Genomic DNA, 42,053 nt, shown 5'->3' with positions numbered 1-42,053 from the left:
GGCGGGGGGGGGCGGGGGGGCCCCGGGCCCCGGGGCCGGGCCCCCCCCGGGGGGGGGCCCCCCCCCGGCCCCCCGGCACCGGCTACCGTGCGGCATGACCGCACGCGAGCGGGCGAGGCTGTCCGGACTGGCCCGGAACCCCGCCGCCACCGAGCAGATCCTGGTCCGGCTGGCCCGGGACGCCGTCGTCGCCCGCGAACTGGCCAGCCGGCGACGCCCGCTGCCGGACGCGGTGGCCGAGACGATCCTCGCCCACCGCGACCCCGGCTCGGCGCTGTTCCTGCACGGCGACCGGGTCTCCCCGGCGATCCGGGCCCGGATCGCCGCCGACCCCGATCCGGCGATCCGGTACGCGCACCGCGACTTCGTCCGGAGCATGGTCGAGCGGGAGGTCTTCCTCCCCGTCGAGGAGCTGGCCGAGGCGTACGCGCGGTCGCCCGACGAGTTGGCCCGCGACCCCGACCCCCGGATCCGGGCCGCCGTGGCGGACGCCTGGTGGACCGCCCCCGCCCCGGTGCGGGCCGCTCTGCTCACCGATCCCGATCCGACGGTACGTACCGCCGCGTCCCGCCGGGCCCAACCGCCGGTGCCGGTGGAGCTGCACCCGACCTGCCTCGCCGACCCGGCGACCCGGGCACACGTCGCCGGATACGCGGAGCTGACCGACGCCCTCGCCTTCTCCCTGGCCACCGACCCGGACCACGAGACACGGCAGGCCGTCGCCCGCAACCCCCGGCTGTCGGCCGAGGTGGTCGCGGTGCTGGTCGCCGACCCGCACCCGCTCGTCCGCGCCGCGATGATGCAGCATCCCGGGGTCGACGAGCGGACCCGCGACCGGCTGCACGCGGAGCTGGCCGCCGAGAAGGCGGCGGGCAGCCTCGACGCGCGGGTCGCGCTGGACTGGAGCCTCGCCGAGCCGATCTGGCTGCGCGAACTGCCGCTGCCCGCCCGACTGTCCTACCTGGACTCCCGGCACGTGGCCTTCCGGCGGGCGCTGGCCGGTAGTCGCGACCTGCCGCCGGAGGCGTGGCGGCGCCTCGACGCCGACCCCGACTGGCGGGTACGCCGCTACGCCGCGACACGTCCGGACACACCTCCGGAGGTGCTGGAACGCCTGGTCCGGGAACACGGCGACGGCGGTCCGATCCGACCCCGGCTGGTCGAGCACCCGAACTTCCCGGCCACGGCCTTCGCCCGCTTCGCCGAGCACCCCGAGCCCCGGGTCCGGTGTCTGGCGTTGGCCGGCCCCGACCTCGCCCCGGAAGTGCTCAACCGACTCACCGCCGATCCGGAGCCGTCCGTACGCCGGGCCGCCGCCGGACATCGGGGACTCCACCCGGCCCGGGTCGCGGAACTGCTCGCCGACGAGGACGACGAGGTGGTCCGCGCCGCCGCCGCCCATCCGGCGCTGCCGGCCGCCCGAGCCCACCGGATACTGGACGAGGCGGGGTTGTGACCGTGGGCCGTCCGGCTACCCTCCGACGATGGCGGAGTGGGAAGTCTGGCGGCAGGACGACAACGGCAACGAGTACCGGGTGGCCGCACATCCGGACCGGATAGCCGCGCTGGCCCAGGTCATGGTGCTGGAGTCCGGGGTGCGGCACAGGCAGACGTACTGGGTGGCCGGGCCGGCGGAACCGGTCTGCCGTACCAACCGCGACCTCTACCAGCGGGTCCTCGCCGAGAGCGAGCGGATGACCGGGCAGGGGCGGACCCTGGACGAGTTTCTTCGCGGCTGGTGGCAGGTGGGCCGGTCGGTGGCCGGACGGGTCGGGTTCGACCTGGACGAGGTGGCGGCGATGGTGGTGGCTGCGGCGACGGTCGAGCCCCCGCCGATCCGGCCGCAGTGGCGGTCGACCTCGTTCGAGTGGCTGACCGAGGAACCACGCCGGTACGTCGACTGGGAATCCATCGTGCTGTGCCAGATCGCCGACCTGGCGGACTTCGCCGACCAGGGCCCACTGCCGCCGTACGCCGGACTGGGGCTGGACGCGCCCCGGCCGGGCGGCCACCGACGGTGTATCGGGCTGCGCTGGTACAACTTCACTCCGGCGTCCTACCTGGAGTGCGGCCTGGCCGGCACGATCGGCGGCTGGGACCTGGCTGACGGCATACGGGTGGAGTTGCCCGGACCGGTGGTGCCGCTGCGCCCGGAACCGGGGCCCGAGGAGGTGGCCGTCGAGACCCTGACCTGGGACGATCTGGCGGAGTTGGCGGTCTGCGGCCAGGAGTACGAGTAGGTCCCGGACGAACGGCGGGGGGGGGGGGGGGGGGGGGGGGGAGGGGGGGGGGGGGGCCGGCGCCCGGGTGTGGTGGTTGTGGGGCCCGGCCCCCGGGGGGGCCCCGGGGCGGGGGGGGGGGGGGCCCCCCCCGCCGCCGTTACTGGTGGAGGGAAGTGCTCAGAGGACGCCGTCGGTCAGGTTCTGCACGCCGAGGTCGCCGCCGCCCAGCAGACCGGTCACGCCGCCCAGCGCGCCGTCGACGGTCCCGGTGACGTTGCCCGTGGTGCCGCCCAGGTCGGTGACCCCACCCAGGGTGCCGTCGAGGTCCGCGACGCCGCCCAGCGTCCCGTCGACCGTGCCGGTCACGCCGCCCAGGGTGCCGTCGAGGTCGGCCAGGTCGGTGACCCCGCCGAGGTCGGTGACGCCGCCGGCCAGGCCGGTGACGCTGCCCAGGTCGGCCACGCCACCCAGGTCGGTGACGCCGCCGGCCAGGCCGGTGACGCCGCTCAGGTCGGTGACGCCACCCAGGTCGGTGACCCCGCCCAGGTCCGTCACGCCACCGAGCGTGCCGGTGACGGTGCCGGTGACGTTGTCCAGGGTGCCGTCCACGTCGGTGACCCCGGCCAGGGTGCCGTCGAGGTCGGCGACGCCGCCGATCGTGCCGTCGACGGTGCCGGTCACCGTGCCCAGGGTGCTGCTCAGGTCGGTGACGTTGCCCAGCGTGCCGGTCAGGTCGGTCAGGCCGCCCAGGTCACCCGCGCCGACCAGGCCGGTCGCGGTGCCGGCGGTGGAGGTCACCGTGGTGGCGGCGAAGTCGGCGGTGCCGAGGACACCGTCGACCACCCCGAGCCCGCCGGCCGCGTTCAGCACCGTCGAGTCGAGGGTCTCGGCGACGTCGTGCGCCCCGGACAGGTCCACGGTCAGGCCGCTGCCCAGGCCGAGCACCGGCAGCGCGGAGGAGGAGGCGGTCACGGTCAGGCCGTTCGGGTCGATGCTGACCCCGGCGACGCCGGCCACGCTGACGTCCGCGTCGGTGGCGTAGAGCCCGGTGGTGAACTGATTGGCGACCGTCTGCACCTGGCCGACGACGGCGGTCGGGCTGACGCTGAGCGAGCTCAGGCCGAGGCTCTCCACGGCGCTGAGGTCGGTGAGGCCCTGCAGCGGTACGGAGTCGACCACCAGCGGGATCACGTCGTGCACGTCGGCGGGGACCACGTCGCAGAGCCCGAGGCTCTCCAGGGTGCCCGTCGGGTCCAGCTCGAAGGCCGAGCGGAGTTCGGCGTCGCTGAGCAGGTTGAGGACGAAGTCGTGCAGGGTCTGGGTCGACTCCGGCGCGGCGGCCTCGGGCGCGGCGGGCGCCTCCGGGGCCGGAGCCGGCTGCGGGTTGGCGGCCGGGGCCGAGGTGGCGGTCTGGTCCGCGGTGGGTGCCGTACTCACAGTGACGATCTCCTCGAACGTTGGGCGGGGATGATCTGGGCATGTCGGTCCAGACCTGGCAATGACCGTACGGCGGGGTCGACGTACCGGACATCGGGGACGAGCCCGTGTTCTCTCCCCAACCGCCGGGGTGCCCCGAGGGCTGGGACGTTAGGGGCTTAGGGGTTTCCCGGGGATCCGGCCGAGGGGCCGGACGCGGATCTGGGCGATCAGGCCGGCCCGAGTCGGCCCGCGTCACGCTTAAGGACGTGGCCCGGGAGGTGCTGGCGCCGCCCCGCCACCCCGTACCTCGCGGTGATCCGCCGTCGACCCGTCACGGCGCGCTCTGGCCGACCACCCGCTCCAGCGCACTCCCGAGCCGAGGGCTCAGGCTCTGCGCGTAGCTCGCCGTGAGGTGCCTCGCGTCCCGGTAGACCAGGACACCGCCGATCACCGGCGCGCACCGGGAGGTCGGGCAGATCGCGCCGTTCAGGTCGATCAGCGGTACGTCGTCCAGCCTCCGTACCGCCTCCGCCTGGGCGGTTCCGGCGCCGGCCGCCAGCGCGGTACGCCGCGACGGCGCGCACCGGGTCAGCCGCTCGGGATTCTTCGACACGCACTTCGGCACGTCGATTCCGGGCACCGGGGTGTCCCGGAGCACCACCGTGCGGACCCGGTCGGCGACCAGACCGGCCCAGGTCCGCCGCATCCCCTCGACCAGCGCGTTCTCGGCGGCGCGGCCGGTCAGTGTCCGGCCGCCGGCCGAGGGCGGGTACCGGTGGCCGGTGGTCAGCAGCAGCGCCGGGCGTTCCGGGCCGGTGAGTTCGGCCCGCACGTTGGCGTACCACTTGGCGCAGGCGGCGTCCGGGCGGCCGGTGGCGGCGTCGGCGACCGGCAGGTCGAGGAAGGGACAACCGGGCCGGAGGTAGGTGATCAACCGCCAGCCCTTCGCCTCGGCGACGCCCCGCAGCGCGGGCACCCAGCTCGCGGCGTGGCTGTCGCCGGCCAGCGCGACGGTGAAGGCGGAGTTCCGGTCGCCGTAGACGCAGGCCCGGGCGGGACCGTCCGGGCCGCCGGAGAAGCAGTTGTGCCGGTAGACCTCCGGCAGGTCCGCCCCGGCGTCGGCCGGCTTCGGACTGATCGACCGGACCCGGGCCACCGGAGCGCCGGCCGGGTCGTTCGACGGCGAGCCGCGGAGCACGGCGGCACCCCGTGCCGGTGCCGGGGCCGACGGGCTGGGCGAGACCGTCACCGGTGCCGCCGTGCCGGAGGGCGGCGGGACCTGACGGGGCGGCCAGACGCCGAGTTGCAGCAGCAGTCCGCCGACCATCACGGCGGCCGGCACCAGCGCGGCGATCCGCAACGTCTCGGCCGGTGACCAGGCGGGCAGGCCGGTGCGCAGTGGTGTCTCGACGTGGCGGCGGGTGAGGGCGGCGAGCAGGACGGCGCCGCCGAGCACGGCCAGTCCCGCCACCGCCGGCAGTTCGCCGAACCGCGCGTGCGCGGCGGCCAGCAACGGCCAGTACCAGAGGTACAGCCCATAGCAGAGCTGCCCCGCCGCCCGTACCGGCCGGCTGGCCAGGATCTCGACCGGCCGGCCGCCGCCGGCCGTACCGGTACGGCCGGTGCGGCTGAGGATGACGGCGGCGGCGCCGAGCGCGGGCAGCAGGGCGGCGGAGCCGGCGGCACCCGGCCCGGGACGGAAGGCGAGGACGGCGACGGCGATGGCGACGAGGCCACCCCAGCCGAGTACGGCGGCGACCCACCGGGGCAGTGCGACCGGTCGGAGTGCGAGCAGGGCGAGCCCGGCGCCGAGGGCGGGTTCCCAGGCCCGGGTGTGTGTGCCGAAGAACGCCGGGGCGCCAGGGCTGGCGCCCAGCACCGCCCAGCCGAGCGAACCGGCGACGAGCAGGCCGGCGGCGTACAGCAGGGGCCGGCGCGGGTCGCGGCCGTCGCGGCGGACCGCCCAGACCGCGACACCGGCGAGCAGCACCGGCCAGAACACGAGGAACTGTGCGCCGACGCCCAGCGCCCAGTGCTGCGCCAGCAGCCCGGTGGTCGCGTCCGGGGCCACCGGTACGCCGGCGTCCTGCGCGGCGAGCCGCCAGTTCAGTACGCCGAGCCCGGCGGCCAACAGGTCCCAGCCGGCCTCCGGCCACCGTGACCGGGGCAGGCAGGTCAGGACCAGCAGTACGGACGCGGCCAGTACCAGCACGGCGGTCGGCAGCAGTCGTCGGGCGCACCGGGCGTAGAACGCGGTCAACGTGACCTGGCCGGCCCGGTGCCACTCGCCGAGCAGCAGGGCGGTGACCAGGAAACCGGCGAGTACAAACAGGACGTCCCACCCGAATGGTCCGCCGGGTACGACATCGAGTCCGGCGCCCGCGAGCAGCAGCGGCAGCACGGCGAGCGCGGCGAGGCCGAGGAGGTCGGGCCGGTGACCGGTCCCGATCTCGGGTTGGGGCTGGGGTCGCGTCCGCGTCGGCGTCGCCATCTGTCCACACTCCAAGCCCAGGCTCTGGTCCGGTTAGCACCTTCCTAGCAGATGTTCCCCATTGAAGGGCCTATTTGGCTTTCGTGAGTAATGCTCACCGCTAGCCGTCCCGGCGGCCGGCCCGCTCGGCAGCGTCCCGCCAGGCGATCTCGACCCCCGGCGTCGGCTGGTAGGTCCGGAGCGAGCCGGAACCCGGCAGCGTCCGCCGCAACAGTCCACGCAGCTCCGCCAGCCCACCGTCCAGTACGCCGAGCGCCCGGGCCTGCACCAACGCGTTGCCCAGCGCGGTCGCCTCCACCGGACCGGCGACCACCGGCAGTCCGCAGGCATCGGCGGTGAGCTGACAGAGCAGCTCGTTGCGGGCGCCGCCACCGACGATGTGCACCACGTCCACCGACCGGTCCGCCAACCGCCCCGCCTGCCGCACCGCGGACCGGTGCGCCAGCGCCAGACTGTCCAGAATGCACCGGGTGATCGCGGCCGGCCCGTCAGGAACCGGCTCGCCCCGCTCGGCACAGGCCCGGGCCAGCCGGGCCGGCATGTCGCCGGGCGGCAGGAAGACCGGGTCGTCCGGGTCGACCACGGCGGCCAGCCCCGGCTCCCGGGCGGCGGCGGCGAGCAGCGCCGGCAGCTCGACGTCGTACCCGCGGGACCGCCAGACCCGCAGCGACTCCTGGAGCAGCCAGAGCCCCATCACGTTGCGCAGGTAGCGGACCGTGCCGTCCACCCCGGCCTCGTTGGTGAAGTTCGCCTCCCGGCTCTCCGCCGACAGCACCGGCTCCGGCAGTTCGACGCCGACCAGCGACCAGGTGCCGCAGGAGATGTAGGCGAACCGGTCCCCCTCGGCCGGCACCGCGACCACCGCCGAGGCGGTGTCGTGCGAACCGACCGCGGTCACCGGCAGCGGACCGGTCGCGCCGACCGCCTCCCGTACCTCGGCACGCAGGTCACCGGCCGGCTCACCCGGCTGGCGCAGCGGGCCGAACAGCCGCTCCGGCAGACCGGCCGCGCTGATCAGCTCCGTGGACCAGCGCCGGGTACGCACGTCGAGCAACTGGGTGGTGGAGGCGTTGGTGACCTCCGTGCCCGCCACCCCGGTCAGCCAGTAGCTCAACAGGTCCGGGATGAGCAGCAGCCGCTCCGCCCGGTCCAGGATCGGGGTGCCGGTCGCGGCGACGAGCTGGAAGAGGGTGTTGAACGGCAGCAGCTGCAGCCCGGTCGTGGTGTAGAGGCGGTCGGCGCCGAGCGCCGCCACCACCCGCTCCGGCACCCCCTCGGTACGTCCGTCCCGGTAGTGCACCGGGTTGCCGAGCAGCGCCCCGGTCGTGTCGAGCAGCCCGTAGTCGACCGCCCACGAGTCGATGCCGACGCTGGCCAGGTCGGGCCGGCGGGCCAACGCCGCCCGCAGTCCCCGCACGGTCTCCGCGTACAGCCGCAGCACGTCCCAGTGCAGGGTGTCGAGCAGCCGTACCGGGTCGTTGGGGAACCGGTGCACCTCGGTCAGGCTCACCCCGTCGGCGGCGATCTCGGCGAGCATCACCCGCCCGCTGCCGGCACCGAGGTCGACCGCGGCCACCGCCGTCGAGCCCGGCCCGCGCCGCCGCACCGTCCCTGCGCCGGTCGGCGGACCGGCGGGCGGCGCATCCGGTGGACCGGCGGCGGGGGAGCCCGCCGCCGGTTCCGTCGGACCACTCATCGCAGGAAGGCCGCGGCCACGCCGGAGTCCACCGGCACGTGCAGGCCGGTGGTGTGCGACAGCTCGCCGCCGGTGAGCGCGAAGACCGCGTTGGCCACGTGCTCCGGCAGCACCTCCCGCTTCAGCAGCGTCCGCTGGGCGTAGTACGCCCCCAGTTCGGACTCCGGCACCCCGTAGACGGCGGCCCGCTGGGCGCCCCAGCCGCTGGCGAAGATCCCCGAGCCGCGTACCACCCCGTCCGGGTTCACCCCGTTCACCCGTACGCCGTGCTCGCCGAGTTCGGCGGCGAGCAGCCGTACCTGGTGGGCCTGGTCGGCCTTGGCAGCACTGTAGGCGATGTTGTTCGGGCCGGCGAAGACCGAGTTCTTGCTGGAGATGTAGACGATGTCCCCGCCCAGGCCCTGGTCCAGCATCACCCGGGCGGCGGCCCGGGAGACCAGGAAGGAACCCTTGGCCATCACGTCGTGCTGCAGGTCCCAGTCCGCCTCGGTGGTCTCCAGCAGCGACTTCGAGATCGACAGCCCGGCGTTGTTGACCACCAGGTCGACACCGCCGAAGGCGAGCGCGGCCTCGGCGAAGGCGGCCTCGATCCCGGCCGGGTCGGTGACGTCCACCGACACCGCGACCGCCCGGTCGGCGTTGCCGAGCCCGGCGGCCACCTCCGCCGCGCCCTCGGCGTTGCGGTCGGCGACCACCAGGCAGGCACCCTCGGCGGCGAGCCGGCGGGCGATCGCCGCCCCGATCCCGGAACCGGCGCCGGTGACCAGCGCGACCCGGCCGGCCAGCGGCTTCGGCTTCGGCATCCGCTGGAGCTTCGCCTCCTCCAGCGCCCAGTACTCGATCCGGAACTTCTCCGCCTCGTCGATCGGCGCGTACGTGGAGACGGCCTCGGCGCCGCGCATCACGTTGATCGCGTTGAGGTAGTACTCGGCGGCCACCCGGGCGGTCTGCTTGTCCCGCCCGAAGCTGAACATGCCGACCCCGGGCACCAGCACGACCGCCGGGTCGGCACCGCGGATCGCGGGGGAGTCCGCGGACGCGTACCGCTCGTAGTAGGCCCGGTAGTCCTTCCGGTACGCCTCGTGCAGCTCCCGCAGCCGGGTCAGCACCTCGGGCAGCGGGGTCCCGGCCGGCAGGTCCAGCACCAGCGGCCGGACCTTGGTCCGCAGGAAGTGGTCCGGGCAGGAGGTGCCGAGCGCGGCCAGCCGCGGGTGCTCGGCGCGGGCCAGGAAGTCCAGCACCGCCTCGTCGTCGGTGAAGTGTCCGACCTGGAAGCGTCCGGTCTTCCGGCTGTCCGTACTGGCCAGTCCGCGCAGCACCGGGGCGAGTGCGGCGGCCCGCGCCCGACGCTCGGCGGTGGGCAGGGCCTCGTACCCGGGAAGCACCGGCCCGAACGGCTCCGGCCGGCCGTGCTCGGCGAGGAACCGGGTCGCGGTCTCGATGATCTCCAGCGAGTTCGCCTCGCACTCGGCGCTGCTGGCCCCCCATGCGGTGATGCCGTGGCCACCGAGGACACAGCCGATCGCCTGCGGGTTGTCCCGGACGATCGCGGCGATGTCCAGGCCGAGCTGGAAGCCGGGGCGACGCCACGGCACCCAGACCACCCGGTCGCCGAAGCAGCGGCGGGTCAGCTCCGGCCCGTCGGCGGCGGTGGCCAGCGCGATGCCGGCGTCCGGATGCAGGTGGTCGACGTGCGCCGCGTCGACCAGGGCGTGCATCGCGGTGTCGATCGACGGCGCGGCTCCGCCCTTGCCGTGCAGGCAGTAGTCGAAGGCGCCGACCATCTCGTCCTCACGCTCGACGCCGGGATAGACGTCGACCAGCGCGCGGAGCCGGTCCAGCCGCAGTACCGCGAGCCCGCTCCCGGTCAGGGTGCCGAGGTCACCGCCGGATCCCTTGACCCACATCAGTTCGGTGGCCGCACCGGTGACCGGGTCGTCGGCGGTGCCCTTGGCGGAGGTGTTGCCGCCACCGTAGTTGGTGTAGCGCTTGTCCGCGCCGAGCCGGTGCGACCGGTCGAGCAGCGCGGCGACCTCGGGCGGCGTCCGGTTCTCCGTCATCTCAGGCCCCCCAGCCAGCCTGCTGGCCGCCGACCCGCTCGGCGACGATCTTCTCGGCGTAACCCGAGCGGGCGTACGCCGCCATCGGGTCCGGGTCCAGTCCCATCTCCGCGCGGACCTCGCGCAGCAGCGGCCGTACGTCGGTGTTGAAGGCGTCCATCAGCACCCCGTTCGCACCCAGCACGTCCCCGGCCGACTGCGCGGCGGTCAGCGCCTCCGTGTCGACCAGCAGTGCCTTCGCGGTCGCCTCCTGCACGTTGAGCACCGAGCGGATCTGGGCCGGGATCTTCGGCTCGATGTTGTGGCACTGGTCGAGCATGAAGTTGATTCCCGACTCCGGCCGCAGTGCGTCGACCCTGACGATCTCGTGCATGATCCGGAACAGCTGGAACGGGTCGGCCGAGCCGACCATCAGGTCGTCGTCGGCGTAGAACCGGGAGTTGAAGTCGAAGGCACCGAGCCGGCCCTCACGGAGCAGGAACGCCACGATGAACTCGATGTTGGTGCCCGGGGCGTGGTGCCCGGTGTCGATCACCACCTGGGCCTTCTCGCCGAGCTTCAGGCAGTGCGCGTACGCGGTGCCCCAGTCCGGCACGTCGGTCATGTAGAAGGCCGGCTCGAAGAACTTGTACTCCAGCAGGATCCGCTGGTCCGGGCCGAGTCGCTGGTAGGTCGCCGACAGCGCCTCGGCGAGCCGGTCCTGCCGGGCCCGGATGTCGTCCTGGCCCGGGTAGTTGGTCCCGTCGGAGAACCACAGCTTCAGGTCCCGCGAGCCGGTGGCGTCCATGATGTCGACGCACTCCAGCAGATGGTCCAGCGCCTTGCGACGGATCCGCGGATCCGGGTTGGTGACGCTGCCGAGCCGGTAGTCGTCGTCCTGGAAGACGTTGGCGTTGATCGCGCCGAGCCGTACCCCCCGCTCGGCGGCGTACGACGCCAGTTTGGCGTAGTCGTCGACCCGGTCCCAGGGGATGTGCAGCGAGACGATCGGGGCGATCCCGGTGAACGCGTGCACCTGGGCCGCGTCGGCGATCTTCTCCTCCGGCGTACGCGGCACGCCGGGCTGGGCGAAGACCTTGAACCGGGTGCCCGAGTTGCCGTACGCCCAGGACGGCACCTCGATCCGCTGGGCCCGCAACGCGGCCCGGACCTCGCTCTGCTCGGTCATGTCAGGCCTCCGTGTTCTCAAGCGCGGCGAGTTGGGTGTCCAGGTTGAAGATCTCGTCCAGGACGAGGAATCCTTCGTCGGGGCGCCGCCCGTCCAGTCCGACGAAGAAGGGTGCCATCTCGGCCTGCCACCGGGCGTTGACCTCGGTGCGTTCCATCGCGGCGAGCGAGGCGGCCAGGTCCGCGGTGCGGAAGTGCCCGACCAGCAGCCCGTCGTCGTGCAGGAAGAGGGAGTAGTCGTGCCAGCCGGCGTCGCGGAGCGCGGCGAGCATGTCCGGCCAGACCGCCGCATGTCGTTCGCGGTACTCGGCCAGCCGGTCGGGCCGGACCCGCAGGATGAAGCAGACGCGCCGCATGGCGGCCTCCCTGTAATGAACCGTTTCAACCAAACGCCCTCAAAATACGATCGGCATCGTTGAACTGTCAAGAAACGGTCAGTCGGCGGGGCGGGCGTACCGGCTCGACTCCCGGACCACCAGTTCCGGTTCGAAGACCACCTGCTGGTGCCGGTGGCCCTCCGGGTCGTTCGCCTCCTCCAGCATCAACTGCGCCGCGGTCCGGCCGAGCCGTTGCCGCGGCTGCCGTACCGAGGAGAGCGGCACGGCGGCCGCGGCGGCGAAGTCGATGTCGTCGTAGCCGACCAGCGCGATGTCCTCCGGCACCCGGACCTGCTGCCGGGTCAACTCCTGCAGCACGCCGAGCGCGAGCAGGTCGTTGGCGCAGAACACCGCGGTCGCCCGGGTCGACCGGGGCTGGCCGAGGATCCGGGACGCCGCGTCCCGGCCGGCCGCCACCGTCGGACTGGCGGTCTCGTAACGGCGCATGCTCTGCTCGGTCAGGCCCGCCTCGCGCAGCGCGTGCAGGGCGCCCTGGTGCCGGTCACGTACCTGCTCCAGTCGCCAGGGGCCGCCGACAAAGGCGATCTGGCGGTGTCCGGCCTCCACCAGGTGCCGCATGGCGAGTTCACCGCCGAGCCGGTCGTCCACCGAGACCGAGCAGACGTCGGTCCGGGTCGAGCGGCGGTCCAGCAGGATGACCAGTACCCCACGGTCCCGCAGCCGCACCAGTCGCTCGTTCGCGTCGTCCACGGGTGTGATCAGCACCCCCTGGACCCGCTGTTCCTCCAGCAGGTCGAGGTAACGGCTCTCCTTGCCCGGGTCGCCGTCGCTGTTGCAGAAGATCACCGCCATGCCGGCCTCGCCGGTCGCGTCCTCGACGCCGCGCGCCACGTCGGTGAAGAACGGGTTGGCCACGTCCAGCACCACCAGGCCGAGCGTGCGACCCCGGCCCCGGCGCAACTGCCGGGCGGCGTCGTTGGGCACGAATCCCAGCTCGCTGATGACGGCCAGGACCCGGCTGCGGGTCGACGCGGCGACGATGTCGGGTCGGTTGAGCACGTTCGAGACCGTCCCCACCGAGACACCCGCCTGGGCGGCCACGTCCCGGATGCTCACCGTGGGTCCCGCCACCACGTCTCCCTCCGTCGCCCGGACCGCCCGGGCTGAAACGTGTCAAGGTTATCTGGCGGCCGAGCGCGCCGTGCCCCGGCACCGTCGGCACCCGGGCGACGCGTTCCCCGGCGTTCGCCGTGGCCCAGCCCGTGCGTCCGACACGGTACGCCGCACCAGCCGGCACTCCGGGTAGCCTCGCCGGCAGCCCGCCCGGCCCGGCCCCGGCGACGCGCGGCGGACGTGCCCGACGGCGTCCCCAGCAGGTCCGGGCGCGGATTCCACGCCGGCCGGCTCAGCGCCTGACCCCGCCGCACGTGGGGATTCCACGCCGGCCAGTTCGGCCCGGGAGTCGCCGCACACGGGATGCAGCGCCGGGTCAGCTCAGCGTGGGAACCCGGCCGCACACGGGTCGGGCGACAGGGATTCCGGGCTCGGCGGCTCAGTGCAGGATGTTGTCGAGCGCGGCACCGAGCCGGGGCGCGAGGCTCAGCGCGTAGGTGGCGGTCAGGTGGTCGGCGTCCCGGTAGACCAGGACCCCGCCGATCACCGGCGCGCACCGGTCGGTCGGGCAGATCGCGTCGTTGAGGTCGATCAGGGGTACGTCGGCCAACCCGGCGACCGCCCGCTCCTGCACCACCCCCGAACCGGTCAGCGCCGCCGACCGGGGTACGGCGCACCGGGTCAGCCGCTCCGGATGGGCCGAGACACACTCCGCCACGTCGAGGTCGGGGTGCGGGGTGTCCCGGAGCACCACCGTCGGCACCCCGGCGGCGACCATCCCGGCCCAGGTCCGGTGCAGCCCGTCGGCCAGCGCCGCAACACCCTCCGGCCCGGCCACCGGCCCGTCGTCGCGCCACGGCTGGTAGAGCCAGCCGCTGGTGACCAGCAGGTCCGGCCGCTGCGGTCCGGTGAGGGTGGCCCGCAGCGTGGTGTTCCACTCGGTGCAACTGCGGTAGTGCTGACCGTCCAGCTCGACCGGCAGGTCGACGAACGGGCAGCCGGACTTCGTGTACGTGACCAGTCGCCAGCCCCGGGACAGGGCGAGGGCCTGGAGCGCCGGTACCCACTGCGCGGCGTGCGAGTCGCCGGCGACCGCGACCGTGAAGTCCGCGTCGCGTACCCCGTAGACGCAGGACCGCACGGTGCTCTTCCGGGCGTCGAGATGGCAGCCTTCGGCGTAGACGGTCGGGGTGTCGTCCCGGGCGGCCAGCGGATCCGGCGTGACGGCGTCGACCCGGTCCACCGGGGCGCCGGCCGGGTTGTCCCGGGGCAGGTCGCCGAGCACCGCCGCGCCGGGCGCCGGCGGGGTGAGCAGGGCACCGGGGGCGTCCGCGGTCTCGGCGAGCCGGGTCAGCGCGGAGTTCGGCGGCGGCGCCGGCACCGACGGGACCGCGTACGGGAAGAGCAGCCCGGCCAGCACCGGTACGCCGGTGCAGACGGCACCGAGCCGGATCGCCCGAGCTGGCCGAAGGCGCAGCCCCCGGGCCCGGCGGACCGGGTTCTCGACGTACCGGTGGGTGAGCACGGCCGGCACCACGGCGACCAGCACCACGGCCAGCCCGGCCGCCGGGCCGAGCTCGCCGAAGTGGGCCCGCGCCGCGACGAGCAGCGGCCAGTGCCAGAGGTACAGCGAGTAGGAGAGCGCGCCGATCACCCGCAACGGCCGCCGGCCCAGCAGCGCGACCGGCCCGGCCCGGCCGGCGGCGGCACCGGCGGCGATGATCGCGGCCGCGCCCAGGGTGGGCAGCAGCGCGGCGTGGCCGGGGAACCGGGTCCCCGACTCGAAGGTGGTGGCCGCGACCAGGACCGCGGCGAGTCCGGCCCAGCCGAGCCCGACCGCCACCGACCGGGGCAGCCGCCCCAGGTACGGGCCGAGGATGGCCAGCCCGCCGCCGACCGCGAGCTCCCACATCCGGGTGGTGCTGACGAAGTACGCCCGGCCGGGTTCGTCGTCCGTCAGCCGGATCGACCAGGCGAGGGAGGGGAGCGCGACCAGGGCCAGACAGAGCAGCAGCCGCCCCCGGGGCAGGCCGGTGCGGCCCCGCCGGTGGGCCCAGAGCGCCACGCCGAACAGCAGCAGTGGCCACACCAGGTAGAACTGCTCCTCGACGGCGAGCGACCAGAAGTGCTGCAGGATGCTGGGCGCCTGGTCCTCGGCGAGGTAGTCCACCGCCTGTCCGGCGAGCCGCCAGTTCATCACGTACAGTCCGCTGGCCACCACGTCCCACCCGGTGTCGGCCCAGCGGATCCGGGGCAGCAGCAGGTACGTCAGCACCAGGCTGGCGGCGAGGACCACCCCGGCGGCGGGCAGCAGCCGCTTGGCCCGACGCGCGTAGAAGTCGAGCAGGGAGATCCGCCCGGTCGCCTCCAGTTCGGCGACGAGCAGACCGGTGATCAGGAAGCCGGAGATGACAAAAAAGACGTCGACGCCGACAAAACCACCGGGCACCAGCACCGGGCCGGCGTGGAAGAGCAGGACCAGGCCGACGGCGAGCGCCCGCATGCCCTCGATGTCGGCACGGAAACCGGTCCGCCCCGGGTCGCCGGGGCGTGCGCTGTCCGATCGGGTCACTGTCTCTCCGCCCTCGTGATGCGTCGGGACCGGCGCTCGGCCGGGCCGGGCCCACGTACGCGGCGCGCGGCCCCTGGTCCACCTCGGGCGGGAGGCATGGTCACCGCCGGGGCCGGGGCAGCGTAGCCGGGTAGTAGATCTTCGGGGTTAACCCGCGGTGACCGGCGGGGGTACGCTGTCCACTCGGCAAGCGCTTTCCCGTGTGGTGTGGCGGGATCCTGCCGACCGCCGCCGGAAACACGCCGCACAACCGCGATCGCACCGACAGGAGCGGGCTGATGACCGACGAGCCGACCGGGCCACGGCTACGGGTGCGCGACGAGACCGTCGCCGGATACGTCGTCGAACCGGAGATCGACCCGCGGTGGGGCCCACGGCCGTACCTGCACCCGGTACGGACCCTGGCCGGGGTGACCGTCACCGACACCCTGCCCGAGGACCACCGGTGGCACCTCGGCGTCTCGGTGGCGCTGCAGGACGTCTCCGGTACGAACCTGTGGGGCGGCCGGACCTACGTCCGGGGGACCGGCTACACCTGGCGGGACGACCACGGCCGGATCGACCACGACGCCTGGCTGCCCGACGGGCCGCCGCCCGCCGAGGTCACCGGGTTCGCCGAGCGGCTGCTCTGGTCGGATCCCTCCGGCGGCACGCTGCTGACCGAGGAGCGGACGGTCCGCGCCGCCGAACTCCCCGGCCGTGCCGACGCCTGGCTGCTCGACTTCGGTTACACCCTGACCGCGCCCGCCGACCGGGACGTGGTGCTGGGCAGCCCGGCGACGAACGGTCGCCCCGGCGGTGCCGGCTACGGCGGCTTCTTCTGGCGGGCCGCCCCCGGCGAGGCGTCGACCTTCACCGCCTCCGCCGAGGGCGAGGAGGCGGTGAACGGCAGCACGGACCCCTGGGTGGCGCTGGTCGGCCGGTCCGCCGAGGGCGCGGCGTACACCCTGGTCTTCACCGGCCTGGGCGACGGCGACCACTGGTTCGTGCGGACCGGCATCTATCCGGGGGTCTGCGTCGCGCTCGCCTGGCAGCGGACCCGGCCGCTCGCCGCCGGCACCGCGCTGCGTCGCCGGCACCGGATCGTGGTCGCGGACGGCGCGCTGACCCGCGACGACGTCCCCCTGGTCCTGCCGGCCTGAGGACGGCACGGCCCGTCCGGGCGGTACGCCGGACGGGCCCCGCGCGGTGCTCAGCCCTTCAGGCCGGAGGTGGCGATGCCCTGCACCAGATAGCGCTGGAACGCCAGGAAGAACAGCATCACCGGCACGATGCTCAGCACCGACATCGCGAACATCGGGCCGAACGCCGACTCGCTGGTCTGGTCGATGAACAGCCGCAACGCCAGCGGCAACGTGTACGACTCCGGATCGTTCAGGTAGACGAGCTGGCTGAAGAAGTCGTTCCAGGTCCAGATGAAGGTGAAGATCGCGGTGGTGACCAGCGCCGGCTTGAGCAGCGGCAGGATCACGTACCGGAAGGTGAGCACCGGCCCGCAGCCGTCGATCGCGGCGGCGTCGTCCAGTTCCCGGGGCAGCCCCCGGATGAACTGCACCATCAGGAAGATGAAGAACGCGTCGGTGGCGAGCAGCTTCGGCAGGATCAGCGGGACGAAGGTGCCGACCAGATCCAGCTTCTGGAAGATCGTGTACTGCGGGATCAGCACCACGTGGTACGGCAGCATGATGGTCAGCAGGGTGAACGCGAACAGTGGCCCACGCAGCCGGAAGCGCAGCCGGGCGAAGGCGTACGCGGCCAGCGCGCAGGAGACCAGGTTGCCGATCACCGAGCCGATCGCGACCAGGACCGAGTTGGTGAAGAACCGCCAGATGCTGATCCCGGCGATCCCGTCCAGTGCGGCGGAGTAGTTCTCCGGCGCCAACCGGGTGGGCAGCAGGCTCAGGCTGGACAGGATCTCGTCGGTCGGCTTGACCGAGGTGGCGACCAGCCAGACCACCGGATACAGCAGCAGCGCCAGGATGGCGATGATCAGCGTGTGCCAGCCGATCCCGCGCAGTCTCGCACCCGTACGGCCGGCGGTGTGGCCGCTGGTCACGGTGGTCACCTGTCCTCCCCGGAGTAGAAGACCCAGCGGCGGGACGTGCCGAAGAACAGGGCCGTGATGATGGCGATGACGAGCAGCAGCAGCCAGGCCATGGCGGAGGCGTAACCCATCCGGAACTGGGCGAAGCCGCGCTCGTAGAGGTAGAGCGTGTAGAACAGCGTCGAGTTGCTCGGGCCGCCCCGACCGCCGCTGACGATGAACGCCGGGGTGAACGCCTGGAAGGCGTGGATCGTCTCCAGCACCAGGTTGAACAGGATGATCGGGGAGAGCATCGGCAGGGTCACCGAGCGGAAGGTCCGCCACCGTCCCGCGCCGTCCACGGCAGAGGCGTCGTACAGCTCGGCCGGGATCTGCTTGAGCCCGGCGAGGAAGATCACCATCGGGGCGCCGAACTGCCAGACCGCCAGGATGATCAGCACCCAGAGCGCGTAGTCGGGCTCGTTGATCCAGCCCCCGGTGTCCCAGCCGAACGTGCCGGTGACCGAGTCGACGACGCCGGTGTCGGTGAACATCGCCCGCCAGACCAGCGCGATCGCGACACCGGTGCCGAGCAGCGACGGCGCGTAGAAGGCCGACCGGTAGAAGCCCTGTCCGCGCCGGTTGCGGTTGAGCAGCATGGCGACCGCGAGAGCGGCGGCCAGCTTCAGCGGTACGGAGATCAGCACGTACGTCGCGGTGACTTTGGCCGAGTCGAGGAACCGGGCGTCGTCGGTGAACAGCCGCCGGTAGTTCTCCAACCCCACCCACTCCGGGCTGGTGAACAGGTCGTAGTCGGTGAAGGAGAGGTAGAGCGAGGCCAGCATCGGGCCGACGGTGAGCAGCAGCGCGCCGAGCGCCCAGGGGGAGAGGAAGAGGTACGCGATGCCGGGTCGGTCGCGCCGGTAGCGGGGGCGGCGCGGTGGGGAGCCACCGTCACCGGTGGTGGGCCGGGGTGGCGGCCGGTGCAGGGTTCCAGGGGTCATCGTCGATATCCGATCGGCTCGGCCGCGACTCGCCGGGTGAGCGCCCGACCTCGGCGGCGAGGCAATATGAAACCATTCAACAGCCGCCCGAAGGTACCGTCGGAGTGTTCCGACTGTCAACGGAGCGCCGGGTCGGTCGGTCCGCCCGCGCCCGGTCCGCCCGCGCCTGGTCTGCCGCGCCCGCCCGGTCCGCCGCGCCGCCCGGTCCGCCGCGCCGCCCGGTCCGTCACGCCAGCCCGGTCGCCGGCACCGCCGCAGCGGGCCCGGCCGCCGGCTCAGCCCTCGGCGCGCCAGCCGGGATCGCGTCCGAAGGCGGCGATCAGCCGGTCCTGGTCGTCCGCGTCCGGCGGCGGGGTCATGCCGGACGCGGTCAACCCACTCGACCGGTACATCGCGGAGCGCCCGGTGAACCAGCGGGAGCACTCCCGCACCGCCTCGGGATCCAGCCGGACGGCGCCACCGATCGCGGCCGACAGGTCCCAGCCGTGCACCAGGCACTCGGCCATCAGTTCGTGCAGGTACTCCCCGGCCGGGGTCGGTCCGGACGACAGCAGCACGGTCCGGTCCAACGCCCCCGGCTCGCCGGCCGCCCGGTCCGCCCCGGCCGCCGCGTCCCGGGCGGCGACCGCCGGGTCGGTACCGAGCAGGTCCCCGGAGAACCGGTCGCCGACCTCGGTCACCGTGGCGCCGGCGAACAGCGGCACCGACCAGTACAGTTCGCCGACCACATGGTTGACCAGAGCCCGGACGTCCCAGTCCGGACACGGGGTCGGGGCCGCCCACTGGTCGTAGCCCACCTGACCGACCTGGTCGGCGAAGGCGGTCAACGTACGCCGGTACGCGGGCAGCAGGTCCATGGCCCGATTCTGCCCCCGGACACGCCGCCGTACCCCCGGATCGTCAGTCCAACTGGGCGGGGGAGAGGCCGAGTTCCCGGGCCACCGCCAACCGGACCCACTCGGTGAGCTGTCGACGGGGGATCACCCGTTCGTGGACCGCCAGCTGCACCGCGAGCCCGTCGATCAACGCGTTGATCCGCCAACCGGCCCCGGCCGGGTCGTCACAGCTGAAAACCCCCTCGGCCACCCCGGCCGCGATGACCTCGCCGAGCCCCTCCCGTCGGCGCAGGTCGAGCCGCCGGGACACCTTCTCCAGTTCCGGCGTGCGCAGCGACTCCGACCAGCCGTCGATCCACATCGCCCAGGACCGTGACCGCCCCGGCGCGGCGTAGAGCCGGAGCAGCTTCTTGAGCTTGACCAGCGGGGTGGCGGTGCACCGGAGCACCGCGTCGAGCCGGGTGAGATCCTGCTCGGCCGCGTACGCGAACGCCTGCGCGACGAGCCGTTCCTTGGTGGCGAAGTGGTAGAACACCAGTGCCTGACTGACCCCGGCGGCCTGTGCGACGTCGGCCGTACGGGTGTTGGCCAGGCCACGGGCCGCGATCACCTCGCAGGCGGTACGCAGCAGCGCATCCAGCCGCACCTCGGCCGCACGTCTCGTCACGCGGTTACCGTAGCCCATTCCGGCGCGCACAATAAGCTACCAACACGTCGGATAAGTTACCAACATCGTAAATATCGGGGCGCTGTCCCTCGAAAGAAGGAACCGTTTCCGGGACGATGGAAGCCGACCGGACACAACGGACGCGCACGCCCGCGTACCCCCGGGGACGCGGCGTCGGACGGTGAGCCGCTCGTCGCGGCGGCCGACCGCCCGACCTGCCGCGCCGACCACTCGACCCCGGGGACGACCGCTCGACCCGGCCGGGCGACCGTCCGGCCCACGAAGATCGGCATCGGTCGCTGACGCGTAGTAGTGTCCGCTCATGTCAGACGGTGTGGCCCAGATCCCTCCGACTGCGACCGGTGGATCGGTCCCGGGCCGCGCCCGGTCCAACCTGGACGATCCGCCGTCGCCCAGCACCCCGGACCCGGCGACCCCGGTCCACGACGACGAGGAACGCCCGGCCCGGCAGTTGACCGGACCGGTCGGCACCGGCGTCGCGGTGGTCGCCTTCGCCGTCGCGCTGCTGGTGCTCTGGCAGGTCTTCCGGCCACTGCCACAGGGCAGTCAGTTCTACCTGATCATCTTCCTGGCCGGTGTGCTTCCCCTGGTCTTCCTCGCCTACCGGTCAGGGCTGCGGGCGCCCGGATGGCTGCCCGGCCGGGCGGGTCGCGGCGCGCCGGACCGGGGCGTACCAGCCGGGGGTGCGACGGAGACGCGCCGACCGGACCGGCCGACGACTGTCGACTGGTTGCTGGCCGGGCTGACGCTGCTGGTCTGCCTCTACCCGGTGCTGCCGGTGGCCCTCGGCGACGCCGGCGGCGGATACGACGCCTTCCTCAACCGGCAGGGCCTGCTCGCCCCGGTCGACGTGCTGATGGGGGCACTGCTGCTGGTGCTGCTCGTCGAGGCGTGCCGGCGCACCACCGGCTGGATCCTGCCCGTGGTCTGCCTGCTCTTCCTGGCGTACGGCTACTACGGCGGCCTGCTGCCGCAGAACTGGGCGGTCGCGCACGCCGGCCTCGACTTCGGACAGATCGTCGACGCCCTCTACAACTCCGCCAGCGGCTTCTACGGCACACCGCTGGACGTCGCGGCGACCTACATCGTCCTCTTCACCATCTACGGCGCGGTGCTCGACCTCTCCGGTGCCGGGCGGTTCTTCGTCGACCTGTCGGTGGCCGCGTTCCGCCGCTCCCGCAGCGCCGCCGGGCGCACCGCGGTCGCCTCCGGGTTCCTGCTCGGCACCGTCTCCGGGTCCGGGACCGCGACCGCGGTCAGCGTCGGCGCGGTCACCTGGCCCATCCTGCGCCGCGCCGGTTACCCCGCCGAACACGCCGGCGGCATGCTCGCCGCCGCCGGGGTCGGCGCGATCCTCTCCCCGCCCACCCTCGGCGCGGCGGCGTTCATCGTCGCCGAGTACCTCGACGTCTCCTACCTGACGGTGCTCGGCTGGGCGGTGATTCCGACCCTGCTCTACTACCTCGGCATCCTGCTCGCCGTCGAGATCGACGCCCGCCGGTTCCAGGTGCGTCCGGTCGAGGTGGCCGCGGCGTCGGCGTGGCGTCTGCTGGCCCGGTTCGGCTACCACTTCTCCTCGCTGATCGTGATCGTCGTCCTGCTCGCGGTCGGGGTGAGCGCGACCCGGGCGGTGGTCTACGCCACCGGCCTGGCGGTGCTGCTCTCCTTCCTCGACCGGCGGCACCGCCTCACCCCGCGCCGGCTGGCCAGTGCGCTCGCCACCGGGGTACGCGGCGTGCTGCCGGTCGCCGCCGTGTGCGCCGCCGCCGGCATCGTCACCGCCACCACCACGAAGACCGGACTCGGGGCGCAGTTCGCCTCGCTGCTGGTCCGGGGCGCCCAGGCGGTCAGCGACAACCCGACCGTCGTACTGGCGCTCACCGTGCTGCTCGCCGCCGTCGCGCTCTCGCTGCTGGGACTCGCCGTACCGGTCACCGCCTCCTTCATCATCGGCTGGGTGATCATCGGGCCGGCGCTGCTCGCGCTCGGCGTACCGGCCCCGGCCGCGGCGATGTTCGTCTTCTACTACTCGGTGCTCTCCGAGGTCACCCCGCCGACAGCGCTCGCCGCGGTGGGCGCGGCCGCGATCACCGGCGGCCGGACCGTGCCCACCATGTGGCAGGCCCTGAAGTACGCCCTGCCGGCCTTCCTCGCCCCGATCGCGTTCGTGCTGACCGGACCGGGCGAGTACCTGCTCGGCCGGGGCGCGCCGCTGGACGTGCTCTGGGCGGCTCTGGTCGGCTGCCTCGGCGTCGCGGCACTGGCCGTGGCGACCGGTGGCTGGCTGCTTGGGGTGGGTCCGGCCGGACCGGCCGAGCGGACCCTCACCGCGGCCGCCGGTCTGCTCCTGCTCTATCTGCACCCGGTCTCCATCGCCGTCGGGGTCGCGCTGATCGCGGTCGCCGTGCTGGTCGCGCTCGCCCGCCGTCGTCGGGCCGAACCGACCACGGCCGGCGGCCCGCCGGCGACCGCGCCAACCGGCCCGGTCAGCGGCGGTTCGGAGCCGGGCGACGTTGGTTCCGGCGGGGGCGGCCCGGGGGATGCCCGTCCGGCCACCGGTCCCGTGGACATCGGTCCGGCCGGTGGTGCCGCGGGGACCGCGCCGGCCGTTGGTCCCGTTGAGGTCGGTCCGGCCGGTGGAGCCGGCCCGACGGTGCGAGAGGTCGGTTCGAACGTGGGAGAGGAAACGAGATGAAACGTGCATCGAGGGTCCTGGCCGTGGTCACCGTCGCGGGGATGGGACTGGCCTCCCTCGTCGCCTGTGGTGGCCGGCAGAACACCGCCAGCACCGACGCCGGGGGCGAGGTCACCTGCGACGTGGCCACCGAGACCCGGATCGGCATCGCCACCGGAAACGCCACCGGCGTCTACTTCGCGCTCGGCAACGCGTACGCGGAGCAGATCTCGAACGCGCCCGGCAGCAGGGTCCGGGCCACCGCCGCCGAGACCGGAGCCTCGGTGCAGAACATCCAGCAGCTCGTCGCCGGTACGTACGCGGTCGCGTTCTCGCTCGCGGACACGGCCGCCGACGCGGTCCAGGGCACCGGGAGTTTCGCCGGGCAGAAGCAGCCGGTCCAGGCGCTGGCCCGGATCCACACCAACTTCACCCAGGTGATCGTCCGCAAGGACGCCGGGATCAGCTCGGTCGCCGACATGCGGGGCAAGCGGGTCTCCACCGGCTCGCCAAAATCCGGCACCGAGGTGATCGCGAACCGGCTGCTGCAGGCGGCCGGGCTCAACCCGGAGAAGGACATTCAGGCGCAGCGGCTGGATCTGACCAAGACCGTCGACGGGATGAAGGACGGGTCGATCGACGCGCTCTTCTGGTCGGGCGGCCTGCCCACCCCGGGCATCACCGACCTGCTCACCACCGCCCGGGACCAGGTGACCTTCCTGGACATCACGCCGCTGCTCGGCGAGATGAAGAAGGTCAACCCGGTGTACGAGGAGGGGGCCGTCCCGGCCGCCACCTACGGGACACCGGCGGACGTCAAGACCATCGTGGTGCCGAACTTCCTGCTGGTGAAGGAGGACCTCGACGCCGACCTGGTCTGCGTGCTGACCAAGGTGCTCTTCGAACGCAAGCCGCAGCTGGAGCAGGCCAACGCGGCGGCGAAGGAGATCAGCCTCCAGTTCGCGTGGCGGACCGACCCGGTGATCCTGCACCGGGGCGCGGCCAAGGCGCTGAGCGACCTGAACGCCCCGAAGTAACGGCACCTCGTCTCGGACCGCGCTCATTTCTCCTACCCAGGTTCCTAGGATGCTGTAGGGGAGGTGGGCGCGGTCACGACGTTTGTCCTGGTCAGCCCCTTGTGACCCGCCGACGGGAGCCCCGATTTGGCATCCGTTCGCGGGCTCGGCTAAAGTTCTCATCCGTCACCGGGAAACACCGGAAGACAAGCGGACGTAGCGCAGTTGGTAGCGCATCACCTTGCCAAGGTGAGGGTCGCGGGTTCGAGTCCCGTCGTCCGCTCGGAGATGCCGCCACATCGGGGGCAACCTCGGTGGAGTGGCCGAGAGGCGAGGCAACGGCCTGCAAAGCCGTGTACACGGGTTCAAATCCCGTCTCCACCTCGGCAACAACGAGGGCGATTGGCGCAGTGGGAGCGCGCTTCCTTGACACGGAAGAGGTCACTGGTTCAAACCCAGTATCGCCCACCAGCTATATGTGCAGGTCAAACGGCTCGTTACCGGATCTTCGGTAACGAGCTAGTTTGTATTCGCTCCTTACTTTGGGAGCAAACTGGGAGCGCATGATCATCGTTTCCCTTGGGTCGGCTCGGTGTACTCGGGTGACGGGCTTGCCCTGCTGCAGGGCCATGATCACCGCCCGGGTCTCCGACCAGCCGGCGCCGAGGACGACGTCCAGCTGGTCGGCGCTCGCCCGGCGCCGTCGAAGCACACCTGGTATGAGTACGTCGGCGACCCGGCGTGGCACTACGCCGACGACGACGGCCTGTCCAACCCCGACCGCAAGACGTGGAACCAGTGGCGTGGCTACGCCCAGGTGAAGACCCGGGTCGGTGACGACCCGGCCACCCGGACGTTGGCCGTCACGACCTTCATGCGCGGCATGCACGGCGACAAGGCCAGCCCGTCAGGCGGCACTCGCACCGTCACCGTCCCCGCCACGCTGGGCTCGGAAACCGTCTACGACGAGGACCAGTTCGCCGGACAGATCCGTGAACAGGTTGTCTACAACGGTGACGACACCAAACCAGTCTCCAAGACCGTGCACGTTCCGTGGCGATCCAACCCGACGGCCAGCCGCACCATCAACGGTGACCTGGTCGAGGCACGGTTCGTCAACACCCGCGTCACCTACACCGCCACCGCCCTCGGCGTCGACGGTGACCGCGGCTGGCGAGTGTCGCGGGGCGTGCAGGACTTCGACCACACCTACGGCACAGCCAACTGGTCGCAGGACGACGGAGACATCGCCGAAACCGGCGACGAAAAGTGCATCACCTACCGCTACAACCGCAACCTCGGCAAGAACCTGACCGGGCCGGTCAAGCAGACCACCACCACCGCACTGCCATGCGGTACGAACCCGACCAGCGTTGACGACGTCATCACCGACGCGCGCAGCTACTACGACGGCGCGTCCAGCGTCGACACCGCACCGACCTTCGGATCGGTTACCAAGTCCGAGCAGCTCAAGGACTGGACGCCTGGCAGCGGCACGGTCTGGCAAACCGTCTCCCAGGCCAGCTACGACACCACCGGCCGGACGCTGACCGGCACCGACATCAAGGGCAACGTCACCACCACCGCCTACACCCCGACGGTCGGCGGTCCGGTGACCAAGACGACCACCACCGGCCCGGCACCGTTCAACTGGACCACCAGCACCGAGTTCAACCCGTACTGGGGCTCCACCATCAAGGGCACCGACCAGAATGCGAAGATCACCTCCGAGGTCGAGTACGACGCCCTCGGCCGGGTCTCCAAGGTGTGGGAGTTCGGCTGGCCGAAGAGCGCCAACCCGACCCGCCCCTCGGCCGAGTACAGCTACACATTCGCGTCGAACCGGAACGCCTTGTGCCGTGCCAAAACTGGTTCAACGGCGGTGAACTGGTGTTTTGATGATCAGTTCAGGCTGCTCGGTGGTACTCGTTGATCACCCCGCTGAGGCGTCTTCGGCGGTGTATGGGCTTGTCGATGGGGATGACGACGGACGGGTCATGGTTGGGTGGGCGCTGCTGGCGCCCTTGATGTGGTCGGTGGTTGTTGAAGTGGTCGACGTACTCGCCGACCACGGCCTGCGCGTGGCGCTCGTCGTAGATCAACATGTGGTTGGTGCACTCGTCGCGGAGGCTGCGTCCCCAGCGTTCGATGAAGCAGTTCGCTTGTGGGGTCCGGGGTGGGGTCTTGACCACGGTGATGCCCTCGGCGGTGAAGACATCATCGAAGGTGGTGGTGTACTTGGCGTCGCGGTCGCGGTCGCGGATGAGGAATCGGAACCGGTTGGCGCGCTCGCCCAGGTCGAAGGCGAGGTTGCGGGCTTGCTGGGTCACCCACTGCCGGGTGGGGTGCGCCGTGACGCCGAGAAGATGGACCCGCCGGGTGGCTACTTCCATGACCACCAGCAGGTGCAGGCGTCGTAGCAGGATCGTGTCGAGGTGGAAGAAATCGATGGCCAACAGGCCGGTGGCCTGGTTACGCAGGAACGTCCGCCAACTGGTGTCCTGTTGGCGGGGCGCGGGGCCGAGGCGCCGGTGGGTCAGGATCCGCCGGATCGTGCCGGCACCGATCTGATGGCCGAGCCGCTGTAGCTCGCCCTGGATTCGGCGGTGTCCCCATCGCGGATTCTCCCGGGCCAGCCGAAGTATGACCTCCCGGATCTCGTTGCTGACGGGTGGCCGGCCGGGCCGGCTCGGGTAGGTCCAGTGACGTCGCACCAACCGGTGGTGCCAGGCCAGCAACGTCGCCGGGGTAACGATCCGATGTTCCCAGAGCCGGCGGGGCAGCAGACGGGCCAGGGCGGACAGGACCACCCGGTCCGGCCACGACAACCGCGGCCGGCCCCGAACCTGCCGACGAAGCACCGCCACCTCATGCCGCAGCACGAGAACCTCGATCAGCAACGCCCTGTCACCGCGGATCACCAACCCCAGCCCGCTGAACAGGCGGATCATCCCCAGGTACAGCAACCGCACGACCATACCAACGATCATCAACCCAAGCCGAGAACTCCCAGCTCACAGCATGTGCGACGAGTTTTGGCACGGTACAGGGTTCTCGCTGTTCAGCCGTAGCACCAGATCCCGGTTTTCGTTGCCGACGGTCAGCCGTCCGCGCCAGTTCAGCGAGATGGCCGGGGTGACGGTCCGGTGTGCCCGAAGTCGGTGGGACAGTGGATAGTTCGACTCCGTTCAGTCTAGTTTGGGATCAAGATTAGGATTCCCGAGGATGTTGGGGATTGGTGCCAGCTCCTATCGAATCCGCATGGTTCGACGCTAATTCCGGTGCTAATTCTGGTGACTGGCAATATGTGTCGCAGGGGTGCGGGGCTTGCTCGCTAATTGAGATCAAGCGATATTGACCAAGATCGGGTGTGCCGCTACAGTGATCGAGCCATTGCTGTGGGTGGTACTTCGCGGGGGTTCCCATGCACGCTGCTCGTGGTCGGTTTCGTCCTGCCTCTTGCCTCTGGCGGCGCACCCGCTTGGCGTCGATCCTGGTCGGGATCGTCGTTGGTGGCACGCTCCTGGTGCCGGCCTTTCCGGCCGTTGCCGACCCGGTGCGGACGGAGGACCCGTCCGCGTGCGTCGATGAGCAGGCTGACGCCGCGGCGGCGAAGCGGGTGGTCGCAGCGTGTGGCAGGCGGGTGGAGATCCTGTCTGAGCGGACGGAGTACTCGCAGACGTTTCTGAACGTTGACGGGTCGCGGACCATGGAGCAGGGGATCGAGCCGGTCCGGGTGCGCAAGGGCTCGTCGTGGGTGCCGGTGGACACGACGTTGAAGCCATCCCCCGAAGGGATTACTCCGAAGGCGTCGGTGCTCCCTGTCGTGATCTCGGCGGGCGGCAGCGGTCCGCTCGCCCGACTGCGTGATGGCGACCGCGAGCTGGCTGTGTCCTGGCCCGAGCCGTTGCCGGCGCCGGAGTTGCGAGGCTCGACCGCGACCTACCACAACGTGCTTCCGGATGTGGATCTGCAGGTGACCGCTCACGCGTTGGGGTTCTCCGAGGTGCTGGTCGTCCGCTCGCGTGCTGCGGCGGCGAACCCGAAGGTCGCGGAGTTGCGGTTCAAGATGAGCACGAAGAACGTCACCGTGGGCGTGGCGGACGGCGGCGGCCTTGCGGCTCGTGACGCTTCTGGCCGGATCGTCTTCGCCGCTCCCGCCCCGCTGATGTGGGACTCCTCGACGACAGACGCCAGCACGCCTAGCGGTGACCCCGCCGCGAAGGGGACGGACGAGCCAAAGGAGACGCGGAAGCGGGCGCCGTCGCAGGAATCGCAGGTGGTGCCGGAAGCAGCCCTGCCGGTCGAGGAGGTGCGGCGGGCGGTGATGCCGGTCCACGTCGAGGGCGACGAGATGGTGCTCCGACCGGACCGCAGAATGTTGACCGACCCGCGGGTCGAGCTGCCAATCATGATCGATCCCGGCTTCACCGGAAACGTCGATGGCAACGCGTGGACGTCGGTGTGGAGCAAGCACAAGTCGAGTTCGTTCTGGAAGGACGCGTCCGCGTTGCAGGAGGGGCCAACCTTCGGCTCCGCCGGCGCAGGGCGTACCGAGGACTGCTCGGGATGCGCGGATCATATCGTCCGGTCGCTGTTTCGTATGAAGACCGACGAGGTGAAGGGTGCCCATATTCAGTCTGCGGAGTTTCGGATCGAGCAGAAGCATGCGTGGACGTGTAATCCGAAGTCGAACGCGAAGCTGTGGTTGACCGGCTCGATTTCGTTGAGCACGACGTGGAACAAGCAGCCGACGTGGGACAGCAGCTACACCGCGCAGACCGCTGCGAACCGCAAGGTCGGATCGGCACACGGCTGCCTCGGGGCGGGCACGATCGAGTTCAACGTGAAGTCGATGGTGGAGAAGGCGGCGAAGAACAAATGGAACACGTTGACGGTCGGTCTGCGGGCGATTGATGAGGGCACGCTAAACCAGTGGAAACGGTTCAACCACTCCTCGCCGAAGCTGGCGATCACGTTCAACAACAGCCCGAACGCGTTGACGAACCTCAACTCAGACGGCAAGGGCTGCGCCACTGGGTTGTCCCGACCCTACGTGCTGACCACGACCCCGACGCTGTCGGCTGGGCAATCTGATTCGAACGAAGGCCAGCAGTCCTTGACCACCTCGTTCTACTGGTGGCCTGAGGGGGGTTCCCGGAACGAAACGAACAAGGTTTCGAAGTCGGAAGGGAACCCGTCGCCCGTAGCTACGGCGATTCCGGCAGGCAAGCTCGTTGACGGCGGCACGTACGTGTGGCAGGCCCGTACCTACGACGGGTCGCATTACGGCGACTGGTCAGGCAAGTGCGAGTTCACCGTTGATGCCACCCCACCACCAACGCCAGGGAGTGTGACGTCAGCTGACTACCCTGAGGACGGACCCGCACGCGGCGGAGTCGGTATCGCTGGCGTGTTCGAGATCGCGCCACCCGCAACGCGTCCGAAGGAGGTGAAGGAGTACGCGTGGACGCTCGACTCCGGGGTGCTAGCTGCGGCGGAAACAATCCCAGCCCGTACGACGGACTACGGAGCGACGCTGACGATCCGGCCGACACACGACGGGACCAACACGCTGCGGGTGTGGGCGAAGGACCGCGCCGGCAGGTTCTCGGAAACACCGGAGCCATACACCTTCACGGTACGAGCTGGTATGGGGCCGGCTGCGCAGTGGACTTTTGACGAAGCCAATGGCGATGCGACCGACGTCAGCAAGCACGCCAACACGGCGACGCTCAGCGGCTCTGGGGCGACCCGGGTGACGGGACGCGGTGGCGTTGGGAAGGCGTTGTCGTTGAACGGCGGGTTTGCCTCGACCGCAGGTCCGGTGCAGCATCCGCATCCGGATACCGGGGAGATGCTTCCGGTACGTACCGACAGCAGTTTCACGGTTACGGCGAGACTTCGCCTGCCGGTCGTGCCGACAGCGAACAAGGCCGCGCTGGCTGCTGACGGGGTACGTAGTGCGCCGTTCTGGCTCGGTTATGAGATCAGAAGCGGTCGGTGGGCGATCCGGATGCACGAGACCGATGTTGACGGGCCGGCCACGCAGACGGTGACGTCGTCCGCTGCTCCGGTGGCGAACAGGTGGACACACCTGGCGGCGACGTACGACGGGGGCACCAAGACGATTCGGCTGTACGTGGACGGCGTGTTGCAATCTGGCACGGCGACGTTGACCACCGGGTTCAACGCGACCGGCCCGATCCGCATCGGCGCGATGAAATACGCGGGCGAGCTCGGACACCGCTGGCCCGGCGACATCGACGACGTACGGATCTATGACTACATCGAGAGTCCGGCCAAGATCGCGGAGTTGGCGGTGCCGCTACCTCCGACGGTTACCTTCCCCACGGGAACCGAGGCCACTGCCGGCGGCCAACTAACTGCCGTTCTCGATGGCGGCGGTGACACCAATGTGACGAAGTTCCGCTACAGCGTCGACAACACCGGCCTGGGTACCGAGGTGGCGGCGACCAGCCCGGGCGGTACAGCAACTGTGACGATCAACGTAGGCGGCACCATCGGCGAGCGGTTGCTGCATGTGGTGGCGGTGGACGACGGCAACCGGGCCAGCGGCCTAGCCCGGGGCCCATTTAACGTGGTTGCGGCGGCGAGTCTGTCCGGTGTCGTGTTTGACGCTATGACGTTCGAGCCGGTGGCCGGGGCCACCGTGCGGTTGGAGCCCGGCGGGCTGCAAACGGTGACCGGTGACGGAGGCCGCTACTCGTTTATCGGGTTTCAGCCTGGCACTTATACCGTTTCGGCCAGCGTCGGCGGAAGGTGTGGCCTGTCCGGCAGCGCTACCCTCGACGTTTCTGACGCTGCGGCTTCCTTCGATCTTTACCTGTTCCCTTACACGGACGGGCTGGGATACACCTGCGCGGAGCGATCCAGCCCGTTCACTGCGGCGGGTACCGTCGTTCCGTTGACCGGTGACAACGCTGTACATGAGGTGGGTTTGCCGTTCGCGTTCCCGTTCTATGGGCAGGCGTACCGCATTGCCTGGGTGGACACCAATGGTGTGTTGTCGTTTGACGACCCGGGTGGTTCGCACCCGTACACCGGTGGTCAACTGCCGGCGCCAGCGAACCCGAACGCGATCGTCGCGCCGTTCTGGGACGACCTGGTCGTTGACGCCTCGGCGAGTGTGCGGACCACGACCACCGGCTCCGGTGAGGATGAGCGGTTCGTGATCGAGTGGCGCAACGTACACCGTAAGGCGTCGACGAGTCAGCGGTTGTCGTTCGAGGTGATTCTGGCCCCGGATGGCACGGTGACGACGAACTACGACCAGTTGGACAACGACGCGGAGCGTGGGGCGCAGGCCGCGGTCGGTATCGAGGGCCCGGCGGGTGAGGACGGCCTGCAGTATTCGGTGAACCAGCCGGTGCTGGCTTCGGGTCGGGCGATCAGCTTCGACCACCCGGAGGAGGAGAGCCCGATCGACGTGTACGACCTGTCCGGCACCCTGGTCGATGCGGCCGGTACCACGGTCGTGGGTGCGACGGTGAGCCTGGACCCGGGTGGGTTGACGGCCACGACCGGCGCGGGTGGGGTGTGGCGGTTCGACGGCCTTGTCGCGGACAGCTACAGCGTGACGTCCCGGACTACTGGCCGGTGTCCGCAAATGGTCGAGGTCCAGGTGGAGCTTGCCGCTGACACCGTCCGTGACCTGCGGTACGGGCCGGACTACGGCGGCCTCGGCTACGCTTGCTCCACGAGCACGGGTGGCTACATTTCTGCGTCGACCCAGCTGGCACTGACCGGCGACGCCTCGATCGCGACGGTGACTTTCCCGTTCCCGGTGACCATGCACGGCGGTACCCATTCGTCGGCGACGGTGAGCACCGAGGGTGTGGTCATCTTCGGCCCATCGCCCTCCGCGGGCAGCCTGTGGAACAACAGGGCGATGCCGAACATGACGGCTCCGAACGCGATCGTGGCACCGTTCTGGGACGACCTCTTTGTCGACACCGAGGCCACCATGTGGACACAAACCGTGGGGACGGCGCCGAACCGCTCGTTTGTCATCGAGTGGCGTAACGCCAGGCTCTTCGACTTCCCCGACGACCGGGTCAGCTTCGAGGTGGTATTCCACGAGGACGGGCGGATCGCGTTCCACTACGGGACGCTGGACAGCACGTGGGAGCAGGGCGGTGCGGCCACGATCGGAATCGAGAACGTCTCCGGCACGGTCGCGGCCCAGTACTCCTCCCACACGGCGGCGTTGACGTCGAACCGGTCGATCACCTACACGCCCGCCCCAAAGGGCACGGTCAGCGGGACCGTGACCACGGCGGTCACCTCGAACCCGATGGCGGGGGCGACGGTGACCCTCAACCCGGGCGGTCGGACCGCGACCACCGGTGCCGACGGTAGCTACCAGTTCACGAACCTGCCGGTGGGGGAGTACACGGTCGCCGCGTCGACCGGTGACAACCGCTGCCCGGGCCAGTACGCCACCCAGACGATCAACCATGCGGGTGGCACCTCGGATGTCGACCTGTCCGTGATGGTCGACGGTGACGAGGGCGGCTACAAGTGCACCACCGCCACGCAGGCGTTCATCCCCGGGGACATCGTCGAGGGCTGGTCCGGCGCCAACGTGTGGCAGAAGAACCCGCCGTTCCCGATCAAGCTCTACGGCCAGTCGTACACGTCGGCGTGGATCAGTTCGAGCGGTCTCATGACCTTCCGTGACCCGGCCTACTTCGGTTGGCTCGCCCAATTCTCGAGTCCGATTCCGTCCGCGTCCGCGTCCGGAGTACCGAACGCTGCGGTCTATGTGCACTGGGACAACTGGACTCTTGACTCCCAGGCCCGGATCGCCACGCGTACCAGCGGCACCGCCCCGAACCGGCAGTGGGTCGTCGAGTGGCGCAACGTCCGCCTGGCCGACGACGCGTCGGCCCGGGCCACCTTCGAGGTGATCTACCACGAGAACGGGCAGATTACGTTCGCGTACGCCGACATCAGCCCCACGATCGCGAAGGAACGCGGCTCCAACGCCACCGTCGGTATCGAGAACGGCGCCGGCACCATCGCCTTCCAATACCTGCACCGAGAGGAACGGCTGTCTAGCGGTCAGGGCATCACGTTCCGCCCCAGCCAGCCCGGCCCCGGCAGTATCACCGGCACCGTCACCTGCCAAGGTACACCGACCAGCGGAGCGACCGTCGCCGTCGCGGGCTTGTCGGCCACCACCGCCGCAGACGGCACCTACCGCATCGACAGCATTCCGGCCGGAACCTACGCCGTCATCACCACCACACCCACCGGCACCTGCAAGGGCTCGGCGGTGCGGCAGGCAACGGTCGGCACCAACACCGAGCACGCCGTCGATGTCGGCAACACCGCCACACCGGCCAACGCGGGTTACACCATCGTCGAGCAGTCGGTGACCTACACCCCTGCCAATAGCACCGTCCTGCCGCTGACCGGCGACGACGCCTACACCCAGACCAGCCTGCCGTTCCCGATCAGCCTTTACGGGCAGTCGTACACCACCGGCTGGATCGACACCAACGGCCTCGTCACCTTTATTAACCCCGGCGAACCGTCACCCGACGCTTGGCCGATCCCGTCTGCGGACAGCCCGCAGGAACCGAACGCCGCCGTCTACCCGTTCTGGCACGACTGGGTCGTCGACACGAACGCCAGCGTCCGCACCACCACCCGCGGCACCGCACCCAACCGCGAGTACGTCGTCGAATGGCGCAACGTCCACTCCTTCGAGGACCCACTTACCCGGATCACCTTCCAGGCGATCTTCCACGAAGTCGGCGGCTACAGCTTCGCCTACACCGACCACGACGACACCTTCCTCGAACGAGGCGGCGGCGCCACCATTGGCATCGAAAACGCCGACGGCACCCGCGCCCTGCCATACACCTACCGGCAACCCGTCCTCCGCCCAGGTCTCGGCCTGCGGATCACCCCACCCAGCCCCTGACCCACACCCCCACGGCGAACTGGCCACCCCTCGCGCCCCCGGAGGTACCCGGTGCAATCGATCCTGCCCGAAAACCCGCACCTGCCCAGACGGCGCACCCGCTCAAGCACCTTCCGGAGCGGAGTCGCCGCCGTCCTGGCCGGCGTGCTGCTGGCCAACATGCTGCAGGTGTCGGCGACTGCCGCCCCGGCCGAACCGCACCGACCACCGGCGCCGAAACCGGTGCCGACGGTGCCGGTGTCTGAGGTGAAGGCGGGTGCACCAGCTGCGGCGAAGGCCAGGCCGGATGCGAGTGCGAAGCCGGCGGCGGTGTGGCCGGCGGCGGGGGCGACCGTGGTGGATTTATCCGGGGCGCGGGGCGCCGGTGTGTCCGCGCGGGCGGGTGGTTTGCCGGTGCGGGTGGCTGCGGCGGACGCCGACAGCGGCGCCCGGTCAACCCCGGGTGCGCCGAGTCGGGTGCGGGTGGAGGTACTGGATCGAGGCGCGACCGAACGGGCCGGGGTCCGGGGTGTGTTGCTGCGGTTGGACCGGGCTGATGGTGTGGCGGCTGCCGGGGCTGGCGCGGCTGAAGCGGCCGGAGCGGCCGTCGTTGAGGTCAGCGTCGACTACGGGGCGTTCGCGACCGCGTATGGGGCGGACTGGGCGTCGCGGTTGCGGCTGCTCAGCGTGCCGGAGTGCGCATTGTCTACGCCTGGCGATCGGCAGTGTGTGGGTACGCCGTTGCGGTCGGACAACGACCTGAAGGCGCGGACCGTGACTGCGGACGTGCCGATGACCACTGCCGGAACGCTGGTGGCGATGTCCGCGGGCGCGTCGGGTCCGGCGGGCAGCTACCAGGCGACGCCGTTGCAGGCGTCGTCGACCTGGTCCGCCGGCGGCAACTCGGGTGCGTTTATGTGGTCATACCCGATGCGGGTGCCGCCAGCGCCGGGTGGTTTGGCACCGAAGTTGTCGCTGGACTACTCGTCCCAGTCGGTCGATGGGCGGCACGCCGCCTCGAACAACCAGCCGTCGTGGATCGGCGAGGGGTTCGAGATGACCGCCGGGGGGTTCATCGAGCGCCGGTACAAGCCCTGCATGAAGGACATGGATGGGTCGGCGAACAATGACGAGGAAACCGGTGACCTGTGCTGGGAGACCGACAACGCCACCCTGTCCCTGGCCGGTGCCTCCGGTGAGCTGATCTACAACGCCACTGAGCAGCGTTGGCATCTGCGTAGCGACGACGGATCCCGGATCGAGCGCAAGACCGGAGCCAGTAACGGCGACAACAACGGCGAGTACTGGGTGGTTACCACGACCGGCGGCGTGCAGTACTGGTTCGGCGCGAACCGGCTTCCCGGCTGGGCCTCCGGGGATCCGGTGACGAATTCGACCTGGACCGTCCCGGTGTTCGGCAACGACCCGGGGGAACCGTGCCGCGCCACCGAGTTCGCTGACTCCGATTGTGTGCAGGCGTGGCGCTGGAACCTCGACTACGTGGTCGACCTCAACGGCAACTCAATGTCGTACTGGTACACAAAGGAAACCAACCGGTACGGCCGCGACCTGGACCCGGACGACGCGCCGGCGTACGACCGGGGTGGCTGGCTGAACCGGATCGACTACGGCACCCGGCGGGACAACGGGGTCGACTCGGTGCTGGACACCCCAGCGCCGCTCCGGGTCGACCTTGGCGAGGCGAATCGCTGCCTGTCCAACTGCGCCACGCATGACGAGGTGCGTTGGCCGGACACTCCGTGGGACACGGAGTGCGCCGCCGCGCCGTGTAAGGACAACTTCTCTCCGACATTTTGGCGGACCAAGCGGCTGTCCACGGTCACCACACAGTTCCGGGCCGGTGGCGGGTACGAAGACGCGGAGCGGTGGACCCTCTCCCACACGTTCCCGGACCCCGGTGACGGCACCCGGGCCGGCCTGTGGCTAGACCGGATCTCGCACACCGGCCTGGTCGGCGGGTCCACCAGTTTGCCGGACGTGGAGTTCACCTATGTGCAGTTGGCGAATCGGGTCGACACGATCGACTTCGCTGCGGCGATGAACTGGATGCGGATCGCGAAGATCCGCAACGAGACCGGTGGCACGCTGAACGTCACCTACTCCGCGCCAGACTGTGTGGCCGGTCAGACCCCGACCGCGCATACCAACACCCGCCGCTGTTACCCGGTGCGGTGGCAGCCGGAGGGCCACCAGGACCCGGTGATGGACTGGTTCCACAAGTACGTGATCACGACGCTTTACGAAACCGACCACACTGGCGGGGTACCGCCGCAGGGCAGCCCGCGGGTCATTCACTCGTTCGACTATTTCGGCGGCGCGGCGTGGCACTACAACGATGACGACGGTTTGATCGACGCCGAAGACAAAACCTGGTCGGACTACCGGGGGTACGGCCGCGTCGGGGTCACCGTGGGTGATCCGGGGGAGCAGACATACAGCGAGACCCGCTACTTCAGGGGCATGCACGGCGACCGCGCCGGGCCCTCCGGCGGCACCCGGACCGCCACCGTCGATGGGATCAACGACGAAGACTGGTACGCCGGGCTGACCCGGGAGAAGAAGACGTTCAACGGCCCGGGCGGCCCGGTGGTTTCCCGCGAGACGGCTGACCCGTGGGCGTCGCCGGCGACCGCCACCCGCACAGTCAACGGCGACACGGTCACCGCCCGATTCACCCGGAACGGCACCGTGACCACATACACCGCGTTGGACGCGGGCCGGGGCGACCGGGTCACCAAGGTCACCACCGGGTACGACAGCTACGGCATGCCGGTCAGCGTCGACGACTTCGGCGAGGACGGGGTCGCCGGGGACGAGGTGTGCACGAAGACCGACTACACCCCGCGCAACACCACCGCCTGGCTACTGGACCGCGTGCACCGGGTACAGAAGTACGCGGTCAAGTGCGCCGACACCGGTGGCACGCTGACCGAGGCGGACGTGATCGGGGAGGCCCGGACCTGGTACGACGGTCAGGCGTTCGAGTCGACCCCGACCCGAGGGCTGGCCACCCGGACCGAGGAGATGGCGACCTGGAACTCCGGTGCGCCGACGTTCACCACGGTCGGGCGCAAGGCGTACGACGCGCATGGCCGGGAGACGTCCTCCTGGGACGCGATGAACTTCGAGACGAAGACCGCCTATACCCCGACCACCGGCGGCCCGGTCACCGGCACCACGGTGACCAACCCGATGGGCCACGTCACGACCACCACCCTGCACCCGGCCTGGGGGTCACCCACCGTCGTGGTGGACCCGAACGGCAAGCGCACCGACCAGGCCCACGACGGCCTCGGCCGGCTCACCTCGGTCTGGCTGCCCGGCCGGGACAAGGCCGCCCAGACCGCGAACGTGACGTTCAGCTACCAGTTGCGAACCGACGCGGCCACCTCGGTGGCCACCGCCCGGCTGAACGCGGCCGGAAACTACGTCACCAACTACGCGCTGTTCGACGGGATGCTGCGGCCACGGCAGACCCAGGCGGCCTCACCGTCCGGCGGCCGGCTGCTGACCGAGACGTTCTACGACAGCGCAGGTCGCAAAGCCCGGGAGTTCGCGCTCTACCACGCCACCGGCACCCCGGGCGACACCCTGGTCACCGCCACCGACCCGGTGCACGTACCCAGCCAGACCCGCACCGTCTACGACGGGGCAAGCCGCGTGACCGCCTCCGTCTTCCAGCCGTACGCGGACGAACGCTGGCGCACCACGACCTACCACGCCGGGGACCGAACCGACGTCACCCCGCCCGCTGGCGGCACCGCCACCTCGACCCGGACCGACGCCCGGGGCCGGACGGTCGAACTACGCCATTATCACGGCGCGATCCCAACCCCCGGCACGGCGGGCACCTGGGACGCCACGAGCTACAACCACAACCGCAAGGGACAGCCGACCGGCGTCACCGACCCGGCCGGCAACGACTGGACCCACACGTACGACCTGCGCGGGCGCAAGGTCGAGTCCACCGACCCGGACCTGGGCACCTCCGTCTTCACCTACGACAACGCCGGCCGGATGACCTCCGTCACCGACGCCCGCGGGGAGAAGCTCGCCTACCTGTACGACGGTCTGAACCGCAAGCGGGCCGTCTACGACGACCAGCTTGGCGGGACGATGCGGGCCCAGTGGATATACGACACCATCGCCAAGGGTCACCTGTCGCAGAGCATCCGGTTCATCGGCAGCGCCGCCTACGAGACCAAGATCGTCGGCTACACAGACCTATACCAGCCGACCAGTACCCAGATCGTCATCCCGGCGGCCGAGACCGGTCTCGCCGGCAACTACAACTTCCACAACACCTGGAACATCGACGGATCACTCGCCTCAACCAGCCTACCCTCGACCAATGGAGACCTGACGGCGGAGACGCTGACTTACGGATACAGCGACCTAGGGCAGCTCACCAACCTGAGCAGCGATTACAACACCAACGCGTCCTACGTCGCCAACACGGACTACAACGCGCTCGGCCAAGTCGACCAGTACGAGTTCTATACCGGCACGGGCGGGCGGGTCTTCCAGGCGTTCACCCGGGAACTGGAAACCGGCCGGCTGACCGGCGTACGGACCGACCGGGACCAAGTCGCCCCGTACGTGCTGACCGACACCAGCTACTCGTTCGACCCGGCCGGCAACATCGACAAGATCAGGGACACGGCGGCGGATCCGGTCGACGACACCCAGTGCTTTGGCTACGACTACCTACGCCGGCTGACCGAGGCGTGGACTCCGGCCTCCGGCGACTGCACGGCGACCCGCACGGTCAGCGGTCTGGGAGGGCCCGCTCCGTACTCGCTCTCGTGGACCTTCAACACCGTCGGCAACCGGCTGAGCCAGGTCGCGCACCTGCCGAGCGGCAACGCCACCACCAACTACCAGTACCCGGCCACCGGCGCCGCCCGTCCGCACGCCCTGACCAGCACCACCGGAGCCGAGGCGGGCACCTACACCTACGACCAGGCCGGTAACACCCTGACCCGGCCCACCCCGAGCGCGGGCACCCAGACCCTGACCTGGGACGCCGAAGGACAACTCGACACGTCAACCGACGCGACCGGCGGAACCCGGTACATCTACGACGCGGACGGTAACCGGCTAATCCGTCGAGATCCGGGCGGTAAAACGCTGTACCTGCCCGGCCAGGAACTCCGCTACACCACCGGCTCAAGCACCACCACCTGTACCCGCTACTACACATTCGACGGCAAGACGGTCGCCTCCCGCACCGCAGCAGGGCTGACCTGGCTCTCCGGTGACCACCAAGGCACCGCCAACGTGGCCGTGCAGGCGGCGACGCAACAGGCCACCAGCCGCCGGCAGAGCCCGTACGGCACACCCCGCGGATTGATGGCCAGCTGGCCCAACAGCCGGGGCTTCGTGGGCGGCACGGTCGACAACACCGGGCTCGTCCATCTCAGCGCGCGCGAGTACGACCCGACCATTGGCCGGTTCATCTCGGTCGACCCGCTGCAGGATCTCAGCGATCCAAGCCAGTGGAACGGCTACGTCTACGCCAACAACACACCGATCACCATGAGCGACCCGAGCGGGCTGCTCGGCTCAGCAGGCTGTGCGCCCGGCATGGTCGGCGGGCCGGGGGGCTGCACCGGCAACGAGAACGGCCACGTGCCGCCGAGCGGTGGCGCCACCAGTTCGGTCACCGTGTATCCGGGCGGCACCACCCTCGTCCAGGACAATGGCCGGGTCTGGATCAACGACTGGGAGGTGCCACTCGAGGTACTGCGCACCATCCCCGACGCGCCGACCGTCGAGCAAATGGCTGCCGGCCTGGATCGTTACCACATTGAACACCCCGTGCGCGGTGAAGGTGGGGTCGACCGGTACGGCGAGGAGTCGACGAGGACCGGCATTCTGCTAGCTACCTGGGCTGGTGGTATCAAGGGCTCGCACGAATACAAACTCTGGGCGGCCGGAATTGGCGGCCAGATCACGTCGGAACTGGGCGGAATGCAGGGCGTAGTCGGACCCCGGCTGCCGCGTATGGGACCCGGCCCGCGGATCGGGGCGGGTTGCACGAACAGCTTTGACGGCGACACCGAGGTACTGCTGGCGGACGGCGACACCAAGGCGATCGACGAGATTGAGATCGGCGACGTGGTCCTGGCCACCGACCCGGAGACCGGGCGGACCGTGCCCCGCGTCGTCACCGACACCATCGTCGGTACCGGCCCGAAGGACCTGGTCGACGTCACGGTCGATGGCGTGGTGATCACCGCTACTGCGAACCACCCTTTCTACGACGCAGGCCGACGGCGCTGGGTCGATGCGAAAGCCCTGCGTGAGGGCGACCTGCTTCGGCGACCGCAGGGCCTGACCACGGTGGAGCAGATCCGCGCCTACCGGGCCGAGTGGCGCACGGTCTACAACCTCACCGTAGACGAGATCCACACGTACTATGTGATAGCCGGCGACACGCCGGTACTTGTCCACAACGCGAATAGTTGTGGTCTGCCTGTGAGGATCAAGGGAGGTCAGCAAGTTGCTGGCGGTTCCTACAAATTGTCGAAGGCAGAACTTGCATTCGTCAACGATCTCCTCAAGCGCAAGCCCAATTTCCAGGTTTTTAGGGCTGATGGTAAGGCCTCAATGGGGGATTTCCTTGTGATTGACCGATCTAACCCTCGCTCGCCCGTCGGTTGGGCGGTGGAGTTGAAGACATCCAGTGGGGGCTTCCCTGGTGAGCAGTTCCGGAACGCGTCCTCCCTTACGAGTCGGTACGGCTTGTCTGATTTCAGGATGATTGCAGGTACGCCGTCGGAGATGCTCGACGCACTCAGTGTAGGTAGGAGTTCCTGGAATTGATTATCCTCCCGCAGGTGTTGCGAGATCTACTTAAAAAAGTCGATGGAGAGGTCGCTGCCACTTTGGCGCTAGATTTCGCTGAGGAGTCGCTTAGTGAGATGGGGCGCTGTGTCTTCTCCCGCGAGCTAAGGGATGCATCGACTGCTTACCTTGCTGCCGCCCGGAGGTTTTTGGACGGCGGCGGAGTGGATGAATTGAAGTCCGCGCATGAGCGGTTCTTCGGTGCGCGGGCGCAAGCCGATGGGGTTTCGGCGTCGGCGCTATGGATCGCTGCCATCGCTGTGCTGGCTGCCTGTCAAAGGGACATGGAAAGAGCGGAGATTATTGTAAAGAATTCGTACATGCCTACGGTTCTCGATGTCGCCACAGAGGCCCAGGTGATTGCCGGCAGATTCGCGAGTGGGGCCCAGGATTCTCAAAGGGCTCGGTGGGAGATGGCGCGTCGGCAGTTGATATTATTTGTTAACGCGATCAAGTTCCCGGGTGACAATCCTCCTTAAGGATCCTCGATTTGGCAGGGCACAGCGGGTAGACGCTTGCCGCACAGGGTTTCAGTCGGTGACGACGGGTTGGGGACTGCGTAGATTTCCGTGTTTGACCTGGGTGTGGTCCGTTGGACAGGACGTTGATCCTGTCCAGAAAGGACCACGTCATGGCAGACAAGAAGAACGCTGCTCCACTTCCCCGGCCGACGGCGGCGCGGAGGTGGAGTTCGCCCAGCAGTTGGTGGAGCGGGGTCTCGTTGGTCGGGCCGGGTGGGCTCCTCGCGGGGATCACCCGGACCGTTCTTGAGTCAGCGCTCGGTGCGGAGTTGGATGCGCACCTCGACGAGGCCGGTGTCGACGAGGCCACCGGCCGGCGGGCCAACATCCGTAACGGGCACGGTGCGAAGACGGTGCAGACCGAGGTCGGCCCGGTGCGGATCCAGGTCCCGCGGGACCGGGCCGGCTCGTTCACCCCGCGGACCGTCCCGAAGCACGCCCGGCGGTTGGACGGGTTCAACGAGGCGATCCTGTCGCTGTACGCGAAAGGGTTGACGACCGGGGAGATCGCCGCGCATCTGGCGGACGTGTACGACGCCGACGTGTCCCGAGAGTTGATCAGCCGGGTCACCGACAGCGTGGTGGACGAGATGGAAGCGTGGCGGCAGCGGCCTCTGGACCGGATCTATCCGGTCGTGTTCATCGACGCACTGGTGATGAAGATTCGGCAGGGGCAGGTCGCGAACCGGCCCGTCTACGTCGTGGTCGGTATCAGTCTCGACAGGGAACGCGACGTCCTCGGCATGTGGGCCGGCACCGGCGGTGAGGGCGCCAAACAATGGGCCGGCTACCTCACCGAGCTGCGTAACCGCGGTGTCGAGGACGTGTTCATGGTCTGCTCCGACGGATTGAAGGGCATGACCGACGCGATCGAGCAGGTGTGGCCGCAGGCGGTGCACCAGCAGTGCGTCGTCCACCTCGTGCGGGCCTCCCTGCGCTATACGAATCGCAAGGACTGGCAGAAGATCACCCCCGTGTTGCGGGACATCTACACCGCCCCCACCGTCGCCGCGGCGGAGGCCCGCTTCGAGGCCTTCGCCGCGCAGTTCGGTGACCAGTACCCCGCCGTGATCCGGCTCTGGCGCACCTCCTGGCCGCAGTTCGTGCCGTTCCTCGACTACGACCACGAGGTCCGCAAAGTCCTCTACACCACCAACATCATCGAGAGCCTCAACGCCCGGTTCCGGCAGGCCGCCCGACGGCGCGGGCACTTCCCGACCGAGCAGGCCGCGATGAAGGTCCTCTACCTCGTCGTCCAGCAGAAACGCCGGGGCGGCGGGAGCATCACCGGCCGGGTCTACGGTTGGGCCAAGGCCCTCAACGCCCTGATCCTCGCCTACGGCGACCGGATCACCATCTAACAACCCCGATCACACCACAGGCCCAAACACGGAAATCGACACACTCCC

General features: G+C 70.3%; 22 protein-coding genes, 3 tRNA genes and 1 pseudogene. 13 read left to right on the top strand and 13 right to left on the bottom strand.

Features of this window, described 5'->3' with window-relative positions; translation table 11 throughout:
* Positions 1 to 94: 94 nt before the first annotated feature.
* Positions 95 to 1,456 carry a hypothetical protein gene (locus V1633_RS34415; protein WP_331218479.1) on the top strand — a complete coding sequence of 454 codons (1,362 nt, stop codon included), beginning with the start codon at positions 95 to 97 and terminating at the stop codon, positions 1,454 to 1,456.
* Between the two features lie 28 nt (positions 1,457 to 1,484).
* Positions 1,485 to 2,240 carry a hypothetical protein gene (locus V1633_RS34410; RefSeq protein WP_331218478.1) on the top strand — a complete coding sequence of 252 codons (756 nt, stop codon included), beginning with the start codon at positions 1,485 to 1,487 and terminating at the stop codon, positions 2,238 to 2,240.
* A 159-nt stretch (positions 2,241 to 2,399) separates the two neighbouring features.
* Here V1633_RS34410 and V1633_RS34405 read toward each other — a convergent pair whose 3' ends face one another.
* The 8 genes from V1633_RS34405 to V1633_RS34370 form a co-directional block, all read right to left on the bottom strand.
* Entirely contained in the window at positions 2,400 to 3,659 is a 1,260-nt protein-coding gene (locus tag V1633_RS34405; RefSeq protein WP_331218477.1) for an IniB N-terminal domain-containing protein, read from the bottom strand.
* Between the two features lie 313 nt (positions 3,660 to 3,972).
* Positions 3,973 to 6,132, bottom strand: coding sequence for an acyltransferase family protein (locus V1633_RS34400; protein ID WP_331218476.1), 2,160 nt, complete (start codon positions 6,130 to 6,132; stop codon positions 3,973 to 3,975).
* Between the two features lie 100 nt (positions 6,133 to 6,232).
* Positions 6,233 to 7,738 (bottom strand): rhamnulokinase, encoded by a 1,506-nt coding sequence (locus V1633_RS34395; protein WP_331218475.1) that lies wholly within the window; start codon positions 7,736 to 7,738, stop codon positions 6,233 to 6,235.
* Between the two features lie 86 nt (positions 7,739 to 7,824).
* Positions 7,825 to 9,888, bottom strand: a complete 2,064-nt coding sequence (locus V1633_RS34390; RefSeq protein WP_331218474.1) for a bifunctional aldolase/short-chain dehydrogenase — start codon at positions 9,886 to 9,888, stop codon at positions 7,825 to 7,827.
* A 1-nt stretch (position 9,889) separates the two neighbouring features.
* The gene (gene rhaI / locus V1633_RS34385; RefSeq protein WP_331218473.1) at positions 9,890 to 11,056 is read right to left on the bottom strand and encodes an L-rhamnose isomerase; all 1,167 of its coding nucleotides are present in this window, start codon (positions 11,054 to 11,056) and stop codon (positions 9,890 to 9,892) included.
* 1 nt (position 11,057) lies between these two features.
* Positions 11,058 to 11,411 (bottom strand): L-rhamnose mutarotase, encoded by a 354-nt coding sequence (locus V1633_RS34380; RefSeq protein WP_331218472.1) that lies wholly within the window; start codon positions 11,409 to 11,411, stop codon positions 11,058 to 11,060.
* A 78-nt stretch (positions 11,412 to 11,489) separates the two neighbouring features.
* Complete coding sequence (locus V1633_RS34375; protein ID WP_331218471.1) at positions 11,490 to 12,524, bottom strand: LacI family DNA-binding transcriptional regulator; 1,035 nt, start codon at positions 12,522 to 12,524, stop codon at positions 11,490 to 11,492.
* A 421-nt stretch (positions 12,525 to 12,945) separates the two neighbouring features.
* Positions 12,946 to 15,078 carry an acyltransferase family protein gene (locus tag V1633_RS34370; RefSeq protein WP_331218470.1) on the bottom strand — a complete coding sequence of 711 codons (2,133 nt, stop codon included), beginning with the start codon at positions 15,076 to 15,078 and terminating at the stop codon, positions 12,946 to 12,948.
* Between the two features lie 278 nt (positions 15,079 to 15,356).
* Here V1633_RS34370 and V1633_RS34365 point away from each other — a divergent pair, with 278 nt between their 5' ends.
* Positions 15,357 to 16,220, top strand: coding sequence for a DUF6807 domain-containing protein (locus V1633_RS34365; protein WP_331218469.1), 864 nt, complete (start codon positions 15,357 to 15,359; stop codon positions 16,218 to 16,220).
* Positions 16,221 to 16,270: 50 nt separating this feature from the next.
* Here the strand turns inward: V1633_RS34365 and V1633_RS34360 are convergent, their stop codons facing one another.
* The 4 genes from V1633_RS34360 to V1633_RS34345 all read right to left on the bottom strand — a co-directional run bounded on the left by V1633_RS34360 (position 16,271) and on the right by V1633_RS34345 (position 19,608).
* On the bottom strand, positions 16,271 to 17,143 hold the full coding sequence (locus V1633_RS34360; protein WP_331218468.1) for a carbohydrate ABC transporter permease: 873 nt from the start codon (positions 17,141 to 17,143) through the stop codon (positions 16,271 to 16,273).
* The gene (locus V1633_RS34355) at positions 17,140 to 18,105 is read right to left on the bottom strand and encodes a carbohydrate ABC transporter permease (protein ID WP_331218467.1); all 966 of its coding nucleotides are present in this window, start codon (positions 18,103 to 18,105) and stop codon (positions 17,140 to 17,142) included. Before V1633_RS34355 ends, V1633_RS34360 begins: the two co-directional genes overlap by 4 nt.
* A gap of 275 nt (positions 18,106 to 18,380) precedes the next feature.
* Positions 18,381 to 18,962, bottom strand: coding sequence for a TIGR03086 family metal-binding protein (locus V1633_RS34350; protein ID WP_331218466.1), 582 nt, complete (start codon positions 18,960 to 18,962; stop codon positions 18,381 to 18,383).
* A 43-nt stretch (positions 18,963 to 19,005) separates the two neighbouring features.
* Entirely contained in the window at positions 19,006 to 19,608 is a 603-nt protein-coding gene (locus V1633_RS34345; RefSeq protein WP_331218465.1) for a TetR/AcrR family transcriptional regulator, read from the bottom strand.
* 322 nt (positions 19,609 to 19,930) lie between these two features.
* On the opposite strand from V1633_RS34345, the gene V1633_RS34340 reads away from it, so the two are divergent.
* The 6 genes and pseudogenes from V1633_RS34340 to V1633_RS34315 form a co-directional block, all read left to right on the top strand.
* Positions 19,931 to 22,324, top strand: a complete 2,394-nt coding sequence (locus V1633_RS34340; RefSeq protein WP_331218464.1) for a TRAP transporter permease — start codon at positions 19,931 to 19,933, stop codon at positions 22,322 to 22,324.
* The gene (locus V1633_RS34335) at positions 22,321 to 23,340 is read left to right on the top strand and encodes a TAXI family TRAP transporter solute-binding subunit (protein ID WP_331218463.1); all 1,020 of its coding nucleotides are present in this window, start codon (positions 22,321 to 22,323) and stop codon (positions 23,338 to 23,340) included. The genes V1633_RS34340 and V1633_RS34335 overlap by 4 nt, the downstream gene beginning before the upstream one ends.
* Before the next feature lie 189 nt (positions 23,341 to 23,529).
* Positions 23,530 to 23,602: transfer RNA gene (locus tag V1633_RS34330), tRNA-Gly, on the top strand.
* A 30-nt stretch (positions 23,603 to 23,632) separates the two neighbouring features.
* Positions 23,633 to 23,703 (top strand) — tRNA-Cys (locus V1633_RS34325).
* A 12-nt stretch (positions 23,704 to 23,715) separates the two neighbouring features.
* Positions 23,716 to 23,790, top strand: a tRNA-Val gene (locus V1633_RS34320).
* 190 nt (positions 23,791 to 23,980) lie between these two features.
* Positions 23,981 to 25,171: pseudogene (locus tag V1633_RS34315) on the top strand (hypothetical protein); the annotation flags it as partial.
* A gap of 55 nt (positions 25,172 to 25,226) precedes the next feature.
* Here V1633_RS34315 and V1633_RS34310 read toward each other — a convergent pair.
* Positions 25,227 to 26,297: an integrase core domain-containing protein gene (locus V1633_RS34310; RefSeq protein ID WP_331218462.1), complete on the bottom strand. Its 1,071-nt coding sequence runs from the start codon at positions 26,295 to 26,297 to the stop codon at positions 25,227 to 25,229.
* A gap of 503 nt (positions 26,298 to 26,800) precedes the next feature.
* Between V1633_RS34310 and V1633_RS34305 the strand changes: the two genes are divergently transcribed.
* The 4 genes from V1633_RS34305 to V1633_RS34290 all read left to right on the top strand — a co-directional run bounded on the left by V1633_RS34305 (position 26,801) and on the right by V1633_RS34290 (position 42,005).
* A complete protein-coding gene (locus V1633_RS34305) occupies positions 26,801 to 33,274 on the top strand; it encodes a carboxypeptidase regulatory-like domain-containing protein (RefSeq protein WP_331218461.1) in 6,474 nt (2,157 codons plus the stop codon).
* Between the two features lie 771 nt (positions 33,275 to 34,045).
* A complete protein-coding gene (locus tag V1633_RS34300) occupies positions 34,046 to 40,102 on the top strand; it encodes a polymorphic toxin-type HINT domain-containing protein (protein ID WP_331218460.1) in 6,057 nt (2,018 codons plus the stop codon).
* 14 nt (positions 40,103 to 40,116) lie between these two features.
* Positions 40,117 to 40,602, top strand: a complete 486-nt coding sequence (locus V1633_RS34295; protein ID WP_331218459.1) for a hypothetical protein — start codon at positions 40,117 to 40,119, stop codon at positions 40,600 to 40,602.
* A gap of 152 nt (positions 40,603 to 40,754) precedes the next feature.
* Positions 40,755 to 42,005 carry an IS256 family transposase gene (locus V1633_RS34290; RefSeq protein WP_331218458.1) on the top strand — a complete coding sequence of 417 codons (1,251 nt, stop codon included), beginning with the start codon at positions 40,755 to 40,757 and terminating at the stop codon, positions 42,003 to 42,005.
* Positions 42,006 to 42,053 lie beyond the last annotated feature (48 nt).

Source organism: Plantactinospora sonchi (assembly GCF_036422035.1).
In the GTDB taxonomy this organism is placed as follows: domain Bacteria; phylum Actinomycetota; class Actinomycetes; order Mycobacteriales; family Micromonosporaceae; genus Plantactinospora; species Plantactinospora sonchi.
The sequence above is the reverse complement of the archived record's forward strand: the minus strand, read 5'-3'. Positions and strand labels throughout refer to the sequence as shown.

Bases quoted from the DNA above. Each gene is read 5' to 3' on its own strand.
- V1633_RS34390 (WP_331218474.1), bottom strand. From the start codon at position 9,888: ATGACGGAGAACCGGACGCCGCCCGAGGTCGCCGCGCTGCTCGACCGG.
- V1633_RS34410 (WP_331218478.1), top strand. From the start codon at position 1,485: ATGGCGGAGTGGGAAGTCTGGCGGCAGGACGACAACGGCAACGAGTAC.
- V1633_RS34335 (WP_331218463.1), top strand. From the start codon at position 22,321: ATGAAACGTGCATCGAGGGTCCTGGCCGTGGTCACCGTCGCGGGGATG.
- V1633_RS34355 (WP_331218467.1), bottom strand. From the start codon at position 18,105: ATGACCCCTGGAACCCTGCACCGGCCGCCACCCCGGCCCACCACCGGT.
- rhaI (WP_331218473.1), bottom strand. From the start codon at position 11,056: ATGACCGAGCAGAGCGAGGTCCGGGCCGCGTTGCGGGCCCAGCGGATC.
- V1633_RS34340 (WP_331218464.1), top strand. From the start codon at position 19,931: ATGTCAGACGGTGTGGCCCAGATCCCTCCGACTGCGACCGGTGGATCG.
- V1633_RS34310 (WP_331218462.1), bottom strand. From the start codon at position 26,297: ATGGTCGTGCGGTTGCTGTACCTGGGGATGATCCGCCTGTTCAGCGGG.
- V1633_RS34380 (WP_331218472.1), bottom strand. From the start codon at position 11,411: ATGCGGCGCGTCTGCTTCATCCTGCGGGTCCGGCCCGACCGGCTGGCC.
- V1633_RS34350 (WP_331218466.1), bottom strand. From the start codon at position 18,962: ATGGACCTGCTGCCCGCGTACCGGCGTACGTTGACCGCCTTCGCCGAC.
- V1633_RS34415 (WP_331218479.1), top strand. From the start codon at position 95: ATGACCGCACGCGAGCGGGCGAGGCTGTCCGGACTGGCCCGGAACCCC.
- V1633_RS34290 (WP_331218458.1), top strand. From the start codon at position 40,755: ATGGCAGACAAGAAGAACGCTGCTCCACTTCCCCGGCCGACGGCGGCG.
- V1633_RS34300 (WP_331218460.1), top strand. From the start codon at position 34,046: ATGACCACTGCCGGAACGCTGGTGGCGATGTCCGCGGGCGCGTCGGGT.
- V1633_RS34400 (WP_331218476.1), bottom strand. From the start codon at position 6,132: ATGGCGACGCCGACGCGGACGCGACCCCAGCCCCAACCCGAGATCGGG.
- V1633_RS34365 (WP_331218469.1), top strand. From the start codon at position 15,357: ATGACCGACGAGCCGACCGGGCCACGGCTACGGGTGCGCGACGAGACC.